Below are 57,671 nucleotides of genomic sequence, written 5' to 3' on the forward strand. Positions count from 1 at the left end.
CACCATGCTTGCCGCCAGTGTCTGTTCTGCGATCCCGGCAAACCATCCGTAGATCATATTCATTCCTGCTTACCTGAGTTTCCGCTGGTGCCCTGCGACTTCTTCTCCCTCAGCAGCTGTTCGAGTTGTTCAATCTCCTGCTTGGACAGCTCCACATCCTCCAGGAAGCTGGTCACCATTAACTGGGTGGCTCCGCCGAATACGCGCTTCAGGAAGGAGCGGCTCTCGGCCCGGACACACTCATTCTCTGACACCAGCGGATAATACAGATAGCTCCGGCCGGATTTCTCATACGCTATCGCGTTCTTCTTAAGCAGCCGGGTGACGAAGGTGCGCACCGTCTGCTCGCTCCATTCCACAGATTCAGGCAGGAGCCGGGTAATTTGTTCTGAGGTGAGCGGATGATGCTCCCAGATAATCTTCATAATTTCCCATTCAGCTTCCGAAATCTTCGGGGTTGTACTCATCATAACAGCTCCATTCCATCGCGGCGGCGTTAAATCTACAAATGTAAATACAAGCTCTGTTCTATACATTACACTTGTAGATTTAATTTGTCAAATATGCCCACACCGTGGTGAAAGCACGCGGAACGACACTCACAGTAACGGTACATAGCAAAAAGCACAAGCCCGCGGCTTGTACTTCCTGCTTTCTATCCATAAGAATTCTATTCATAAGAACTTACTTACTCCTGTCACTCACTTGCAGCTTACAACCCTGCAATCAGAGCTTTAACGGAACTGTCGCTCTCCAGCGCACGGATAATCACCGCCACCGCTTCGGCGCGGGTAGCCTGATTCTTCGGTGCGAATGCTGAGGCAGAGATGCCCTTCACCAGATTAGCCGAAGCCGCCTGGCGGATGGCGTCAGCTGCCCAGTAGCTGCTGCCGACATCTTTGAAGCTTGCCGGAGTGCCCGTCTGGAGCACGCCGAGATCAAGCACACGGCCGATGATTGTAACCATCTCAGCGCGGGTAATGGTCGCTCCCGGCTTGAAACTGCCGTCTGAGTAGCCGGTTACGATACCTTTATCGGCCAAGGCACTGATATAGCCAGCCGCCCAATTGGAGGCTGTATCCCCAAACTTAGAGGCTGCCGATGTAGTGTCTATCCCGAAGGAACGGGCAATCATAGCTGCGAATTCAGCTCTGGTCACCGGTGCATCCGGCCGGAAGGAGCCGTCCACATAGCCGCTGATGATCTGCAGCTTCACAGCTGTAGCAATGGTGCCGCTGCCCCAGTGTCCTGTGGTGTCCTTGAAGCTGAGGCTCTGATTCTTCGTGGCTGCAATGGCTTCAGTCACGGTCTTGTATACCACTTCTCTGCTGACCACTCCGGATTGGAACGGATTAACGCCGCCCTGTGGCTGCTTCTCCGGTTCAGCAGGAGTAGTGCTGCCGTTCCCTGGCGTGGTGCCGGTGGTCCCTGGTACCGTTCCGGTATTTCCAGCCGGAGTCCCTGGCGTTCCGCCCGGATTACCGCCGCCCGTCCCGCCGCTTGTCGTATCTGTAATACTAAGCGCAATCTGATCGCTCAGGTATACTACCTGGGCGTTATATTTGCTTGGCAATCCTTCAACCTGCACGGAAGCAAACTGCCCGCTGCGCTGGCTGACGCCATGCGTAATGAGCGGAATCAGGCTGCTGCCTGGAACGTAGCTGTTTGCGAAGTTCACCTTCAGCTTCCCGTCAGCCTTCACGGCCCCCTCAACCTCAAGGACATCCTTTGCTCCGGTAAGGCCCAGTACAAGCGTACCTTCGGAGGCCTGGGTGAAGCTGCCGCCGATCACTATTTTACCGTAGACGTTCTCAATTACAGAACCGCCGGTATTCGTCACATTCCCTTTGCCGAAGGCTGTTGCCGAGTCTCCTTCCAGGACACCTGCATTCACCTCAGTACCGCCGGAATACGTATTGCTGCCGGCCAGCTTCAGCGTGCCTGTACCCTCCTTGGTCAGCCCGCCTGTGCCGGAGATATCATTGCGCCAGCGGTCTGCGGCGTAGAAGCCGCCCTTCGCAGCGTCCATCGCTACTGTTACATGCTCAGCGAATGCACCGTACCCGTCGGCAGCGGCGAATAGGTTCAATCGTCCCCAGCCTTCAGGATCATCCAGTAGTGGATAGCCGGATGGAAGTGCTGTTGTTACGAGAACTGCTCTACGCTGATCCGCACTCAGGTAAGGCAGACGGGTCTCCAGCAACACCTCTGCTCCCTTAGGAGCAACAGCAGGCTCAGTCGTGGAGTGAATCTGCGGAAAGCCATAGGTCAGCCGCTGGGTATACTGGGCCTTATTCTTCGCATAATCTGTGAACCGGTCTTCTGCGGTACCCGTCTGTGTAAGCAGCACTTCATGGGCCTGAGTGTAAGCTGCCTGCTTCAGCGCCGCATTATCCGGGTCGGTCAGTGCTCCCGCTGCGAAGGCCATCGCCGTTACTCGTCCGCCCATAACATCCAGCGGTGAGTGCATCCCGGCAACGACACGGTTGTTGCCCATCTCCGAGGCCCGGGTCATCAGCTCCTGGAAGCGCTCAGGTACGGAATACGCCAGAGCCAGGGCTGCCAGATAGGAAGCGTTGGTATGGCCGCTCGGGAAACCGCCGTCTGTGGCAGGCGTACTGCTTCTCGCCGGCACCAGCGTCGGCACGATGACAGAGGTATCCTTCCAGCGGAATGGACGCATGTAGCTGTAGAATTTCTTAGCCTGACTCGTTGAAGCATAGTCGCCGCGGACTTTTCCAATCAAGTCTACCATTTTGCCCAATTCAGAACCGGAATCGCCAGCCTTGTTGCTGTCATTTCCGTCATTATATTTTACAGAGGTGGCATCAGCAGGGATGCTGTTAATGGTCGTGAAGGTTCCCGACTTGGATCGGTACACCTCAGACAACGGACCAAGGCCGTCAGCCGCTCCATAGGTCTGGTTCCGCCGGTCATCGTAATACGCTGCCTCCTCCTCTGCCGGAGTACGGGTCTTAGACAGATCCGCTACATATTGAATGTTGTAATCCAGCACTTCGTTGTTCAGCTTCGTTCCGGTATCCCAGGTGGCGCCCGGTGTCCAGAGATCCAGGAAGCCGGAGAGAACACCGATCGAGGGGTTGGAATACACCGCCATATTCACAGGTGTGTTATTCTTATAAGTATCTACGAAATGTCCCCATGCCGGAGCAGCTGGCAGCTCGGTTAATGAATTACCCGTGGCCGCCTCTGCAGGATGTACCGCGATAGAATTCGTGAGGAGTACCAGACCTGCCGTAACAGACAACAGCTTTCTTTTCGACTTCAAGTTCAATGTGTCAGCCCCTATCTTGTTATTTTGATTGCCTGAATCGGACTCAATATAGCACCTGCCTCCACTGCGCTCAATAACACAATTTCGCAATTCTATGATTTTGGGAACAATTCAGCTTTTTTCCGGCTATTTTACATTGATTTAACATGAATCCCGAACAGATTTGTGAGGGGCTAGTGTATAATCCGCCTGGGAGGAGAATACAACTTGCGAAAATGGAACTCTGCCTTTGCTGCCCTTGCCGCTTCATACATCTCTGTTGTGCTAGTCATTGTCCTCTTGCTCTGCTCTGCCTTCTATCTGTATTTCTCGAACCATTATAAGGAAGAGCTTCAGGGACGCAACCGGCTCATCCTTGACAATACCGCCCGTACCCTTGAAGCCTCCGTGCTTCAGCGGGTCCAGCAGATCTATCTGGAAGTCTCTCTGAACCAGCGGTCGGCGCTCCGTATGCTGCCAGATGCTTCACTTCCAGCGAATCTCAGCAAGGTAAGCAGTCTCCAGGAGTCGCTGAACATGCAGGTATCCAATCATTCGGACCTGATCCAAGCCGTACATCTGTATGCTCCCAGGCAGCATCTCCTGCTGTCCTCGCTGTATGGGCTGAAATTCCGTGCGGACCAGCAGGCGGGTGCCGCCTATTGGATGGATTGGGTGAACGGCATGAACCTTAATTCCCGTAACAGCCTCTGGACAGAGGCCCGGTTCGTGCCGGACGATATCGTCTCCAGCATCCCCGGCGGCAGCGGCAGCCAGCTGATCACCTATGTGCACAGCTATCCGTTCCAGTCCCCCGGAGCAGCCAGTGAGCTGCTAATTGCCATTGATCTGAAGGAGAGCGCGCTGCGCGCCATTCTGCAGAATATGATGCCTGCCCGCTATCAGAGCAGCTTCATTGCTACGCCCTCCGGCGGGATTGTGGCCGGCTCGAATCCGGATGCTGCGGCCCAGGCCGATACCTATGCTGCCAGTATCTCGAATGCGCTAGCCTCTCCTGAGACATCCGGGAACATGAGCCAGGAGATCGGAGGCAGCACCTACGTGATCTCCTATCAGGACCTGCCGACCACCGGGTGGAAGCTCTTCAGTGCGGCTCCGGCGAACCTGTTCTATGAGAAATGGCTCGTTGTCCAGAGGGTCATTCTCTCCTTGTGTCTGCTTGCTATATTGGTAGGAATCTGTCTGTCCGGCATTCTGGCCAAATTGAACTACAGTCCGCTTAAGCGGCTGCTTCGCACTATTAAGGACCTCTACGGCCCGGGGCCTGAGGTGCCAGGAGTGCGGGGACAAGCCCTTAACGAATTCGGAATTATTGATTCCGCCTTCAACCGTCTGAACAACAAAGTGACCACACTGGAGGGGACGCTTGAGGCCAGCAGTCCGCATATCCGGCAGAACATGATCCTGAATCTCCTTCAGGACAGCCCTGCCCCAGGCAGCGTAACCGTAGATCCGCAATTCCTGGGACTCTCTCCGGAGCACCGTCATTACTGCTGCCTGCTCCTCAACACCCGTGGAGCCTACGCCCACATGAGTCTAAGCGGCTTGCAGGCAGCCATGAGCGGGATGACCGGGACGCTTGAGGCAATCCGGCTTCACGGAATCCGCATTCTGGCCGAGGAGCTGCCGGACAAGCAGACGGTTGTCATTATCAGCGCGCGCGAAGCCTCCGGGACGCTGCTCGAACAGCTCTCGGACCGGATTACAGCAGCAGCGGAGCAGCATTTCCAGCTGAATATTCAGCTCTCGCAGGGCTGCTGGGTGGATGCCGTCAGCCTTCTCCACACGAGCTACGCTGAAGCGCAGACCTTGATGAAGTATGCTTATTTTCTGCCGGAGAGCAGGGTCTTGAAGGACCGGGAGCTGCTGAAGAAGGAGCAGAGTCTTGATGAAATCCCGCAGCCTGTGCTGATGAGATTCAAGGATAAGCTGCAGACCCGTCAGTTGGATGAGACACTGGCCGCGCTGGAGCAGCTGATAGCCGTCATGCGGGAAGGCAGCTACCCGGCGGATTATTGCCACTTCGTTCTGGCGAATACCGTATTTATGTACTCGGATTATCTGAAAAGCATCCGCTACACCCCTTCCGCCCACGGGCCACTAGATCTGTATAACGAATATATTGCCCTGCCGGATATCCGGCATTTGCAGGAGTGGTTCGCCGCCTCCATCGGCACCTTCATCATGGAGACGCAGAAGCGGAACAGTGACCGCGCACTCTCGACCATTGAAGCGGCCAAGGCCTATATCGGGGAGCATCTGTCCGAGGATCTATCGCTGGATGCCGTATCTGCCAAGGTCTTCATCAGTCCAAAGTATCTAAGCAAGCTGTTCAAGGAAGAGCTGGGGATCACCTACACCGACTATATTACCGGCATACGGATGGAAGAGGCCCGGCGGCTGATTGAGAACAACAATATGTCGATTGAACAAATTGCCGGCACGGTCGGTTATGGAACGACTCCATACTTCATCAAGCGCTTCAAGGAGATCTACGGCTGTACACCGGGGAATTATCTGCGGACCGTGAATACACTGCCGCCGCAGGCGGAGATTAGCATGGGATAGGGAGGGTGCCATATGGATATGTATAAAAGATTAGTGCTCTTACCCCTTCTGGGGCTGATCTGCGGCTGCAGCGGGCATTCAGCTTCCCTTCCGTCTGCGCCTGGACAAGAGCTGCCGGATCCATCCGTTTCCGCTTCTGATTCTGCTAATTCTGCTAATTCTGCTGTTCCTGCTGCCTCTGCCCCGAAGCTCAAAATCTCCTGGACCATGCATCAGAATCTGCCGGTTGCGGAGGATGCCGTAATGGTGCGGGAGCTGGAGCAGAAGTTCAACGTAGATCTGGACTTCTGGAATCTGCCGAACAACAAATACGAATCCCTGCTCGACCTGAAGCTGGTGCAAGGCAGCATTCCCGACCTGTTCCGGGTCCGGCAGACCCAGGATCTGCTGAAGTACCAGCAACAGGGCGTGCTCGCTCCAATTCCTGAGGAATTACTGAACACCTACGCTCCCAATATTCTTAAGGCCATCCGCGAGAATGCACCGGCCTATCAGCAATATGGCCGCATTAACGGTTCCTATTATGGCATTCCGGTCATTAATCCTACCAATATCTATCGGGTCCCTGTGGTATACCGGCAGGATTGGCTGGACAAGGTCGGCCTTAAGGTGCCGGACACCTTGGCCGATTTCGAGAAATTCATCTATGCGGCTACGAACGAAGACCCGGACGGCAACGGGATCCGGGACACCTACGGCTTGTCGCAGGAGGGCATGAATGTTGTCTTCGGCGCATTCGGGCAGATGGTCTTCACGGATCAGCTCTACTTCAGCCGGAAGGATCAGGGGCTGGTCATTGGCGCTCTGGAGCCGGATATGCAGGAAGCGCTGCGTTATCTCCGCAAATGGTACAAGGACGGGGTCATTGATCCCGAGTTCATCACCGGGGAGAATAGCGGAGGCTACAAGCATTTGTCGCACGCCTTCATTAACGGGCGGATCGGCATGACCTCCATGGGCAATTATTATCACTGGACACAGGCAGGAGCTTATACGGACTGGAGATTGGATGACCAGAAGGCAGCCAGGCTGGTTCCGGTAGAAGCCATGTTTAACGTCAAGGAGTTAACCGCCAAGCATCCGCAGGCCAAGATCGCTTTCGGGCGGCCGGTTAGCGGCCCGGACGGCAGGCGCGGCTCCAAAGCCTATGATATGATGATGAGCTTCACCGCTATTGGCGCGGATGCCACCCGGGAGCCGGGCAAGCTGGAGAAGATCCTCCAGCTGCTGGACTACATCAGCGCAAATCCTGACCCCGATGAGGCAGCAGCTCTACAGTATGGTATTCAGGGGACACACTGGGACTGGGCCGGAACGGACAAGAAGGATATCATCCTGCTGCCGCCGTATAACCATATGTTCAGCTACCAGAATACAATCGGCGCGGGGATCGGTATGACTCTGCCCATCCTTCCTGCCGGCCGGAGCGAGCAGTGGGCGGCAACCCTGGGGCTGGATCACGACGGCATTTATAATGCCCTGGAGGTGGCTACTCCCTCTCTGATCAGGAACGGCCCTGGACTTATTAAGCTAAGAGACCAGGCGTATATTGCCTTCATCACCGGGGAGCGTCCGCTTGAGGAATTCGGGGAGTTCGTGGAGGAGTTCCTGGCGGCGGGCGGAGCGGAGGTACTGGCGGAAGCAAATGAGTCCTATAAGAAGCTTGATCCACATCAAAAAGGTGAGCAAAAAGCGAGACTGTAGTCTCCTCGATTGCTCACCGGATGTTTACCATTATTGTACAGCGTTCCCGGGCAGATCCCTGTGCCGGCTGCGCGGATGCTCCGCAAGCATGGAGTCGAGCAAGCTGCGAACCGCAGGATGAGAGGACTGCAGGAACTGCTCCTTGCTGTCGTTATATTCCACGATCTTGCCCTGATCCATGACAGCCAGTGCGTCTGAGATCATACAGGCGGCCTTAATATCATGGGTGATGAACAGATATGAGAGGCCGAACGCAGCCCTGAGCTCACCAAGCAGCCGCAGAATAGTAGTCTGGTTAATCATATCCAGACTACTAACCGCCTCATCCAACACGATGAGCTTAGGCTTGAGCGCAATCGCTCTGGCAATATTAATCCGCTGCAGCTGTCCTCCGCTGAACTGGTAGGGCTGCTTCTGCATGTCTGCCGTGCTTAGTCCGACACACTCCAGTAGCTCGCCTACCGTACGCTTCTGCTCCTGAACACTCAAGGATTCGTAGTTGGACAGCGGCTCGCCAATAATCTGCTCGGCTGTCATCCGGGGATTCACGGCTGAATAACAATCCTGAAAGACCACCTGCAGATCGCGGCGTATGGTCCTGCGCGCCTGCGGGCTCAGCTTATACAGATCCTGTCCCTGAATCAGCACCTGGCCCGCGCGGGGCGGCTCCAGGCCAAGAATAACCCGGCCCAGGGTGCTTTTACCGGCTCCGCTTGATCCCAGCAGCCCCAGGCAGGTTCCCTCTTCTATATGAAGAGACACGCCGGACAGCACAGGTTCCTGCTCCTCTGAACGCCTCCACCGGCGGGATGCAGCATAGGTATGGGTAACCTCCCTGACCTCAAGCATGTATTCTGCCGCTATTCCGGTCATAACTGGCCCCCTAACTGCGGACCAAGCTGAAGCAGCGGCCTTGCTGCAAGCAGCTCCCGGGTATATTCATGCCGGGGATGGTCGAACAACTCGAATACATCAGCGGTCTCAACAATCCGCCCGTGCTGCATGACCGCAACTTCATCAGCCAGCTCCGCAATGACGCCGAGGTCATGGGAGATCAGCAGAATAGCAGTTCCATGCTCCTGCCGAATTCGGTCCAGCTGCCGCAGCACCTGAAGCTGATTGGACACATCCAGAGCCGTAGTAGGTTCATCGGCAATGATCACGGAGGGCTTCAGGCACAGGGTGAGCGCCAGCATCACCCGCTGGAGCATCCCGCCGCTCAGCTCATACGGATACTTGTGCAGCAGCGCTGCGGGATCGGGCAGATTCACATCGGCCAGGGAACGGACCATGCAGGCTCTGGCTTCTTTTTTCCCCAGCTTCATATGTGTACGAATCGACTCCACGAATTGCGCACCAATGGTATACACCGGAGAGAAGGCCGTCATCGGATTCTGCATAATCAGCGCAAGACTACTGCCGCGAAGCCTGCGCATGTCCTTCTCCGGGAGTCCGTTCAGCTCAAGGGTATGCAGCCGGATACTGCCTTCGATTACACTCGTCTGCCGGTCCAGCATCTGGAGGAGCGCCAGCGACGTAACGGTTTTTCCGCTGCCGCTGCCTCCCACAAGACCCAGCACACGCCCCGGCTTCAGCTCCAGGTTAACATCCTCTATGAGGGGCAGAACTCCTGCCGCTGTCTTCACAGATACCTTCAGACCCTTCACCTGCAGCACAACTTCCGCTTGTTCCATGATTCGCTCATTCCTTCTTTCAGGAGCCTCGTTTGATCCCGTACCGTTCAGACAGCGCCTCGCCCAGCAGATTAAACGAAGCTACAACCATAATAATCATCAGGCCCGGATAGAGCATCAGCTCGGGATGATTGCGGATGAAGGATTTCCCTTCGTTCAGCATTGCCCCCCATTCCGGTGTAGGTGCCTGGACGCCCAGGCCCAGGAAGGACATCGCGGAGATATCCATAATCGCCCAGCCCATCTCAAGCGTCCCTATCACCACAATCGACGGCAGGATGTTGGGAATAAGGTGTCTGCTCATGATCTGCCAGGGGGAGGAGCCGCTGATCCGCGCTGCCGTAATGAAATTCCGCTCCTTGAGGCTGACAATCATATTCCGGAACATCCGGGCGAAGTACACCCACTGCACCAGCATCAGCGCAATAACCAATTGAGACAGGCCCGGCCCCAGAATCCCGATCAGACCGAAGACCAGAATCATACTGGGAAAAGACATAATGCCATCGCACAACCGCATCAGCACAGCATCCAGCCACCCGCCGATGTACCCCGAAACCACTCCTGCGAGCAGTCCAACCCCTAAGGAAGCGGCAAAAATAAGTGAAGCAAAGCCCAGTGAGATCCGTGTTCCATACAGTAGCCTGGATAGATTATCCCGGCCCAGCTGATCTGTCCCTAGAAGATATTCCCATGAAGGCGGACTGAGCTTCGCTGCCAGATTCACCCGGATCGGATCATGCGGTGAGATCCACGGGGCCAACAGGCCAGCAAGACCAAACAGGATCAGCAGGCTGCCGCAGATCATGATGACTCTCCTGCCTTTGAAACGGCTGCTTAAGTTATTCATCCTTGGCTGGCCCTCCCTTTACGCGCAATTCGCGGGTCCAGGAACAGCTGGAGCAGATCGGCGATCAGATTGCTCCCGGCAATCACACAGACCGAGAGCATGACATAGCATTGAATCACCGGAATGTCACGGTTAATGACCGCTTCAATGAAGTACCGGCCGAAGCCCGGCCAGGAGAATACCTGCTCTACGATAATTGCTCCTGTCAGCAGCTTCCCCAGATTGATACCCAGTCCTGTAATAAGCGGCGCTATGGCAATTCTCAGCACGTATTTATACAGAATCACACGTTCCTTAATCCCTCTGGCCCGGGCATATCGGACATAAGCCTCCTTCAGTTCCTCCAGAACGGTCGTCCGCAACAGGCGCGCGTAGATGGCAATCAGCCAGAGCGCCAGGGTAATTGACGGAAGAATCAGGTGCTGCACGGACCCTCTGCCTTCCACAGGCAGCCATTCCAGCTTGACCGAGATGAAGAACATCAGCAGATAGCCGATCCAGAAGACCGGGACACAGGCGCCGATATAGGCGAATACCCGGATCACATGATCCACCAGCCGGTTTTTGTAAATCGCTGCTAACACCCCAAGCGGGATGCTAACCACCAGCGCCAGCACGATACTGGCGGACGCAAGCTGAAGCGTTGCGGGCAGCTTCTGGGCAACCTCTCCCCAGGCGGGCATATTGGACAGGTAGGAATGGCCGAAATCCAGCCGGAGCAGCCGGCCTACCGATTGAACATATTGCGCCAGCAGCGGCTGGTCCAGCCCGAATTCATGCCTCTTGGCGGCCAACACTTCATCATCCGGCTGGATATGGGCCGCTGCCAGATAGGCCTCAGCCGGGTCTACCGGCCCCACCCGGATCATCACGAACATCAGCAATGAGGAGAACAGAAGGATGGGGATGATCGCCAGCACTCTTTTTCCGATATATACGCCCACTTAGAACCCTCCTGCGTGACTACTACTTCTTCTTGGTGCCATGAAGCGGATATTCATCCCGGTTGGACGGGAACTTGAATTCAGCCACATTGTCCCGGTACACCGCCATCTGCTTGATGTAAGAGATCGGAAGAATCGAGGACTGTTCCTGCAGCGTAGTGAGCACAGAGCCGAACAGCTCGGTACGGGCCTTATCGTCTATTGTTGCCATACCTGCTTTGACTTTCTTATCAATCTCCGCCTTCATTGGCAGAGCCGCCAGGGTATCCGAGACCCCATAGCCCGGCTGAAGCACGGCTGTCATGAAGGAATGCGGGTCATACGGCGCACCAAAGGTCGAGTAGAAATTCATATCGAACTCATTGGCCTTTCTGCGCTGGATGTAGACGGTCAGCTCGACGCCGGTGATTCTCAGATTCACACCGATCCCCGCCCATTCAGCTTGCAGGGTCTCCGCCATCCCCTTCATCGTCTGATCCGCCTTGTCATACATCAGCTCCAGCTCCAGCTTCTGTCCATCCTTCTCCCGCACGCCCCCACCTGAAGGCAGCTTCCAGCCCGCTTCATCCAGCAGCGCATTCGCCTGCTCCACATCATATTTCACCGGGCTCACCTTGATATTGGCATAAGGCAGATTCGGCGGCAGGATATTGTCTGCCTTCTCCTCCAGTCCCAGCGTCACCCCTTCGACCATCGCTTCCTTATTGAAGCCCATGCTAAGTGCCTGACGGACCTTAAGATCAGCCAGCTTCGCGTTCATGGTATTCAGCACCAGATTGCGGGTGGCGATCGGCTCAGACAGCTTAGTGACGTACTTTCCGGTGCTCTCAAGCCCCTTGTAGGCGTCATAGCTGATGAGACCTTCGCCGTAGATCAGATCCAGATCTCCTTTTTCAAAAGACAGCACGCGCGTCTCCGCATCCGGGATCACCTTCACCACCACCTTGTCCACCTTCGGCTTCTCACCCCAGTAGTAAGGATTCGGTGTAAAGGTTGCCGACTCATCCTTCTTATACTCGCTTAGCACCCAAGGTCCGGTTCCAATCGGGCTGCGAATACCCTTGGACGTATCGCCATCCTCGGGGAAGCCCGCTTCGCCAAGGAAGCGTACCGGCCGCACCACCGCAAGATCGTACAGTGCCGGATAATAGGATTCCGTCAGCGTGAGCCGGAACGTAGTGTCATCGACCGCTTCTGTCTTCTCAATCAGCGGGATCATGCCCAGCCATGTGTGCAGCTTCTTATTATGTAAGACCGCATCCATATTCTTCTTCACCAGCTGTGCGGTAAAAGCCGTTCCATCCGAGAACTTGACGTTGCTGCGGATCTTGAACGTGTATACCTTGCCATCCTGCGATAGCGTCCAGGACTCGGCCAGAGCCGGGACAATCTTCCCGTCTTGATAACTGACAAGCGGCTCATAGATCATAGACTGGGCTAACAGCTGGGACGGATTATATAAATGCGGATTCATTGGTCCGATATCCCGGGGCCACGCCATTGTAAGGGTCTTCGTGGCTTGCGCGTCGCCGGCAGCCGATGGTTTGTCTGTATTATTCGATGAACAGCCTGCAGCGACCATGGATATAACCAATAATACGAGCAGGCCCTGCAGCAGCCTCTTACCTTTAGATGCGAACATAGCGTTGACTTCCTCTTTTCCAATCGAGAATGATTATCATTACAATTTAAAATATTACTGCAACCTACACAATTCTGTCAATGGTAACGGTTGTATGCACTAACCAGATCAAAAAACCACCCCAGAACCTGGAGTGGCGATGATTTCATACGGTATATGATTGATTATCCCTGCTCTTGCCCTTCCTCTTCCGGCTCCCCGAACCCCTCATCTGGACCAGGACTGACGTAAGCCTGCAATACGGAATCCAGCAGCCCTGGGAACCGCTCGTCCAGATCTTCCGTCCGCAGGGACAGAATACGCTGGGTACCCTGCACCCGGGTATGAATGACACCCGCTTCGCGAAGCGTCCGGGCATGGTGGGTCAGCGTAGACTTGGCAATCGGTACCTTGAAGCTGTTGCAGGACTGCGGGCCGTGGTTACAGATCTCCGACACTACATATAGACGGATCGGATCGCTAAGCGCGTACAACACTGAGGCGAGCTGAATGTCCTTACGGTCGGGATGATGGAGCTGCTTCATGAATAAAACTCCTTCAGAGTATATAATAGTACTTCTTTTCACGATGATTTCCTAATTGCATTTTACATTAGCCCATGCTATATTTCAATAGTTCGTAAGTAATCGAATAATACAATAACATAATGAAGGAGTGGCTTTCTCATGACCTCATCACCTGCTTCTGAGGGCGATCAAGAGCATTCAATGGCTGCTCCGCAAGCGGCTCTACCACGGGAAGGACTGCTAACTCTGCTATTCAGCGTTGCTGTCGTCCTCGTTATTATGAACACAGCGATGTTCAATCTGGCCCTGCCTGATGTAACCGAGACCTTCGGCATCACCGCAGCGTCCGCCTCCTGGATTGTAACCGGGTATTCCATCATGTTCTCTATTGCCTCAATCACATACAGCCGGCTCTCGGACTTCCTGCCGATCCGCCGATTGCTGATTATCGGGCTGCTCACCTTAGGGCTTGCTGCTGTGGCCGGATTCTTCAGCACCAGCTTCATTTTCCTGCTGATTGTGCGTATTCTGCAAGCGTCAGGTGCAGGCGCCGTGATGTCACTGTCCCTTGTCCTGTTCACCCGCTACATTCCGCAGGCCCGGCGCGGCAAAGCCATGGCGACGATCATGTCGGCCGTCTCCCTGGGACTGGGTCTGGGTCCGGTAGCTGGCGGCTCCATTGTTGAGTACCTCGGCTGGACCTGGCTATTCGCAGTCACTGCCGCCATTCTGCTGCTGGTGCCGTTGTTCCTGATTCTGCTTCCTAAGGAAGTTCCGGCTAGCGGCTCATTCGATATCCTGGGCGGAATTTTCCTCGGCGTGGGTACTACCGGTCTGCTGCTGTTCCTGACCAGCGGACTGTGGATCGCGCTGATCACTGGCATCGCCGCCATTGCCTTATTCGTAGGGCGTATCCGCTCAACCCCTGATCCATTCGTACTGCCCGCGCTATTCAGCAACCGGCCATATCTGGTACTGGCACTGATCGGGGTTGCCTCTTACCTGTGCAGCTTCGCTACCCTGTTCCTGCTGCCGCAGATTCTGACTCACCGCTTCGGCTTCAGCGCCAGCCATGCCGGTCTGGTCATCTTCCCGGGCTCACTGCTGGCCATCTTCGTCTCCCGCCTGGTCGGACGGATGATTGACCGCTACGGTAACACCGGAATTCTGCGCTTGGCACCGCTGCTCGTTCTGGCCGCCACCGTATTGTTCGCCTTATTCGCCGGACAATCCTGGATCGCCGTCATGCTCGTCTACATGATTATGAGCCTGTCCTTCACTGTACTGTCGAGCAGTGTGTCGAATGAAATCTCGCGTATCCTGCCTGCTTCGCAGATCGGCTCCGGGATGGGGCTCTTCCAGCTGCTGCAGTTCTTCAGCGGTGCCTTCAGCGTAGCGATGGCCGCCAGCGCCCTGGAATGGCAGCGCAGCCTGCCGCTTCAGGCCGCTTACTCCAACATCTACTGGGGCTTGTCAGTTGCGGCAATCGTGGCGATTGGCTCCGCCTTCATCTACCTGCGGGGCAGTCAGCGCAGCCCGCTGTCCGAGATGGCGAAAGCCGCGGACTGCTAGATACATTTTAGGTAATGCTAAATCCGCAACTGTACCATTCGCGCATACACCCGCACGCCAAAACACCCTGCAGCCTTCACAGCCACAGGGTGTTTCTTATTCCGGCCGTCCTCAGACGACCAGATATTCCGCATTTCGTTCACATTCCGCACATTTCGCCGGCGGGTCCCAGTCCGAGAACTCCGTCTCCTTCAGATCGACTACATCCGGTGCATCCTCGTACTCGTCCACAAATTTGTCGATGGCCAGCTCTACGTGTTCCTTACAGACTACATACATTCAATCAAGCATCCCTTTCTGTGCCGCTGCGGCGTAGACTTATACTACTGTTCTACCACACTTCCCTGCAAAAAGGAACCTCCCGCAGCGCAAAACGCGCCCTTATTCCCGCCCTGTAAACTTCCGGACATCCCCGGCAATGAATCCGAGCGCCTCCTGCCAGAATTCCAGAGAATGTACATCAATATCCATCAGCATCGCAGCGTCTGCGATGCTCCGGGTACTGGTTGCTGACAGGAACTGTTCATAGCGGCTCACGAACACCTGCCCCTGCTTTTGGTACTGGGCATACAGCCCCTTGGAGAACAGTAGCCCGAAGGAATACGGGAAGTTCAGGAACTCATTGCCTGCCATATAATACCCCGCCTTGCTAATCCACTGGTAAGGATGAATGGACCCGGGCAGCACACTATCCCCGTAAGCCGCAGCCATCGATTCCAGCATCAATGCGTTCAGCTCCTCCAATGAAAGGGGACCGGATAACCGGCGGGCATAGAGCGCGCTCTCGAAGCAGTACCTGGCATAGAAATCGACAATATAATACCCTGCATCCGAGAGACTCCGTTCCAGGATCGCATCCGCTTCCTCCGCAGGCAACGAGTTCAAGAGTTCAACATGAATCAGACTCTCACAAAAAATCGATGCCGTCTCCGCAATCGGCACCGGATAATCCATGTTGACCATCGTATGTCCCGCGAGGCGGCTGGTATGATACGCATGCCCAATCTCGTGAGCCAGTACACTCACATCTATATATTGGCCGTGGAAGCTTGTTATGATTCGGCTCTCCCCTATCGGAACGATATCGACACACATCCCGAAATTCCCCTTTCCGCTGCGCGGCTCAGCATCGATCCAGCGCTGCCCGAACGCCTTGCGGGCGAACCCGCCCAGCTCGGGGCTGAACCTGCTGAACCCCGCGATAATCATCGCCTGAGCCTCAGCATAGGTTATGCGGACTGAAGTCTCCGTGCCAATGGGCGCAAAAACATCCCAGAACGGCAGCTGTCCCCCCGAATGCCCCAGCCGCCCAGCCTTCCCGGCGTAATACTGCCGGAAGACCGGCAGGCTCTCCCGGATGGCCTGAAGCATCACCTCCAGCGTCTCCTGATCCATCCGTGCTGCTTCCAGCACCTTATGCAGCGGGGAGGCATATCCTCTTAGCTCATAGACGGTCGCCGCCTCACCACTGACGGCATTAATACAGGCAGCACTCTGCTCCGCCACGCTGCGGCAAGCCTCATGCTCTGCTTCAGCCGCCGCCCTCCGTACCGCAGGATCGGGGTCGTAGACCAGATTCCGCAGCTCCGCCAGCGTCACACTACGGGTCACCCCGGCCAGATCTAGATCAGTCCGCAGTGTAGACAGCGTCTGCATGTACAGCCGCTCCCACGCTTTGGAGCCGGTGTTCTGCATCCTGGCAATCACCGCTTCGCCTTCTGCACTAAGCATATGCTGCGATTTCCCCTGTAATCCGCGCAGATAGAAGCTATGCTGCTCCAGATAAGCGCTAGAACGGAAACTCCGCTCCAGTTCATCCGCGCTTACCCCCGCCAACCACTTGCTGAAGCGGACCAAGGCTTCACCCGCCCCGCTAGTCACCTCTTCCAGCTCGTCCATCAGATTCACAGCTTCCTCACACTGGCTGTCCGCACTGAACCGCAGCTCCGCATAGCTGAACAGACGCAAATATAGCTGTTGATACGCATTATATTGTTTAAGGAACTCTTCCATCAGGTCTGCAGCGTCCTGCCCGTTAACGGGCTGCGAGGCCGACCATGTATTCAGCTCCCCGGCAAGGCTCTCCACCTGCCTGCGGTCCTGCTGAAATCCCTCCGACTCGAACGAAGGATAGATCCGGTCCAGATTCCATGTTAATTCGCACGTTGTTGATTCCATTGATTAATCTCTCCTTATTTATAATCGCAGGAGCCCTCCGTTATCACATGCTTCCACCCCGTTCTGATTGATCCTGACAGGATCATCCATTTCAGTATACCTTAATTCATTAGTTTCTCCCATCATCCACCAACTTTCTAATGGTATACAGCAGCAGCCGTATTGGCTTTTTCGCATACATCTGGCCCGCACATCCCAGCACTCGCTCATTATATTCGGTTTTTCGATTACATCCGGCCACACACCAGCATACTCACCCAATGTGTTCGCTTTTTCGATTACATTTGGCTCACAATCCCCTGCGCTCACCGATTGTAGTCGCTTTTTCGCATACATCCGGCCTACGATCAAAGAAGCTCTCCCCGCCCCCAACGGGACAGGAAGAGCTTCTTTGATCGTACTTACATTGCCTCGATTCTAATCCTAGCCTTTACTCGCCGTCCGCCACATTCTTCGCCTGCCCCGGCCGGTCCAGCTCATAGAGCTTGCGGTAACGCGGCTGCTGCTCCATCAGCTCGGCATGGGTGCCGCGCATCTCCACTTGGCCGTTCTCCATGAAGATGACCTCGTCCATCTGCTCGGCGCCCACCAGATGATGCGTGACCCAGACCAGCGTCTTTCCAGCCATCGCCTCGAACATAGTGGCCAGCAGCTCGCGCTCCGTGCGCGGGTCGAGGCCAACGGTTGGCTCGTCCAGTACAACCACTGGCGTATTCTGCAGCAGAATACGGGCCAAGGCCATCCGCTGGCGCTCTCCGCCGGAGAAGCGCTGCCCCGCCTCGCGTACCGGAGTATCATAGCCCTCCGGCAGCGAAGAGATCAGCGTATCCAGCTTCGCCAGGGCTGCCGCCTGCTGGACCGCTACCTCCGAAGCCCCCGGGTCCCCGAGCCGGATATTGTTCGCCACCGTGGTGTCGAACAGATGCGGGCTCTGGTTCAGCACCGCGATGAGCTGTGGAATCCGCTCACCGTAAGCCGCAGCATCGATCCCGTTAATCGTCACGGAGCCGATGGTGGGCGCAATCACGCCCTGCACCATCTTGAGCAGCGTCGATTTACCCGCTCCGCTGCGGCCGATAACTGCAACCTTCCGCCCTTGCGGCAGCGTAAGGTCCAACCCCTGAACAGAGAAGTCGTCACCTGCCGCATAGCGGTAGCCCGCCGACCTCAGTTCAATCTGAACCTGTCCGCTGGCCTTGGCAGCCTCGGCAGCAGTAGCGACCTGAGCCGCAGCTTCGGCATTCCTGCCTTTTTCCGCCTCAGAGAGCACAGCCTTCGCCGGGGGTTCCACACCCTCCAGCCGCTCCAGTGAATTCCGGTATTGCGGAATTTTCTCCACAGCCTCGGATACGGGCAGGAAGGCATCCGCCACCGGGAAGACCACCAGCACGAACGCCGCAATCAGCGTTCCGGCAATCGCCCCTTCAGCATACTGTCCAGCCGCCCAGTATAACAAAGACAACACGGCCAGGCCAACAACCGCCTGACCGATGAACATACGCAGCCGTGCCCAGCGCCGCAATGAACCGTCTATGCGGGCAACCGCCTGCTCGTCCGCTTCGTACGTATCGACGAACTGGCTCTGCCGTCCGCTGATTACCCAATCTCCCAGCCCGAGCACAGCATCTGTCAGCTTTTGATACAGCCGGTTGCGCTCCTGCTTCACCTGACGCTGACGCTTCTGGGTCAGCAGGAGGGAGATCAGCGGTAATACGACAACCAGCACCAGCATATAGAGTCCCATAAGCAGAGCAAAGGCCACATCGAACGTCCCGAGCGCAATCATCGCCGCTGCGTAGATCAATAGCGCGATAATGCTCGGAAAGACGGTCCGAAGATACACATTCTGTAAATATTCGATATCATCGGCAAGCATACCGAGAATATCCCCGGTACGGAAGCGTGAGGACAAGAACAGCGCCTGTGGCTCCAGCATATGGTACAGCCGGACCCGCATCTTCGACAGAATGCGCAGAATCGTGTCATGTCCCACCAACCGCTCCACATAGTGGATAACAGCCCGGCTGGTCCCGAAGGTGCGCACACCGACAATGGGGACATAGATCATCAGTATATTTTCCGGCGGAATCGAGGCCTTCGAGATCAGAAAGCCTGAAGTATACATCAGCGAGGACGCAGAAAAGATAGTCAGAGCGCCCAGCAAGATGATTAACACGAACCGCCAGAAGTAGGCAGAGTAATAGGGAGCAAACCATCCTTCACGTTTCAATGGATTCCCTCCAATTGACTTTGAATAAGCTCATAATAAGCACCCCTCCGCGCAGTCAGCTCGTCGTGTGTGCCTATTTCAGCCACCCGTCCCTGCTGCATAACGACAATCAGATCCATGTCGATCATCCAGTGCAGGCGGTGTGTAGCCAGGAATACCAGCTTGCCTTCGAATAGCGGCAGCATCGTCTCCTTCAGCTCATATTCCGTCTCAATGTCCAGATGAGCCGTCGGCTCATCCAGCAGCATAATCGGGCGGCTGCTCAGCAGGGCGCGGGCCAGAGCCACACGCTGCTCCTGCCCGCCGCTGAGCGTACGGCCGCCGCCGCCGATCATTTCGTTCAGACCTTCCGGCAGCGAGGACACCAGCTTCGATAAACCGGCCGACTCCAGCGCGGCAGCTACCGCCTCCTGTGAAGCCTCGGGATAATAGAACCGGACATTATCAGCCAGCGTGCCGCTGAAGATATACGGGCGCTGCGGAATATAAGCCGTCTGCTTCCGCCAGCCCTCATCGGTCAGCGCACTGACCAGGCTTCCATTAATCGTAAGGGTTCCAGAGGTTGGATGAAGGAAGCCGCCCAGAACGTCTATCAGTGTAGACTTGCCTGCGCCGCTCTCCCCGATAATACCAATCTTGCAATGCCCGCTGAATTCAAGATGAACAGCTTCCAGTGACGACACTCCGTCCGCTTCATAGGTCACGCCTACCCCGTCAAGCTTCAGGTCGCTATTATTGTTCCACGTGAAAAAGTCGCCTGACCAAGCTCCGCTCTGACCTGCCATCTCCTTCTGCCCACCCTGCTCCAGCAGCTTCGCCTGGACCGTCTCGCGGTCAATGATGCTCTTCATCGCTTCACCGGCTTCCTTACCGTCCAAGGTGGCATGGAAATCTGCGCCCACCAGCCGCACCGGCAGGAAATATTCCGGCGCGAGAATCAGGATCGTCAGTCCGGTAACCAGCGTCATCTGCTCATTGACCAGACGCAGACCAAGGCTTACCGCTACCGAAGCGACAGACAGCATAGTGAAGAAGTCCAGTGCGAACGAAGACAGGAAGGCGACTCGCAGCGTACGCATAGTTGCTGAACGGTAGCGGTCACTGACCTTGGCAATACTCTCACTGTGGCTGCGGCTGCGTCCAAGGAATTTCAGCGTCTCCAGACCGCGCAGCGAATCCACGAAGTGATTCGATAAGGTACGGTAAGACTTCAGCTGACGGTCCATCTGCTTGCGGGCCGTCATCCCGATCAGGATCATGAATACAATAATGATCGGCATCGTTAAGGTAAGAATCACACCGCTGGACGTATCCAGGGTGAACACATAGACAAGCAGCAGAGCGGGTGTTATCGCCATACCGACCATCCGCGGAATAATCAGCTCCAGGTATGTGCGGAACTTCGTTACTCCTTCAAGCACTAATGTGACCATATTTCCGGTCCCCCGGTCGCCAGCCAGCCTTGGTCCCAGCTGGAACAGCTTGTCCATCATCTGTCTCCGCATGCTGCTGCCGGTCGCTTCCGCGAAGCGGTACGCCGCCCGGCTCATCAGCATGGCACAGGCATGACGCACAAGAAACGCAAGAAGGAACAAGAGCGCTCTAGCCCCTTGTTCCTTCAGCGGTTCTCCCGCAAACAGCGCAGAGACAGCTTCTGCCAACGACTTCGCCAGCAGAAGAATGGAGAAGCTTTGCACCAGGGTTAGGAAGCCAACCAGCAGAAAGACCGGCTTAACTCCTTTGTACCCAAGCAAATTTTTATCCATTAGTATTCAAGATGCTCCTTCTCATGAACCCGTTTGTGGAAGATGAAATAACTCCAGATCTGATAGCCCAGCACGAACGGCAGCAGAGTCAGTGCTACAATCGTCATCACCTTCAGCGAATATTGGCCGGAGGCCGCATTCGTAATCGTCAGGTTGAACGCCTGATCCAGCGAGCTAATCATAACCCGCGGGAACAGTCCGATGAAGATCGATGCAACAGACAGGGCCATCACAGCACCAGTCATCCCGAAGGCATAGCCGTCCTTCTTCTTAGTCATGAAATATCCGGCCAGCAGATAAGCTGCTACACCCAGAACGACTACAATCCACAGCAGCGTTCCGCGTTTATCGAAGATATCCGTCATAGTATACGTCATTACAACGAAGGCTACCAGCAGCGCCGCCAGTGGAATCAGCAGCTTCTGGGCCAGCTTACGCGCCCGTTCCTGCAGATCTCCAAGCGTACGGAGCGTAGTGAACATCAGCCCGTGTACCAGACACAGCAGGACAACCGTAATCCCTGCAACCACTGTATACGTATTGACGATATCGAAGAATCCGGCATACATCTGCATATCCTTGTCGATCGGCAAGCCCTTGATGAAGCTGGCGAATACCACGGCGAGCAGGAACGGCGGCAGGAAGCTGCCGAAGAAGATGCAGACATCCCATGTTTTCTGCCAAGTCTTGGAATCACGCTTACCTCTGAACTCGAATGCGACACCACGGGCGATCAACGCCAGCAGAGCAACTACAAACGGTATATAGAAACCGCTGAACAGCGTAGCATACCAATGCGGGAAGGCCGCGAACATTGCACCGGCACCCGTAATCAGCCATACCTCATTCGCATCCCAGAACGGCCCGATCGAATTGATCAGTATCCGGCGCTCCGTATCATTCTTGGCCAATATCTGTGTCTCCATCCCTACACCGAAGTCGAAGCCTTCCAGGAAGAAGAAGCCGACGAACAGCACCGCAATCAGCAGAAACCATAATTCATTAAGTGACATTGGTTAGCCCTCCTTGTTATACGGATCGTGGGATTCACCGTGTTCGTTATCCATAGCATAAGGACCTTTTTTAATCACTTTGACGAACAGGCCGACCAGCACTGCACCCAATATGGCATAGATCGCGTTAAAAGTAATCACCGAGAACAGCACCTGTCCGCTGGTAATATTAGGCGACACACTGTCTTCTGTAGTCATAAGTCCGAATACAGTCCATGGCTGACGCCCGATCTCTGTCATAATCCAGCCGGCCGTATTGGCAATCGGCGGAAGCAGCAGTCCCCAGAACATGAAGCGCATGAACCAGGTATTGGGTCTGTCCATCTTTTTGCGCCACATGAGGTAGATAGCATATACCCCGAACAGCATCATCAGCGTGCCGGCAGCAACCATGATCCGGAAGCTCCAGAAGGTTGTTTTGACCGGCGGAATATAATCTCCTGGTCCGTAGGCTACTTCATACTCCTTCTGTAGCTCCAGCATCCCCTTCACATCACCGGAGAATTTACTGTAGGACAGGAAGCTCAGCAGATACGGAACCTGAACTTCATTGCTGTTGGTTTGGTTCTTCACATCGATATTGGCAAATACCGTCCAAGGTGCCGGGTCGCCGCTCTCACCCCACAGCGCTTCGGAAGCCGCCATCTTCATGGGCTGTGTCTCTACCAGATATTGAGCCTGTGCATGTCCTGCAACCGCAACGCCGAAGGAAGAGATAACCCCTACAATTGCTGCGATCTCGAATGATTTCCGGAAAAAGGCGACGTCCTGCTTCTTAAGCAATTTGTAAGCACTGATCCCTGTTACCAGGAAGGCACCTGTAGCGTAAGCGGCAAGCACTGTATGCGGAAATTCCACCAGCAGCTGGCCGTTTGTAATCAGTGCGAAGATGTCATTCATCTCAGCCCGGCCGTTGTTAATCTGGAAGCCGACCGGATGCTGCATGAAGGAGTTAGCCGCCAGAATCCAGAATGCCGACAGCATCGTCCCGAAGGCCACCAGCCAGATCGATAATAGATGAATCCGCTTGGACACCTTATCCCAGCCGAAGATCCAGATTCCGATGAATGTGGACTCCAGGAAGAAGGCCAACAAGGCTTCAATCGCAAGCGGAGCCCCGAACACATCACCGACGAAGCGCGAATAATCCGACCAGTTCATTCCGAACTGGAATTCCTGCAAAATCCCTGTTACTACACCTACTGCGAAGTTAATCAGGAACAGCTTCCCCCAGAATTGCGCCATTCTTTTGTACTCTTCATTGCCCTTTCTTACGTACATGGTCTCCATAATGGCAATTATGAGCGCAAGTCCGATCGATACTGGCACAAAGAAATAATGAAAAATTGTCGTCGACGCAAATTGTATACGTGACAGCAGTACTGTATCCATATTTCTCCCCTTCCTTCTCCCTATTTCGTTATGTCTATTTTGTCAAATTTCCGACGCCTTAAGTGTGATGATTGTCACATTATACACCCTGTTTAGGCATGAAAAACAAAATATTTGTGACAAATATCACAATATTGCATATAGAAAGCAAAAAAAATAAGACGGTTTCACCGTCTTACATTTATCCAGCATGTATAGTATATAGTTGTCTTGATTCATAAAGGTATTGGTCTAGGTAATGGAAATACCTTTCTTAAGCGATTTGAGATCGCCATTTGAATTAAGCAATTGCGGCAGCATCTTCATGCTACGAACCATTGGGGAATGACAGAGACGGCAGGAAGGCGCGTGTTCAAATGCGAAATTATCCCTCATCCATCCATTGCAATCCTCATTGGTACAGGCCCAAATTGCGGTATTTTCTTCCGGTACTTCCTCCAAAGGCTTTTTCCGGTAGTTCATTGCCGTTCCTCCTTCCTTTATGTTGCAAGCAAGTAATGATAAAAAAAGACCGTCCCAACTTTCACAAGCGGGGACGGTGTCTTCTATTAATTACAGTTTTACAACGTTTTCGGCTTGTGGTCCGCGGTTGCCTTGAACAACGTTGAATTCAACGCGTTGGCCTTCGTCCAAAGTTTTGAAGCCGTCGCCAGTGATTGCGCTGAAGTGAACGAATACGTCGCTTCCGCCTTCAACTTCGATGAAACCGAATCCTTTTTCTGCGTTGAACCATTTAACTGTACCTGTTTGCATGTGTGTTACCTCCACAAATTTAAATTAATATGTTCTTTTTATCTTCAGACAAAGAAAAAATTCACACATTGAGAAAGGTTGTATCTTTGGTTGACAGCCCTTTTCAATGCGAGAATAAGGTATCAATGTATGAATAATTTCATGTTACCACACCTTAATAACAAAGGCAAGCTGTTCTATCCTAATTTCTCCGTTTTTCCCCTTATAAGGGCCACTTCCCAATGTAAGGGCTACCAGTCGTATTAATTTGTAATATTTATACCCATTACTACCAGTTACCCCATTTATTTATTCTTGAAACAGCCCCGCCCTCTTCTTTTTTCCTGAAAAGGACGGCTTCAACTGTTTCCGTAATCGTGACTGCCTCATTATTATATACGGCCATTTCCAATTTTATTCCTCCGGCTTCTCAAGAAGCTGAACTGTTGTCTGCTTCACTTCACCATTGCGGTAGAAGGTAATCTTCAGCTTATCGCCGATCTTGGTATGATCGTACAGATATTTGCGCAGCGACAGCGTGGAGGTAATCGGCTTATCGTTGAACTTCGTAATCACATCGTTAAGCTGCAGGCCTGCCTCCTTCGCCGGTCCTACAGCATCCAGAACCACAACCCCATCAGTAACTACAGACGGAAGATTAAGCTCCTTGCGCTGGTCATCGGCCAGCGGAACATACGGATTATTCAAATCCACCGAATATACACCCAGGTATGAACGTGCTATCCGCCCTTTGGAGGTAAGCTCATTGGCTGTGTCCACTACACGATTGGCGGGAATCGCAAAGCCCAACCCCTCTACCCCCGTATCGGAGATCTTCATCGTATTGATACCAATCACCTTGCCGTCCAGATCCACCAGTGCGCCGCCGCTGTTGCCCTCGTTAATGGCCGCATCCGTCTGGATCACTTCCTGCTCCCAATCGTACACGCCATCCTGGTTCAGTGACACCGGTATCGTCCGCTCTGTGTAGCTGACAATGCCGGAAGTTAGTGTATCCCCAAGCCCCAGCGGGTTGCCGATGGCAATGACAGTCTCACCCAGACGCAACTTGGAGGAATCCCCGATCTCAGCAATCCGGTCGATTCCCTTGCCGTCAATGGAGAGCACAGCAATATCACTCACCTTGTCAGCGCCTACCAGCTCCGCCTTGTGGGTCACGCCGTCTACTGTAACCACTTCCAGCTTGCCGGCACCCTCAATGACATGATTATTCGTAATGATAAATGCCTTATTGTCATCCTTCTTATAGATAACTCCCGAGCCTAGAGCGGATTCATCGAGAATATTAAGTTCCTTATTGTCTTGTTTATGATTAATGATGCTTACTACCGCAGGGCGGACATGGGCAGCAGCCTGAATAATCCGGTCGTACGGATCTGAGCTGCTCGCAGCCACCTTATCAATAACCACCGGAGCCTGAGCTCTCTCAGCGGTGAACTGTCCCGTTACCAGACTGAACAGCAGCACAGCCACCACAGCACTGCAGACAGAGCTGATCAGTGAGATCTGCCAGGTTGCCAGCGACCGCTTCGATTTGCGGACAGCCCACTTGCCGTCAGTATATCCGCCAGTTGATTTAGAATTGCCGCTTTTGCGCCGTGACACCTTGGTTGAATAGAAATCATCATCGAATAATCCCATGTTACACTCTCTCCCCTCTATTGCCACCGCATTCACGACCTGAACGCCAAGCAACCACGCCCGAGCTTAACCGCTATATCTCTTAGACTTCACGAAGTACTAAAAGGTTTCACTTGATTTATTCACCACATTCCAGTGGGTTCTAAGCGCAAGGGATGTCTATTACTCTAATAAGCTACTAAAAAGTTTAACAGCTTGTATCCGGAATATTTTGCAACTTAAAAGACTACAATAGGATTAGAACGCTCTATATGATTGTATCACAGGCAGCCGCGCTGCCCACATGTTTTCTATGTTAAAAAAATGTAAATTATTCACAGTCTCAATACATCCATTTCACAAGGAGGGACGGACTATGGAGTCTTTTTCAACAAGTAAGGATCTGGTGCAATTCATTGGTAAGCTGGGGGACCTTAAGGATGAACATTATCAGCTGATTCTTGCCCAGCATGCAATGATTGAGCTGTTAATTGATAAAGGGCTATTCTCCCGCCAAGAGCTGGAGCACAAGATTACCGAGGTTGAACGCCTTATGACTGGCTCACCTTATCCCATGGCGTAGGCCGGTCATAGTAGGTGTCGCAGAGTCTGAACTCACTGTCTTTGTAAAAGCAGCCCCGGTCCTCCATCGCCCCGCGCACGGACATCTTCGCCAGATCCATCATATTATGGTCTCTGCTTAAGTGGGCCAGATAGGCACGCTTGGTCCGCCCGCTCAGAATCTCGCTGAGTGCTGCGCCTGCCGCCTCATTGGACAGATGCCCCAGATCGCCAAGAATCCGCCGCTTCGTATTCCAGGGATAACGCCCCATCCGCAGCATTTCGATATCATGATTGGACTCCAGCACCAGCACATCGGCATCCGATATAGCCGTTCTCACCTTGTCGCTGACATACCCGAGGTCTGTCGCTACACACAGCTTCTCCTTGCCGTCATAGAAATTGTAAGCTACCGGCTCCGCAGCATCGTGGGAGATGGCGAAGGATTCCACCCGCATACTGCCGAAATCCCGGTGCTGCCCGGTCTCCATAATGACCCGGTTATGCTCCTCAATCTTGCCAATCCCCTTCTCTATAGCTCCCCAGGTATTCGAATTCGCATAGATCGGAAGATTATACTTGCGGGCCATCGCGCCCAGCCCCTTAATATGATCCGAATGCTCGTGGGTCACAAGAATCCCGTCCAGCTCCGCTCCCGTCAGCTCACGCATGGCCAGGAGCTCGTCAATCCGCTTGGCGCTCAGCCCCGCGTCGATCATAAGTGTGGTCTCGCCGTTACGCACTACTGTCACATTCCCGGTAGAACCGCTGGACAGTACTGTAAATGAAATCCCCATATCTCTCCTGCTCCTTCTACTCTGTTGTCTTCGGACTGATAATGTCCGCACTGATCGCATCCATATAGTAGGCGCTGCCGTCCTCCAAGATGAACCGCCACATCGGCGAAGCCACCTGGCTCTCGGAGTTGAACAGCTCACCATAATAGCCCAGCTCAATCTCCTTCACTGCGGCATCCGCAGGAAAATACTTCTCGATCAGACTGCTAAGCGCCTGCGATGCCGGGAGAACCTTCTGCAGATCCTCGCTCCGGCTGGCTGCGATCTCAATCTTCGGCCAGCGGTAGGCCACAATCTTCTGGTCACTGTTGATCAGCTCCAGCCTCACTCTGAACAGAGACCACTTGTTATCCACCAGCGGATGCAGGACGAACTTGCCAACCTCGCTCTCCTGTGAATCGAACCGGTAATTGGCAATGTCGGGAATCTGGCCCTTCAGCAGATTGCTAAGCTCCGAGAACGAGGAGTACATCAGCTTGCTGTCAATCGGCTCCTTAAGCTTCACAGGCAGTTCATTCTGCTCTTCGGCCGAATAACGGTACGTGATATCAGGCAGCTGTGGAGTGCCAGCCGGAATCGGGCACAGCAGCCTGATGTTCTTCTCTTCCATCACCGCCTTAGTCTCAGCAGACAGGGAAGTGAAGTCAAGTCCAGCGCTGACCTGATCACGCACATCAATCCATAGCTGATAGCACAGCAGCAGATTCAGCACCAGAAAGGCATATATCAATACACTCTTAGCCCTTCCCCAGTCCATAACGTCCCTCCTCGAATCGTATCCTGTCCGCTTGGTTTATCTCCGCCCTAATTCAATGTAAGCTCACTGCCGTCACTGAGTGTAACCCGCCAGACCGGATGAAGCTGCAGCTTCTCCCCGGCCAGCGCAGGCATATAGGCAGGCGTAAGCCCAATGATCCGCAAGGAGCTGCCGATCTGCGCCAGCCGCTGCTTCAGCAGTTCGCCGCCGGGCAGCTTAACAATGGTCTTTTCAGACTTTTCCTCATTCGTGTACATCAGGGAGCGCTCATAGGAAGAGACCGTTCCCTGCTGGAGCTCCAGATGGATTACGCCATACTGAAGCTGCGGATTGCTCATAATCGGATAGGAGCCGGACGGATAAGCACCATAATATTGCTGAAAAGAAACCTTGCGGTCCTGCCGGCTCTCCTCCGTAGCAGCCAGCCTGTAGGTTCCGTTCCAGCCGCCATGGTTATTGACAAATTCCACCGCCACCAGTGCATCCTTCGCCGGTGTGCTGTCACCGTCCGGAAGTGCTGCAGGATCACTATAACTCATCCAGTTCTGCTCCTGGTCCACCTGCAGGCTGCGTTTGCTGTCAGTATAGATTTTGGAGCCGTCCTTCTCAGGAATATACCTTGTATTGCCTGCATCGAAGAACAGATTGCTTTGCATTTGCTCAATGGTATACATACTCGCAGGCATCACAACTTTAACCAGCGGAACATCCGCCTCAGGGACATAATACTCACCGTTTACGGCTGTATACAGCGTCAGATTCTTACCGAAGTCCACATGCTGCTGCACATCCTGGACCGTAAGATCAGCCTTAGCCGCCTCGTACACAATATCCCCGCGTGTGCTGAAGAAGATAACATGGGCTTTGGAGTCATTTTTGATATTGTAGATCCAGATCCGGTCAATGCTCTCCCCCTCGAACAGCGAATCCGACGAGATCTGCATAACCCGCTGCAGCAGCGTTACCGGAATGCCTGCCCCGAACGACAGCTCAATGCCCGGATTCTCACTTCGGATCTTGTCCCAGTCGAAATCCTGTACGGACCGCCGCTGGAAGCTCTCGAAACTGCGGCCCTTCAGGCGGTTCATAATCAGGTTATAGAAAGTGGAGCTGGGGTAGAACAGTGTATGCTTGTCTCCGCCCATATGAATAATCATTTTATCGGGGTAGAGCAGGTTCTCCACCTTTTCCTTCGGCCCCATATTATCCGTCTTCACATATAAGGTCTTCGACAACACTGCCGAGTCGCTACCGGGCAGCCTGTAGATCAGATAATAGCTCTCCACGAGACTTCCGAGTATAAGCAAGACCAGCATCCATGACTTGATTCTCTCCTTCACGCCTCACTCCCCCTTTGCTTCATCAAAGGCAGCGTGAACGTGACCAGCGAGCCCTCATTCAGCTCCGATTGCAGGGAAATGGAGCCGCCATGGGCTTTGACAATTTCCCGGGCAATGGACAGTCCCAGACCTGTTCCGCCCATGTTCCGCGAGCGTGCCTTATCAACCCGGTAGAAGCGTTCAAAGATGCGCTCAATGTCCTTCTTCGGAATCCCTATCCCGGAGTCGCGGACAGACACGGCCAACATGCCGTCCTCGTTCTTATGTGCCTCCAGCCGGATCGTCCCGCCCTCTGGTGTATACTTGAGGGCATTGGAGACCAGATTACCCAGCACCTGATCAATCTGATCGCGGTCCAGCCAGGCTATGGCGACATCCTTACGAACCCTGGTGCTGATGTGAATCCGCTTCTGGCGGATCTGGAAGGAGAAGCGGTCCGCCACATCCTCCAGCATCTCGGAGATATCCGTCTGCTGAATGCGCAGACTGGATTCCTTGGAATCGAGCCGCGACAGATGCAGAAGATCCGTAACTAGCCGGATCATGCGCTCCGTCTCATTGCGGATAACTCCGACGAACCGCACGGCAAGCTGCGGATCTTCCAGCGCACCGTCATCCAGCGCCTCCGCATAGCTCTTGATCGTCGTAAGCGGCGTCCGCAGCTCATGCGATACATTCGCCACGAACTCCCGGCGGGACTCCTCCAGATTCTCCTGCTCCGTAACATCCTGCAGCACCGCAATCGTCCCGGCAATCCGTCCGCCTTCGCGGCGGTGAATCGGGGTGAAGGTCACCCGCACAATGTTGGGATCCTCTCCGCCCATGGGAGACAGGTGAAGCATAGCCGACTGGGGAATTCCCTGGGTTACGGAGACAGACTGCTCAGGCTCCAGACCCAGCAGCCCGCCAAGCGAGGCCCCTGCAGGCAGTGGTCCTTCCGCACCCAGCATCAAGGCGGCGCGTGTATTCATCAGAATGACCGCGCCGCTCTCGTCTGTTGCTACGACACCGTCACTCATATTGGCAAGAATGGAGGACAGCTTCTCCTTCTCCTCTTCGTTCTGCAGCAGCGCCTCGCGCAGCCGGTCCGTCATATAGTTGAAGGCCTGGCTCAGCTGCCCAATCTCATCATTGCCGAACACAGGAACCTTCCGGTTGAAGCGCCCTTCCGCCACAGCCGTGGCGTGCTTGGTCATCTCCTTAATCGGATGCGTGATCGTATGCGCGAGGATAACTCCCAGCACTGCCGTGAGCGCCAGCGCCAGCAGCAGCCCCGAGAGGAACACACTGTTAATCCGGCTCATGGTGGCATATAAGTCTTTCATATCAGCCGCTATATATATGGCGCCTACTACCTTATCACCGGAAATTACCGGCTTTGCCACTACTTTCTTGCGCACATTATCATCAGCGATAATATATTCCTCATTATCGCTGATGCCCTGCAAGGCGCGGCTGACCACGGTCTGCGTGTTCCGCTGGCCGACATAGTCATTCTGGGAAGGGATCGAGGTGGTAATAATCTTGCCGCTCGCATCCAGCACCTGAATTTCTGCGCCATTGATATACAGATTGTTCACCATGCCGCGCAGGCTCTCCACAGCCGATTCCTCATCGGCTGTGCCCGTCTCACTGCCGAATTTGTCAGCGGTGAGGATCGAGAGCATCTCGGCCCGTGCCTTCAGATCCTTGGTGAAGTTATCCGTCAGCGAGTTCTTCATCGAGCTGACAAAGTATACGCCGATCAGCTGCATCGCAATCAGAATCAGCAGCACATAGATTACAATAAGCCTGGCCTGGATCGTCCGAAAAAAGGACAGTGCCTTCATTACAACCCTCCGTTTTTGGGGCTATGCATCAAATAACCCAGTCCGCGCCGGGTATGAATATACTCCGGTTTGCTAGGATTCTCCTCAATTTTTTCTCTGAGCCGGCGGATGGTCACATCCACTGTCCGCACATCGCCGAAATATTCGAAGCCCCACACAGCCTGCAGCAGATGCTCCCGGGTCATTACCTTGCCCGCATGGCGGATCATATAATAGAGCAGCTCATATTCACGGTGCGTCAGATCCAGCGGCTCACTATCCTTGTAGACCATATACATATCCGTATCAATGAATAATCCGAAATGATAGACCCCTTGCTTGCTCTCCACCGCCTCACTAGGCGCTTCCGATTGGGATGGCTTATGCTGGCGACGCATTTGGGCCTTAACCCTGGCCAGCAGCTCACGGGTACTGAACGGCTTGGTCACATAATCATCCGCACCAAGCTCAAGACCCAGCACTTTATCGATCTCCCCATCCTTAGCGGTAAGCATAATGATAGGAATATCCAGATGGGCAGAGCGCACCTCACGGCAGACATCCATTCCGTCCTTGCCGGGCAGCATCAGATCCAGCAGCATCAGATCGGGGCGTTTGGACAGAGCCAGCTCCACCGCACTGTTGCCGTCGAAGGCGCAGATGACCTCGTAGCCCTCTTTTTCCAGATTGAATTTCAATATATCAGCAATAGGTTGTTCATCATCCACTACCAGAATCGTTCCCATTTGCATAAGCTCAGCTTCACCTTTCTAACGATACTCGAAACCCTGATTCCTTTATTTTAACATACCTGCCTTGGCGTCACATCAAATTCACCCCACAAAGTGAGGCTTTAGCTTCGAAGAGAACTCAGGTACTTTCCGGGGGGCCCCAAAAGCCTATTATTCAAGTAGAAATGCGTTACAACGGAAAATAAAAACCGCCCGAAATCATCCGGACGGCAGGGAATTATAGAATGGAAGCCTATCTGTCATTCATTACTTTAGGTATTTCATCGGATTGATGGCCGTCCCGTTCTTACGGATCTCGAAATGCAGGTGCGTCCCCGTCGAGCGCCCGGTGCTGCCCATAATGCCGATGGAACTGCCCTGTCCCAGCTTCTGTCCGGTTGAGACCGAGATACTGCTTAAATGCCCGTAGTACGTAACGTATCCGTTGTTATGGTTAACGATCACCACATTGCCGTAACCGTTCTGCACGCCGGCGAAGCTTACCGTCCCAGCATCCGCAGACTTGATGGTTCGGTTGCCCGATACCAGATCGACTCCCTTGTGTGTGCGTCCCCAACGCTCGCCGTAGCTGCTGGAGATCATCGCTCCGCTAACCGGCCAGGCGAACATTCCTGTTCCTTCACCTACAACCTTGGTACCGGAATAGACCACTTCAGGCAGAGAAGCCTTTACCACGCTCTGACCCAGCCACTCCTCCTGAACCACCTGTCCGTTCTCTTTGGTCAGCCTGTACTGCATCGTTTTGAGCCCGGTTTGTCCGGGTCGGACAACCTTACGCTTGCCTGCCGGCAGCTGGTCGCTCTTGCGGATAATAACCTCAGGCTCCGTAACCACCTCTTCAGTTACCTGTTCTACGGTCACTACCGTAAGGTCAGGCTGCGGCACCGTTAGCTGCAATTCATCTCCAATCTGCAGACTAAGCTCCTTCACCTCAGGATTATTGCGGAAAATCTCCGCCTGGGTAATGTTGAACCGGGAAGCAATAGCAGAGACTGTGTCGCCTTCCTGAACTGCATAGCGGAGCGGCGCTTCCCTGCCTTCGGTGAGTACCTTCACTGCTTCTTCTACACTAAGCACCTTATTGGGATCTGCCTTCACTGGAACGACGTTCACTTCCTCCCGGATCTTGACTGACTCCACCTGATCATTGGCGGCTGAACCAGCCGCTCCCGCCTTGGCCGCCGTCTTCTTCAGCTTCGCCCCCGGAGCTGCCGCATTCTGCGGAGCGTAATGCGCCTTAACGGCCTGAAGCACTGCCGCCGCTGTCTCCTGATCCTTCACGATCCCCAGCGGTTCACCATCCACAGCCAGTTGTACGCCTACGGCATAAGCCTTGAGCATCCCATCCAGCTTGTCCAGTGTAGCCCCGCTGTTCACCTCCGGCTTGTAGGCCCGCTCGGCCTCGGTAGTAATACCTCCAGTCTGCAGGACCATCACAGAGTCAGGATACTTGAGCTGATATTCCCGTCTCTTCTCCTCGAACAGCTTGTTCAACTCCGCCTGCTGGTTCAGCGCACCAATCTCCTCGCCGTTCACCAGCACCTTGTAGTAGGTTATTGTATTCGCTGTTACATGCTTCTTCTGTGCCCCCACGAGGAAGGTGGTCAGCAGAACCAGACCGGCTGAAGCCAGCAGCCATGACCGCCGGCGGCGACGGGATTTCATCTCCGGCTGAAAGACACGGGGTTCACCCGAAGTCATTGCATCTGTACCTTGTTCACCTGCTGCACCAGATCCTGTGGATGCTTCTACGCGGTTCCGCAGGTTCCCCATCCGGCGTATAAACTTAAATCCTTTCATCAAACTCTCCCTTTCGGCTGTAAAAACAAGAATGTATATGCTTTGCGCATCCGATTTGCATGAGTACGAATATGACTGTATGACGCACACGAAAAAGGTTACAAAATATTAACCCTTATTAGTCCTTTTTTACTGTACCATAGCCTGAAGAAAAATTTCAACTTTGCTCCCATGGCAAAACCCGCGAAATTCGCGGGTTTATACCCAAAATATGCGTTTCAAACGGCGATCCCGTGACCAAAAAGTGACAATTATTAATTCTGATTCATCTCTCCGCTATCCGGTGTAAGCATTTTCATCAACGCCTTATATTCATCCTCATCTACGTACTTCGCAATGATATCCTGCAGTTCCGTAACTTCGCTCTCTGTCAAGCCGCCCTCCAGGGCAGCGGAGATCTTGATCATCTCCTCCTGGGGAAGCTTGTTCATCAGCATATTGAAGATATTGGATTTCGCATTAGCGGGCAGACTCTGCTTCAGATCGTTCATAGCCTCCGGCGTCATCACCAGATTCTGGTCCAGCCCCTGCTCACTTTGTTCTTCTCCCGCCGCGGCTTGTCCCATTACAGGCAGTGCATTATCCGGCACTGTCTCGTCCACCGGTTTCTCTTGAAGATTCCCTGGTTTTCCGCTACTGTTGTCCTTCTTCTCACCGTCCGTCTTGCCCGAATCAGCCTCCTTGATGGAGTTCTTAGTCTCGCTTGAGGCCGCTTTGGAGTTCTCCTTAGAGGCAGCCCCGCTGCCGCCCATACCGGTCAGACTCTTCACGAAGCCGCCGATTCCCGGCCCTGGCCCGTCCAGCTTGATATCGAAGCTGGCCAGCACCGACTGGATATACGTATTCACCACATATGCCGTTGTCAGCATGGACAGACCGCTCGCCAGCACCACAATCAGGCAGACGCTCAGCGTACGCTTCACTATTTTCACCACCATCACTCCCTTACACCCTGCTCTATTCAACCTCTAAAGAATCAGTTCGCTATGATCCCATTCTCATAGTATTGACTAGAACAACGTCCGGGAAACGTCCCCGAAGCACAGAAAGGCTGTTTAACCTGCTGAAAAATCTTCTAGACATACAGAAACAGGAGCCTCATCGAGGCCCCTGCTCCTATACGTATTTATTCAGTTCTGCTTCAGTCTAGATATAGATTGGCAGCACTTGATTGGTCTGTTCACGGTTGCGGCCCACAGAGAAGATCGAGATCGGAATACCAGTAAGTTCCGATACACGTTCCACGTATTTGCGTGTGTTAGCCGGCAGATCCTCCAGCGTCTTCGCCGCAGTAATGTCCTCACTCCAGCCTGGAAGCTCCTCATAGACCGCTTCACATTCTGCCAGCATTTTGAGGCTTGCCGGGTAATGTGTGATAATATCTCCACGGTACTTGTAGCCGGTGCAGATCTTCACAGTCTCAAGACCGCTCAGTACGTCCAGCGAGTTCAGCGACAGGCCGGTAATTCCGCTGACACGGCGGGCGTGACGCACCACCACACTGTCGAACCAGCCTACGCGGCGGGCACGTCCGGTTACTGTTCCGTACTCATGCCCGGTCTCGCGGATATAATCACCGGTCGCATCGTTAAGCTCTGTAGGGAACGGGCCGTCTCCAACGCGGGTAGTATAAGACTTAGCCACACCGATAACCTGCTTGATCTTGGACGGACCCACGCCTGAGCCTATGCAGACTCCGCCAGCTGATGGATTCGATGAAGTAACGTACGGATAAGTTCCCTGGTCGATATCGAGCATCACGCCCTGCGCACCTTCGAACAGCACACGGGAATCCGCATCAATCGCATCATTCAGCACCACCGAAGTATCGGTTACATAGCCGCGAAGCACTTCTGCATATTCCAGATATTTGGTTAGAATCTCTTCCACATTCAGCGGCTCAGCGCCGTATACCTGAGTGATCACTTGATTCTTCTCTTCCATCAATGGACGAAGTCTCATTTCGAATTCCTCAGCGTCCATCAGATCGGCAATCCGGATGCCGTTACGGGCAGCCTTATCCATGTAGCACGGGCCAATCCCCTTGCGTGTTGTACCAATTTTGTTCGGGCCTTTGCGGTCTTCCTCAAGCGCATCCAGCACCATATGATAAGGCATAATGACATGGGCACGATCGCTGATTACCAGGTTCTTCGTATCGAAGCCATTGTCATGAATATAATTAATTTCTTGGATCAGCGCTTCCGGGTTGATGACCATTCCGTTGCCGATAACACAAGTCTTCTCTTTATAAAATACACCAGATGGAATTAAGCTCAGTTTGAACTTCTTTCCGTCAATCAGAATCGTGTGACCGGCATTGTTACCCCCTTGATACCGGGCGACCACATCTGCACTTTCCGCCAGAAAATCCGTGATCTTGCCTTTGCCTTCGTCTCCCCATTGTGTTCCCACGACGACTACCGTTGACATGTACATTCCTCCGTAGGTGCTAGCAAGCACCATTATTTTTCCGCTTATCATAGGGGCTCTGTACGCGCTTCATCTTGTACGCAGCCCTCCGGACACCAGGCGGGCAGGCCGCCAAAGCACAATAATCAGTGTAACAGCGGCACTTTTTAAAGTCAAATAAAAACGAACGATCACAGGCTTGAATGTGCGATCGTTCGTGTATTGTGCGAAATTTGCCTAACCTGCAAAAGGTTCTGCATGGGCCCGCTCGTAGTTGACGAACTTGTTGAAGTTCTTGAGGAACACAAGCTCCACCGTCCCTACCGGACCGTTACGCTGCTTGGCGATAATAATTTCGATAATATTCTTCTTCTCGGTATCCTGATTGTAATAATCATCACGGTACAGGAACGCTACGATATCCGCATCCTGCTCAATAGAGCCTGATTCACGAAGGTCACTCATCATCGGCCGTTTGTCCTGGCGCTGCTCCACACCGCGGCTGAGCTGTGACAGGGCAATGACAGGAACGTCAAGCTCACGGGCGATTTGCTTCAGGGTACGGGAGATTTCCGATACCTCCTGCTGGCGGTTCTCACCGGCCTTGCCCCGGCCCTGGATCAGCTGCAGGTAGTCGATGACAATCATTCCGAGTCCCTTCTCCTTCTTGAGCCGGCGGCATTTTGCACGGATATCGGTAACCGTGATGCCCGGGGTGTCGTCGATGTAGATTTCGGACTCGGACAGCGACTGGATGCCCATCGTGAGCTTGGACCAGTCATCATCGCTCTTGAAATCGCCGGTACGCATAATATTGGCGTCCAGATTGGCCTCTGCGCAGATCATACGCTGAACCAGCTGGGGCGCCGACATTTCCAGACTGAAGATGGCTACCGTCTCCTTCGCCCGTACCGCTACATTCTGCGCGATATTCAGGGCGAAGGCCGTCTTCCCAACGGAAGGACGGGCCGCCACAATAATTAAGTCATTGCGCTGGAAGCCGTTCGTCATATGGTCCAGGTCAACGAATCCGGTTGGAATCCCCGAGGTTCCGCCTTTATTCTGATGGAGCAGCTCTACACGGTCGAATACCTGCATGAGCACATCGCGGATGGCAATGAACCCGCTACCGCTACGGCGATTCGAGATTTCCAGGATTCTCCGCTCAGCGTCACTCAGCATAATGCCCACATCTTCGCCGCCGGTATAGCCTTCGCTGACAATCTGCGTGGCTGTACGGATCAGCCGCCGCAGCATCGCCTTCTCTTCAATAATCTGGGCGTAATAATCGACGTTGGCCGCAGTCGGCACCGCATGCGCCAGCTTCGCCAGATAGCTGACACCGCCGATATCCTCTAGCTCCCCCTTATCCTGGAGCCGGGATGTCAATGTAATCAGATCAATCGGCTGGCTCTCTTCTCCGAGCTGCACCATCGCCTCAAATATCATCTGATGCGGTTTGTCGTAGAAGTCTTCGGTATTCACCCGCTCCATCGCGGTAATTAACGCCTCATCCGACAGTAGAACTGCACCCAGTACGGCCTGTTCTGCCTCCAGATTCTGCGGGGGAACCCGATCGAAAAAGAGATCTCCACCCATCCTACTCCTCCGTTACCTGAACCGTGAGGTTAGCCTTTACTTCAGTATGCAGCTTAACTGTTACCTGGAACGTACCTACATGGCGGATCGAATCGCTCAGCTCAATTTTGCGCTTGTCGATGACGATCCCCTGAGTAGCTGCCAGTGTCTCGCCGATCTGCTTGCTGGTGATAGCGCCGAAGAGACGGCCGCCTTCGCCTGCTTTGGCCTTCAGAGTCAGGGTTAGCTCATCCAGCTTCTTGCCCAGCTGTACCGCTTCCTCCTTCTCCTGGTCCTTGCGGCGCTGTTCGGCTGCCGTCTGGTTCTCCAGTGTCTTCACATTGCCGTCTGTAGCCGGACGAACCAGCCCGCGCGGCAGCAGAAAATTGGCTGCATAGCCCTCCGACACCTCTTTAACCTGCCCCTTCTTGCCTTGACCCTTAACATCCTTCAAGAATATGACCTTCATTCAAATAACCCCTCTTTCGCTTCGATTTCGGCCAGCACTGCGAGCAGTCTGGCCTCCGCTTCTTTTGTTGTTCCTTCAAGCTGTACAGCCGCGTTGGACAAATGCCCGCCGCCGCCCAACTTCTCCATGACTACCTGCACATTCATCCGTCCCAGAGAACGGGCGCTGATACCAATCAGGCCGTCAGGACGTTCACTGATGACGAATGACGCTACCACATTCGTCATCCCCAGCAGCGTATCCGCCGTCTGGGCGATCAGCAGCTGCGGGATCTTCATCCCGGGCTGTGTGACCACTAACGCTATCTGGTCATACACCATGCGCGCATGCTTGATGATCTCCGCCTTCGAGATGTACTCCTGCAAATCCTCCTTCAGCATGCGCTGAATGAGAATCGTATCCGCCCCGACCCGGCGCAGGAACCCGGCAGCCTCGAAGGTCCGCGACCCTGTATGGAGTGCGAAATGCTTCGTATCGACCGTGATCCCGGCCAGCAGCATCGTGGCCTCCAGCGGGCTGAGCTTAATCTTGTCATGAATGTACTGCAGCAGCTCCGTCACCAGCTCACAAGTCGATGACGCATACGGCTCCAGATACACGAGCACAGCGTCATTGATGAATTCCTCACCCCGGCGGTGATGGTCAACCACCACAATCCGGCTGGCATACTGCACCAGTCTCGGCTCCATAGTCATGGAAGCCTTGTGGGTGTCCACAACAATGAGCAGCGTATGCTCCGTCATCATCTGGAGAGCCTGCTCTGGCGTGATGAAGGTCTTGTAGAGCGCCTCATCCTTGCGGATCTCCTCCATCATCCGGGTAATCGAAGGATTCGGCGTCTCCATCACTATGCTCGCTTCCACATTGTACATCTGTGCCGCCTTAAGCAGGCCAATCGCCGCTCCTACCGCATCAATATCCGGTATCCGGTGCCCCATAATCAGCACCCGGTCGCTCTCCTGCATCAGATCCCGCAGGGCGTGGGCGATCACCCGCGCCCGGACGCGGGTGCGTTTCTCGGCGGCATTGGTCTTGCCGCCGTAGAAGGAGAGCCGCTGGCCCGCCTTCACAGCGGCCTGGTCCCCGCCTCTGCCGAGTGCCATGTCCAGACTCGACTGGGCAAGCGCTCCCAGCTCACTGGCCGATTCCGAACCGTAGGCAAGGCCTATGCTCAGCGTCATCGGCACCTTGAGGTCGGCCGTCATCTCACGGACCTCGTCCAGCACCACGAACCTGCTCTCCTCCAGAGCCTGAAGGCTGCGGTGATTCAGCAGCATCAGATACCGCTCGGAAGACAACCGGCGCAGATATACCTCGAATTGCTTGCTCCACTCGGTAATCTCACTGGCTACCTTGGCGATCAGCGAAGTACGCTGCTGATCATCCATCCCCTGAGCGGCTTCATCCAGATTATCCATCATGACAATTCCAATCGCCAGCTTCTCTTCCTCATACCGCTCACGCAGCACAACAAGCTCGGTAATATCGAATAAATACAGCAGCCGTTCACTTGGAATCACCACGACCTCATAATAACGGTCATCGACCGTAAGCTCATGGCGGTGCTCCTTCAATACCCCTTCCTTAACCGGTTCCCGCTTGGACGGCAGGTTCTGCAGAGAAGCCATAACCTCCGGCATCAGCTCCTGCATATCTTCACCAACAAGCGACTTGCGGGAGAAGATCTGGCCGGCATTCCGGTTATGCCATTCCACTGCCCGGCCCTCACTGTACAGGATAATCCCGAGCGGAAGCATGCTTACAGCCTCCCCCTCCACCCGCTTGATGCGGAAAGACAGGCCGTTGATATAATCTACAAGGTTGCGGCGGAACGACAGCTCGGCCTGCAGCATGGTGAAACACAATGTGCCGGCCAGGAAGAGACTGGCAACACCGAGGACCCAGTTATAGATACTGACTACTATAATCAGGACCAGCAGCAGTAAGAACGCCCACACGGTATGATAGCCGTGCCAGCGTCTTTGCAGAAATTTTGGCATGAGCCCTCACCCTATCGTTTCGATTTCTTCACAAGCTCCCTCAGCGGAAACGCCAGGTCTACCACACCAATAATCCAGAATCCCGGCAGAGCAATCACAGGGATTGCCAGCAGAAGAGCGATGATCTTGCTCCACTTCCGTTCATGCACCAGGAAGAAGAGGAAGCCGACGGTCTGGATCTTGAACGCAATCTGCAGCAGCGGCAGCAGATTGGCTGAAACCATTAGCATGAAGCCGCTGTCGGCACCGCCGAACAGCAGGCTGATGACCACGCCAAGCAGATAATACCAGATGAACGATCTGGCCAGTCTCCATTCCCGCGCCGGCTTCAGCTTAGGCACCGCATATTCCATACTGTTCAGAATAGGGCGGACAATGGAATGGGTAATAACCGCAATCACGAACGCACTGAGGATCAGCGTCATTGGAATCGCCTGGATCGTCAGCCAGCTCATCTGGCCAATCTGATCAGAGGAGATGGATATCTCGGACAGCAGCGGATTGCTTGCACCCATACTTGCCAGCCAGTCCGCATAGGTCTTCAGAACATCATAGACATAGTCGTATAGGTTGAACTTAAGGAACGTCGTACTGATCAGCAGGATCAGCAGGAATTCAGCTAGTATAGCGACCATGCCGGCAATCAGAGTAGAAATCGCTGAAGCACGCTTCTTGTACCATCGTCCCATCACAAGGGCCGGGATCAGGAAATAGGCCGCAATCAGGATATACATCGGGGTAATCAGACCCACAATTAGCAGAACCGGTAACAGATGCAGAATGAACTGCTTGGTGTTAAGGGTCGTAAAGAGCACTATGGCCGGAATAATCATAAAGAATGTTGTAATAAGTAGTAGCGGGGTTGACAGAGATAACAGCAGCAACAGATAAGCTATGCTCCAAGCCACAGATGTCCAGCGAAATTTCAACAGTATTCACCTCTTACGCATATGTTCTTCTAATGCAGATATATCCTGGTACCATTCTTCGAGCTGATGGCCTTCCTGCCTGTGCTTTCTCAGCTTCTCCAGCAGTAAATCATCCAGCTCGCGATAAGGGATACCGAGTCTGCGCCCTAAGATGTACGAACTCATAATCAGGCTGGCCAGACTGTCGCCGACACGCGTGGTACTGCCTTCCCACAGCGCTTTGAATAACCTTGAGACTTGATCAATTACTTCCGTCTTTAACCACTCAATTACCTTGGCGCGTTTGGCCACATCCAGATCCTTCGGCACATTGGGCACTGTCTCTCTACCTCCGGCAAAAAGCATTATTCTCCATTATAGCATAAAAATTTCCGAGCCACACGGACGCCTGCCGCCCCTGAATATCGCCTTCCATCTTTCAAAAAAGGCCCGCATTCCGTTTCGCCGGAAATACAGGCCTTGGTTCCTTATAACGATTCGAGCGATTGCCGTGAGACAAATTTCTCGCAGTATTCAATAATCTGACTCCGGCGTACAATGCCGATGAACCGCTTCATGTCGTCGACCACCGGTACAAAGTTCTGGACCTTGGCCAAATTAATCAGATCTTCCATATCAGCATCAATCGAGACCGCCAGATTGTTCATCCGCAGCGGGACATCCTTAAGCAGAAATTTGGAAGCATTCTCAAAAGTGACCGCGCCGCCCGAATCCTTCATATACCAGAGCAGATCCCCTTCTGTAACCGTTCCGGCATATTCTCCGTTGCGGTTCAGGATCGGCACTGCTGTATAGCGGTGAAACTCCATCCGTTCCAGGGTCTGCCGCAGCGTGGAATCCATGGTAACACATGCGACCTCCTGCTTCGGAAGTAAAAAAAACGCAATATTCATCTCTTGATCCTCCTCAAAGAATTCCGAAGGAATGCTACTTTACCTTCCTTGCACTAAAGCCCACCGTAGTTATACGTCTGCCTACAGCAATAAGTTCCATTCCATTATAGCATGAAGACAGTAAACAGCAGCCATTAACCTTGCGGGAATGGCTGCTGTTTTTATAACGGGTCAAGAATATCCGGTCTGATCCTTACTGTACTGCGGGTGTGGCCGAAGGCTCAAGCGCATTGCCGGCCTTGCCTGGTTCAATCAGCTGGTCAACAGGTGTACTGGGATTCATCCAGTTGTCGATCAGGGCCTTGGCTTTAGTCAGATCCTCTTCGTTCACGATATCGTAATAGATCCCGTCCATCCGTTTGCCTTCGCCCATCACCGTGAAGCTGGAGATATCCATATCCTTGCCGCCCATGAACTTCTTAGCCAGACTGATGATCATTGAGGGCTGAATATCCGTTTTGAAATTGTCGCCCATGATATCCAGCAGTTCAGGGATATTGCCGATCTGGCTGATCGATAACATTTTATTCGCTACGACATCAATAAAGACCTGTTGACGTTTGGTCCGGTTGAAGTCGCTATCCTCACGGTAGCGGGTATAGTTAAGTGCCTCTTCGCCGCTGTAGTTCGACTTATTGGCCTTAATTGTGAATTTCTCATGGTCTTTGCCTTTATTGACAATATCCTTCTTGATCGGGAGCGGCACACCGCCAATGGCATCGACAGCATCCTTCAACCCCTGAAAGTTAATGGTGGCATAATATTGAATATCATGGCCGAGGAGCGCTTCCAGTGTATCCTTGGACATTTGCTGTCCGCCGAACGCATAAGCATGTGTAATTTTATCTTTCTTATTATCCTTGTATCCAATAATTTCAGTGTAGGTATCCCGGGGTACGGAGATCAGCAGAATCTTATAATCCTCCGGCCGGATCACCGCATACATCATGGTATCTGAGCGTGCGGTTTCATTCTTCCGCTGATCTGTACCCAGCAGCATCAGAGAGAACGGATCGTTTTTGAGTGCCACGGGTTCGGCCTTAACGGTTGTCGGATTTTTGGTGGTGTTATTCTCCAGAGGCACAAAGGATTCATCCGTCAGCTTCTTCTCTACCTGATCGGATAAAAAGAGGTCAAAGGCCAGCACAGCAAGCGGCTTCTGGAACAGAAACGCTCCTGCAGCAATCACCAGTACCAGAATGAGCGCAATATATCTTTTCTTTATTTTTTTAAGCTTATTCATCATTTTTGATTCCTTCTTTATGGTGGAATGTACATATTATGAACGTAATCTATTTACAATGGCCGCCTGGGCTTCCAGGGCAGTCATGAGTGGGCTGTTCTAGCTGCTGTACGCCGCCCTGCTTCAGATGGTATTATTCCCCCCTTTCCGGGATTCGGGTCGTTCTAATTGTAGAATAAACCTGGGAAACGGCTTTGACACATAAACAATATTTCTATTGTAATCACTTCACCACTAAAAAGAAACAACAAATAACGACAACTTTGACACTTAGGCCGCTTATATTCCATAAAGTATATGACGCAGCAAATGGCGTTTTGATTCTTTTTCAGGGAAAAAAATAAAAAAAAGACAGTCTGTTCAGCCACTTAACGCAGCAATCCAGACCGTCCTCCACAGTTTATTCAGTATCCTTAATCCACCAGCTCTGCGGATCGATGATATTGCTTAAAGCATTCATTGTTACCCCTTGCAGGCGCTTATTCACCGCAGTAATATCCGAGCGTTCAGCGAAAAAGATCATCGGAACCTCATCATTGATCAGCTTCTGCCATTCATAATAGATTTCCTTCCGGAAGTCCTTATCGTACGCCTTCAGGCTGACTCCTTCCCGGATCAGGTCCTCACTGCGCTTCGAGGTCCACCGGGAGTAATTCCACGAATCCGTAGCCCGCCATAAGCCCGAAGGATCAGGGTCGCTGGCCAGTCCCCACACGCCGTTGAACAGCTCCACTGCCGGATCATCCGACTCCACCGATTCATAAAAGGCATTCAGCTCCTTCAGGCTTCCTCCGCTGAGCCGCACATCCAGCCCGACATCACGCCAATTCTGAAGAATGGCTGCCGTCCGCGCCTCAGCCGTTTTGCTGCCGCTCATGGCATCATAGTGAATAACGAGCTTCTTGCCGCCGGGATCTTCGCGGAGTCCATCCCCGTCCATATCCAGATACCCGGCCCCATCCAGAAGCTGACCGGCCTTTTCGGGAGAATAAGGGTAGGTATCGATCTCCTCATCTGCGATCTTGGCCCAGCTGGAACTTGGAATAGGCGTCTCGATAAGCGTTCCCAAGCCATAGGAATATTTATTTAGAATCCCTTGCCGGTCAATTGCATAATACATTGCCTTACGCAGGCTCTTATCCTGGAACTTGGGATTATCCATCACCACCTGACCGTCTGTCTCATCCCAGTGTCCAAATTTGAACCCGATATATTCAAACGACATTCCCGGTGTGACCCTAATCTCTACATTATCCAATTGCCCTGCAGCCTCATAGGCATCACGTGGTAAAGCCGCCATATCGACAGTTCCTGCTTCCAGCAGAGCGGTGATATCCTTGCTGTCGATTGCCTTATAAGTAATCCCATCCAGAAGCGCTGCGCCCTTGTAATAATTATCGAACCGTTTCATTTCCACCGTCTGGCCCGGTATAATGCTACTTACCATGAACGGACCTGTGCCAATTGGCTGCTTGCGCACCTGATCGCTGTCCATCATGTCCTTAACGGCCACTCCCTCGAAATACCGCTTGTTCATGGGGTAGGCCCACAGACTATCAATCACGTTCACCCGTGCTGAATTCATTGTAATGCGCAGCGTATACGGGTCCATCACTTTAAGCCCTGTAATTTCCTTCGCCTGGCCCTGGTGGTACGCTTCTGCTCCCTTGATCATCTCAACGCTATAGTATCGGGAACCCGTATACTCCGGGCTGGCGATAGTTTCCAGGGCAAATTTCCAATCCTCCACCGTCAGCTCATCCCCATTATGCCAGCGGACCCCTGGTTTAATGGTAAATGTGAACACCGTATGATCCTCGGACTCCTGCCAGCTGGCGATATTAGGAGCTGTGGACAAATCATCCTTCACGGTGAACATAGCCTCAGTGGTGAACTCCAGCACATTGGAATCATCTTCTCCTTCGAAGAATGCCGGTTCAAAGATACCTTGAAAAGAGGACGGGTAGCCAAAGGTCACAGTCCCGCCTGTAATGGGTTCATCGGCTGTTTCGCTAAAGCGCGCCACAACATTCTTGACGGCCGGGCTTGGCCCATTGCATGCCGACAATGCCACCAAGAGCGCAAGCGGTAGCATCAGTCTGCCGATGAGTCGGTTTGACATATATTTCTTCCCTCCCGGGTTGGATCACACAGTAATGTAAGCGGTTTCTTCACTAGATTTTACTGTAATGCCTATTATGCAGATTATGGACAATTAATTATTCCACATTATAGAGGATATACAATATTCGCTGTAATGTGAAGTCTTTAATTTATTCCGGGGCAGCCAAGAACCCTTCCGATACTAAAAAAAGCCTGCCCTGACGGGCAGACTTCAGTCACAGCAGTGCCTTAATTTTCCTCTCCCGGATGGATGATGCTCAGGCCCTCCACATGCTTTTTCCGCATCAGCTTACGCTTCTTCCGGGTCTCCTTGCTCTCAAAAATAATATCAAAATCATAATCCTCGGGATACAGCTCCTCCTTGGACAGATAAGGCTTCAACCGCTTATGGTTAATGCTCATCTTCTGCTTCTGAATCATCACTCCGACCCTACCCCGGCTGTCCTTCTTCTCATAGACAATTCCAGTGCGCCCCAGAGAGCTGACATAGACAGCATCCCCTACCGCAAATTCAGGTGCCGGAGCATTCGTCTCCTGTGATGCACTGTCTTCTCCGTCAGCCGTTCTACCCGCTCTTGCGGGTATCTCAGCTTCAGCTGCTTTAGCCCTCTGTGCAGCTCTGATAGCGTCCTTCCACGGGTTGAGGCTGCCTCTGTGTCCCTGCTGCTCTGTCACAAGCTGTTTCGCCCGCTCGATGACGGAATGGATAATACCCAGCTTCTCGGCGATCTGCAGCGCGTAGCTCTCGCCAGCTTCACCAATCGTTAGCTTATACAGCGGCTGCAGAGTATTCTTGTCAAACTCCATGCGCGCATTCTCGAAGCCTGCCGTTGCCGCCGCGAAGGCCTTCAGCTCATTGAAGTGAGTCGTTACCACGATATTAGCCCCCTTTCGGTTCAGCTCCTCCAGAATCGCGATGGACAGCGCGAACCCTTCACCCGGGTCTGTACCGGCAGCCAGCTCATCAATCAGCAGCAGCACGCCTCTGCCAGCATCATAGAGCATTCCTTCAATACTCTTCATCTGTGCCGAGAAGGTGCTTAGGGACTGTGTGAGGCTTTGTCCGTCTCCGATAACGCTTATTACATTGGTGAAGACAGCGAAGTCACTGCCGGGATCAACCGGTACCAGCAGGCCGGACTGTGCCATTAATACGAGCAGACCCAGGGTTTTGAGCACAACCGTCTTACCACCAGTATTCGGCCCGGTTACGATCAGCGATTTATATCCCTGGCCCAACTCCAGACTGACCGGCACCATATCCTTCAGCAGCGGGTGCCGGCCTCCATTCATCCTCACATAACCGCGTTCGTTCAGCGCAACTGGCCCCGCATCCATTACCCGGGCAACCTTCCCTTTGGCGAAAATAAAGTCATACATACCAGTTACCTCAATATTCAGCCGGATAGCGGCCTGCTCCTGCTCTAACAGCCCTGTCAGCATACTCAGGATTATTCCTTCCTCACGGGCCTCGTCAGCAGTCAGCAGCTCAATCTCTCCCTGTAATGAGGCCACCTCATCCGGCTCCACGAATACCGTCAGCCCGCTGGTAGACTGGTCCAGCACCGAGCCCTTAATTTGCTTGTGATACTCCCGTTTCACCGGGATGACATACCGCCCGCCGCGCATACTGACCAGACTTTCCTGCAAAATGGACTTGTGGCGGTTCATGATACTGTCCAGCTTCCGGTGCAGACGCTCCTTGGCAACCGCCAGCCTTTTGCGGACCCGTTCCAGCCCTTTGCTGGCCTGGTCATCGATGACGCCCAGCCGGATACACCGTTCTATCTCGTCCCGGACCCCATTCAGCTCCTGAAGCGATGCCCCGTATGCGGCGATACGCGGCGCTATCTGCTCCTTGGCGGCCATATACTTCCTGAGCTGCCCGCAGCTGTTCAGAAACAGCAAGACTGCGGTGAAATCCTGCTCATTGTACATATAGCCGGTCCCGAGCAGTGACAGCACCCATTCAATGCCCTCCAGCGAGGGAATCGGCACACTTGCTCCGCGCTCCAGCAGCTCCTTCGCTTCTTGCGCCTCTTCAAGCGCCCTGTGTATCGCTGGCAGATAGATCATCGGCTGAAGCTCTCTGACATACCTTCTTCCCTCATAAGATACCGCATGACGCATCAATTCCTGCTTAATTGTCTCATATTCCAATGTGTGCAGACTCTGCAGATTCAATCTAAGTTCCCCCTTGTATACAAGTATATTTCTTATCCTAATCAACTGCGCATAACGCAAAAAGAGGGCAAAGAACCGCCACCACGGCAGTCTTCGCCCTCTTTTTGTTGCTACTTTTTCTCTTTGCCTCAGAGGCCCGCCCCTTTCGGGAGGACACCTGAAAACAGAAAAAACCGTGCTGCAAGAGCACGGTTAATCACAAAGAGAACAATAGCCGGATCAAGAGGCCATCATGACGCTTCGCGTGTGTTCTTAACTAAATCATTCATTCCAGCAGCCCGCGGTCTAATCAGTCAGAGATGTCGCCAGGACAGACTCTAACAAGACATGCCCCTGGCAAAATCAGAGCATGCGGCGGCTTCAGCCGGAACGATATGAAATTGCTTAGTTAAGAACGCTCACCAACATCAATATTTCCCCTTTAGTTATAGGATACCTGTAATTTACTACATCTGGAATCCATTTGTCAATTATAGGTGAAGCAGTTCATCACCCAGGTAATCCCGTTTTTATCGTCCTATAAATTCTATTTAAAAGAAAAAAAGCAGCCGGCATAGCCGGCTGCTTCATAAAACGTCCTATTCTGTTGTGTAAGGCAGCAGCGCGATTTGACGCGAGCGCTTTACAGCAATAGTCAGAGCGCGTTGGTATTTTGCACTTGTACCAGTTACACGACGCGGCAAAATCTTTCCGCGTTCGCTGATGAACTTCTTAAGAAGCTCAGTGTCTTTATAATCAATGTGAGTAATCTTGTTCACAGTGAAATAGCACACTTTTTTACGCTTGTTGCGTCCACCACGACGTGCCGGTCTTTTGTCGTTGTCCGCACCTTCTCTTGGTTTGAAAGCCATGTTCAGTTCAGTCCTTCCTTATTAAAATGGCAAATCATCGTCCGATATATCGATCGGTTTTCCATCGCCCGAAAAAGGATCTTGGGTATTGTTGTTACGCGAGAAATTATTGTTACTTCCATTTCCGCGAGCACTGTTCCCGCCGTTACCGCCGCCACCGAAGGCTGGCTCTTCAGGCATACTTCCACCACTTGATGCATTTCCGCCTTCACGGCTCTGCGCGGATTCCAGGAAACGGACATTATCGGCAATAACTTCAGTAACGTATACACGTTTGCCTTCGTTATTCTCGTAATTCCGTACTTGGATGCGTCCTTCCACGGCTGCCAGTCTTCCTTTGCGCAAGTAATTGGCACAGGTCTCAGCCAGCTGTCTCCAGGTTACTACCGGGATAAAGTCCGCTTCGCGTTCACCGTTCTGGCCCGTAAAGTTACGGTCTACGGCAAGCGTAAACTGTGTTACGGCAACACCAGCAGGAGTATAACGAAGTTCCGGGTCACGGGTCAACCGACCGATCAGAATGATACGGTTCAACAATTAGGTCCCCTCCTTAATAGCGCGATTCGTTACAAAGCTTGTCAATATCTTAGGCAACGTCGTTCGTAATGAGATAACGAATTACTTCGTCAGAAATCTTCATGATACGCTCAAGTTCAGTAACTACTGCAGGTTCTGCACTGAAGTTAACCAAAACAAAAACGCCATCACGATGTTTCTTGATCTCATACGCAAGACGGCGTTTACCTTGCACGTCGTGCTTTGTAATTTCTCCGCCGTTGGAGATGATGCCTTGGAATTTTTCGACTGCTGCTTGAACGGCTTCTTGTTCAATGTCAGGACGAATAATGTACATGACTTCATATTTGCGCATAATTTTCACCTCCTTATGGTCTGCGGCCCCTGATCAGGTCAGGAGCAAGGAACGAGCACAAACATAGACTCGCACCAAATCAATATACCAAACCCAGCAGAGGATTGCAAGTTTTATTAATACGTACCAGATGCTGGAGCCCAAGAAAAAACTGTTGCCGGATTCCGTAAGAACCCTAGAGTAATCCCTCAACGTCAGGGCCACAATATAACAGCTTCATCATTCGATAACAGGAGGTTATTCACCAATGGGCGAACAGACTGAGTATGAAAAGGGCGACAAAGCCCCCAACCCGGGCGTTTACACCGAAGTAGGCGAAGCGCGGAGCTTCCACACGGAGATTCAGAATCCGAAGCGGATCACAATGGAGAAAGGCGACACCTTCCCGGAGACCACCAACCAGAACCGCAAGTGGAAAAAGGTCGAGAAAGCCCGTGTCCATTAATTTCAGCAGCCAGGTATAAAACACTAAAGACTGCACATACTATACCCAGGCAGTACAAAAGAGAGGTGTGGTTCCGTTGAACGTCGAAGACGAACACGATCACAGGGATTCTGAATTCAGCAGCTATCGTACCCGGGGAGAGTGAAGCTGGCTCTGTAAAAAGGAGTAACAGCTTTGGCATTACCCTATCGCAGTAGTAGCTATAGACAGAGATATCCGAACGTCATTGATGTACTGCCTCTGGAAGAGAGACCTGCGAAGGTCTCTCTTTTTGCGTTCTCTCTATATAAGGCTGAACAATGAAGCATTTAGACACAAAAAAGCCCCCGTATCAGAACGGAGGTCTCATCATTTAAGAATATAATTGCTGAAGTGGCGGAGAGGGTGGGATTCGAACCCACGCACGCTGTGACACGCCTAACTGATTTCGAGTCAGCCCCCTTGGGCCTCTTGGGTACCTCTCCGCAGCAAGAATTATCATATCATGCCAAGCTCACAATTGCAAGCGTTATTCATTTACGCTTCGCTTCCTGCGCCAGCTTAATCATTCACTGCTCCACTATCCGCTGAATGTAGGACCTTCTTGAGATTCTTCTCGAATTTGGCGCGGGGAATGAGGACGCTGTGCTGACATCCGGTGCACTTAATCCGGATATCCATTCCCATACGGATGATCTCCATCTCGTTCGTTCCGCACGGGTGCTGCTTCTTCATCTGCACAATATCACCCAGCCCGAATACCTTGCGTTCCATTACTCTTCCCCCTCCTCTGCCTCTTGCGCAGCTGCCATCTGCCTTCTTGGGCTGGCCTCCTGCTCCTCACGGGCTCTGCGGGCTGCCTCTCTCTCCGCCTGCTCAAGCGCCTCCTGTTCGGCCTTAGCGGCCTCCAGGGCGCTCTGTTTCTCCAGAGCATGCTTGATATCATTCTGAATCTGCCGTTCGGCGGCATCTCTGGCATTAGGCAGGCAATTCGCCGCTATGCGGATGACATACTCAGAGGTGCTCATCGACTGAATTCCCAGAATATTAGGGTAGGCAATGACACTGGAGCTGCGTTCCTCGATGCCCTGAAGCGCCTCGCCGATTAGGGACAGAGTGGCTTCGAGCCCGCGTTCGATTTTGACCGGAACATCAACTACAGCAAGTGCATTCGCCAGCGAATAATTCGTCACATTAACAATCGTGCCGTTAGGAATGATGTGTACCTCGCCCGTAGCACTTACCAGTCTGGTCGTTCTCAGGCCAATCATCTCTACCGTTCCCTTATAAGTCCCGCTCTGGATAACATCCCCGACTGCAAACTGATCCTCAAAAATAATAAAGAAGCCCGTAATCACATCTTTGACTAAACTTTGTGCGCCGAACCCTATAGCGAGCCCGACTACCCCTGCTCCGGCAAGCAGCGGCTTCAGATCGAAGTTGAACTCCGACAGAACCAGCAGAATCATGGTGAAGTTACAGAAGAAGGTAACCACATTCTTCATCAGTCCGCCAACTGTAGAGAAGCGCCGGTTATTGACTAATGCCCTCCCCCTCGTCTCCCGCTCAAGAGACCGGTCAATCACATTGGAGACCACTTTGATAATCACCCGGGTCAGAATGAAAATTAGCAGAATCCGTATCCCGGCAAACAGCACCGCGGCCCACATATCCGCATTGCTTAGCCAGTCCCATACCTTATCCTTGAAGCGCGCAGCTTCCTCGAGGGCTTCTCCGCTTGTTGTCTCGAGCAGCCAGTTATTCATCTAACCCCTCCTTCTTCCCCTACCTCTATATAACCGTCTCCCTCAGCAGCTTTGGCATAGATCCCGCGGATCTCTATACTTTGCTCTGCTACAATGACCCGCACCTCTTCCAGTGCACTCCGGGAGAATTGAATCGACATCGCACAGCCGGCAGTGATCTCCTTGGGCGTAGGGAAGATATCGATTTCAATCTCCGCATATTCAAGCAGCATCTCGGCGCGCAGCGCCTGCTGGGTCGAATCAAACGCTATCAGCAGTTCCTCCTCCACACTCCACGCCTCCCCTGGGCTATTGGTCCTATCTATTGCCGCCATAGTATAAAAAACCACTTCCATCCATATACTAGGATCATCAGAACACGCTCCCGCGGACGTAAGCCTTGCATAATCAGCAGCCTGACCGCTTATTCAGCTGATTTTCCCGTGATTTGCAGTCGCTGCCTCAGAAAGGACGATTATATGAATTTCTCTTCCAAAGCTCCACCACTACAAGAACCATCTTGTTTAAAAATATCACATGCCGACCCCAATATCTATTCTGCCATTACCCACCGTCTGCTGTTCCACTTTTCGCGCACCCGTCCAGATACGCCCATTGTCATTATCTGCGTGGGCACAGACCGCTCGACCGGCGATTCACTTGGCCCCCTGGTCGGCACGACACTGGCCCGCTTCCACAGTCCGCTGTTCCATCTCTACGGAACGCTGGAGGAGCCGGTACATGCCATTAACCTGGAAGAGACAGTTAACCTTGTGTACCAAAAGCATGCCAACCCGTTCATCATCGCCATTGACGCCTGCCTCGGCCAGTCCACTAGCGTTGGCTGCATCCAGGTGGTTGAAGGTCCGCTGCGTCCCGGCGCAGGGGTCAACAAGCAGCTTCCCCCTGTTGGCGATATCCATTTGACCGGCATCGTTAATGTGGGAGGATTCATGGAATACTTCGTATTGCAAAACACCAGATTAAGCCTGGTGATGCGCTTGTCGGATATTATTTCATCCAGCCTGTACTCTGCCTTGAAGCAGTGGAACCTGCATGCTAGATCTGCTGCAACGCGAGAGCAATAACTTCCTTCTCCTCCGGTGACAGAGCATAAGGGGACTCTCCCTTTTCAATCGGCTTTGCATAGATATATGAGTTCTCGCGGTTGTGCAGACTGCTCAGCACAATTCCGCTATGGTTGTCATCCAGAATGGCAAGCGAGAAGCTCAGGTCATTACCTCGTTCTCCAAAAGCATTATAGCGCTTCATGGCCACCTTCGACTTCATGCCGCGCATTTTGGTATGTGCCGCTTCAAGCAGCGCCTTCTGCTCCTGCTGAGTCTCCTCCAGCATGTCCCCCTGATTCTTCAGGTTGACCAGCAGATTCTCCAGATCCTCGATTCCATTCCCGCTCATCATGGCTTCATACCGGCTGCGCATTTTACGAAGCTTGGCACCCTGGACGAGCATCAGAATGGCCATCAATATGATTACCCCGGCAAAGCTCATGATGAATGCCGATAAATACTCGTTTATGATTTCATTTAACTCCGACATGTTGAATCACCCTTTATACAAAAATAAGAATTCCCACGCTGCAACGATACCGACCTGTATAATCCACCTGAATCCTTATTCACTTATTAGCTTGAGTGTGATACGCCATACATTTCCTCCATGGCTAACAGCAGCCGCTGAACATCCGCTTCCGTGGAGCTTACTCCCACGCTCGCCCTTACCGCTCCGCTATCCAGAGTGTCCGCTGCTTGATGGGCCAGCGGTGTACAGTGCATTCCTGCCCGTACGGCAATCTGGTATTCGCGGTCCAGCCGGTGGGCAATATGCGCCGACTCCTGCCCCTCTACAACAAAAGCCACAATCCCACTACGCGGAGCGCCTGGCGCTGGACCCAAAACCCGCATGCCCGGAATAGCAGCTAGGCCCTCCATCAAGAGCTGTGTCAGCTTCCATTCCTGCATATGAATCTGTTCCACTCCCAGTGCCTTAACCGCCTTCACGCCAGCCAGCAGACCGGCTATTCCAACGGCATTCTGTGTCCCTGCCTCATAACGGTCCGGACGAACATTGGGCTGCTCGCTATTCTCCGACTGGCTGCCAGTCCCTCCATGCATCAGCGGCTCCAGATCCAGCCCAGGAGAGATATACAGCCCCCCGGTCCCTTGTGGACCGAGCAGCCCTTTATGTCCCGGAAATGCCAGCAGATCAATATTCATGGCCGCCACGTCAATAGTAAGCGCCCCTGCACTCTGAGCTGCATCAACCAGGAATACAGCCCCATGCGATTTCACAACATCGCCGATATCCCCAATCGGCAGAATACTCCCCAGCAGATTGGAGCTATGATTGCAGATCACCATTCGGGTGTTAGGACGCAGAGATCGCTGAAGCTCCTGAAGGTTGATTTGGCCCTCGCGGTCTGCCTGTATATAATCGACTTCAATCCCGATGCTCCGGCGCAAATACTCCAAGGGTCTGCGCACAGAGTTATGCTCCGTCATCGTTGACACGACATGATCTCCTGGTTGAAGTGTACCCTTAATAGCCATATTTAGCCCCATAGTTGTATTATGAGTGAACGCAATATCCTGGGCATTCGCTATACCAAACAACTCTGCCAACAGCATTCGTGCACGAACCAATACCCGCCCCGTACCGATAGCCAGTGAGTGGTTGCCCCGCCCAGCATTAGCCCCTGACAGCTCCAAGGCCTCCACCATTGCTGCAGCCACCTCCGGTGGCTTGGGCCACGAAGTGGCTGCGTGATCGAGATATACCAGTTTCTCCATCTTCCACCCTCCTTCTTTTCGATTTAAAAAACATACCCCTCCATATCCGTATTAAGGATATCTCAGGATATGTCTTCGGTACAAATATCCAAATCAGTTCCCCAGCAACTCCAGTAATCTTTCCAAGTCTTGGGCACTGTAATAGTTTAATTCGATTTTCCCTTTTTCCTTGCCTTGTTTGATTTTGACCGTTGTTTTGAACCGCTCCCGTAATACTTCCTCTACATTGTCAATATAAGGATCGCGCTTAACGACCTTGGCCTTGATCCCGTTAGCAGGTTTGCGGTCGAGATTTTTAACTACCTCTTCCAGTTCTCTAACGCTCCACTGAAGCTCTACACATTGTGCAGCCAATTGCTTAATGACCTCTGGATCTTTCAGAGCCACAATTGCCCGGGCATGTCCCATCGAAATTGTTCCACGTGAAACATAATCCTTTACTTCTTCCGGCAAGCTAAGCAGCCGCAAAAAGTTGGCGATATGCGATCTGGACTTTCCGACTTTAAGAGAAAGCTCTTCCTGTGTCAGTGAGAATTGATCCATCAGCCCTTGATAAGCAACTGCTATTTCCATCGCGTTAAGATTCTCACGCTGCAAGTTCTCTATAAGGGCAATCTCCATTACCTGCTGATCGCTGAGGCTGCGGACCACTGCCGGAATCGTAGCTTTACCACAATATTGCGAGGCCCGGAATCTGCGTTCCCCGGCAATAATCTCATACCCTTTCAACACACTGCGAACAATGATCGGCTGGATCACTCCATGCTGCCGTATGGATTCTGCAAGCTCCTGGATAGCCTCTTCATTGAAATCCTTGCGCGGCTGATAAGGATTGGCTCTGAGCTGCGTTAATGGAATCTCTAATACCTTATCGTCTTCGTTGATCGACAGAGAAGGTATTAATGCATCCAAGCCTTTCCCTAAGCGCTTACTCATAAGAGATCACTTCCTTTGCCAACTCTAAATATACTTCCGCTCCCTTGGAACGGGAGTCGTAGGTAATAATTGACTGCCCGTGTGAAGGGGCTTCACTTAAGCGTACATTACGCGGAATAATCGTTTGGTATACCTTTTCTTGGAAATATTTCTTCACTTCTTCAATCACCTGAATTCCCAGGTTGGTCCGGGCATCCAGCATCGTGAGCAATACTCCCTCTATTTTGAGATGCGGATTAAGATTCTTCTGAACCAGTCTTACAGTATTGAGCAACTGGCTTAATCCTTCAAGCGCATAATATTCGCATTGTATAGGGATAATCACTGAGTCTGCAGCCGTTAGAGAGTTAATGGTAAGAATCCCTAATGATGGAGGACAATCTATGATGATGTAATCATAATTCGCCTTAACTGCATTCAGCGCCTTCTTCAGCTTCAGTTCCCGCGATATCGTAGAGACCAGCTCGATCTCTGCTCCTGCCAGCTGAATGGTTGCCGGAATAATATGAAGGCCTTCAATCCGGGTCTCCTGAATCGTTTCCTGTGGATCCACTTCATTAATAAGAATATCATAAATGCAATTCTCTACATCCGCTTTGTTGACGCCAACGCCGCTCGTAGTGTTGCCTTGCGGATCAATATCAACAAGCAGCACTCTCTTCCCCAGAGTAGCCATGCTGGCACCCAGGTTCACAGAGGTTGTTGTTTTACCTACCCCGCCTTTTTGATTTGCTATGGCAATAATCTTGGACACTTATTTCACCTCGAATTGTTTAGAAAGAATCATCTTGTAGTTCATAGTTGTTAACGGCATAATAATCTTGATCTACGGCATCACTTTTGCGGAGATGTAGATAAATAACAATTAGACAACAACTTATCCTTAGAGTGTATATGTGATAACGTTCGAAGCTAGTCATAGAAAAGGCGGCCAACACCTCAGGGCCGCCTTCAGCTTTTGTTTCCATTTATCGTTTTGGAATTTGGATCACAATCTCATAATGATCTCCGCGGTCATTCTCGGAGGTCTTAATCTCCATTCCTGAACCGGTCACCATGTCTATAGATTGCCGAATTGTATTAAGAGCGAGACGAACATCTTTGGTATAGGAGGTCCGTTTTGATTTTTTGGTCTGAGTAACAGCCTTGTAGAAGGCGATACGTGCTTCCGTTTGTTTTACATTTAATTCCTTTGAAATAATCTCTGCCAGAACCTTAAGCTGCATCTCCTCCGTGTCCAGCGACAAGAGTGAGCGTGCATGGCGCTCGGTGATTTTTCTTTCCATTAATGCCGTCTTGACCTGTTCAGGCAAATTCAGCAAGCGGATTTTGTTGGCAATGGTGGATTGGCTTTTACCAAGCCGCTGAGCCAGACTCTCCTGGGTCAATTGATGCAAGTCAATCAGCTTCTGATACGCGATCGCCTCTTCAATAGAGGTTAAGCCCTCACGCTGCAAGTTCTCTATCAGTGCGATGGACGCAGCCTGTGAATCATTGAATTCGCGGACAAGCGCCGGAATGGTGTCCAAGCCCAGCTTTTTAACCGCCCGCCAGCGTCTTTCGCCTGCAATAATCTCATACTGGGAATCACGCATACGCACAACGATGGGCTGGATTACTCCATGAGTTTTGATAGTCTGACACAACTCTTCTATCTTCTCATCATCAAAAATAGTCCGTGGCTGATAAGGACTGCTGATGACCTCATGAACTGGGATTTGTTTGACTTCTTCTCCGCTGCTCCGCTCAGTAAATCCAAAAAGCTTGGTGAATTGTTCTTTCATTCCGTTCATAACCACCTAATTTCGTTATAGTACGATCTTCTTAACCTTTCCTGCGAAAAGCTTATCGTACAGCGTAAGAAAAGTATCCATAAGTAATTCTTAGCCACTTCTCTTAAAGACGGCCTAGCATTCATTCTGATCACATCTATTAAAAGTCTTACTATATTATTCTATCACTTTTCCACTAATAATCCTATTCTCCATAATGACCTATTTTTCCTGCAAACCCACCCGAATTGACCCAGCTTTCCACGAAACAACCCCAAACATATAAATTCTTATCTATCAAAAAAAGATCAAGCTCACATTCGCATGAGCTTGATCCAGTATAACAGAAGACTGTCAAATGTTGTTTCACGTGAAACAATTAGATGAGCGGTGATTTCGCAGGTACGCCCGGCTTACGCGGATACTTGGAGGGGGTGGCCCCAGTCTTACGTACAAGAATAATATGCCGGGAAGATTCTTCCACTGGCAGACTGAAGGATTCTACCTTATGCAGTTCAGCACGCAGTTCCTTGAAGCTGCGCTTGGCTTCTTGCAATTCCTCCGTCGGATCACTCCCCTTCATGGCAGCGAAGATGCCGTCCTTGCGGGTGAACGGCAGACAGAATTCATTCAGAAGCGATAAGCGCGCCACCGCACGGGCAGTGACTACATCATAAGCATCCCGGTGAACAAACTGTCTGGCGACATCCTCTGCCCGGCCGTGAATAAGCTTTACACCCTTCAACCCCAGGGTATCACAGACATGCTGCAAGAAAGTGATCCGTTTGCTAAGTGAATCCACAATCGTCAGCTTGAGATCAGGGAAGCATATTTTTAGCGGAATTCCAGGGAACCCTGCCCCTGATCCGATATCAGCAAGACTCTTCG

The 57,671-nt window shown here is 52.7% G+C and carries 53 protein-coding genes and 1 tRNA gene (1 of these 54 running past the window's edge); 6 read left to right on the forward strand and 48 right to left on the reverse strand.

Features of this window, described 5'->3' with window-relative positions; translation table 11 throughout:
• Positions 1-59: 59 nt before the first annotated feature.
• Positions 60-467, reverse strand: a complete 408-nt coding sequence (locus C162_RS27260) for a BlaI/MecI/CopY family transcriptional regulator (RefSeq protein WP_036699770.1) — start codon at positions 465-467, stop codon at positions 60-62.
• 245 nt (positions 468-712) lie between these two features.
• Positions 713-3,295 carry an S-layer homology domain-containing protein gene (locus C162_RS27265; RefSeq protein WP_063829066.1) on the reverse strand — a complete coding sequence of 861 codons (2,583 nt, stop codon included), beginning with the start codon at positions 3,293-3,295 and terminating at the stop codon, positions 713-715.
• A gap of 207 nt (positions 3,296-3,502) precedes the next feature.
• Here C162_RS27265 and C162_RS27270 point away from each other — a divergent pair, with 207 nt between their 5' ends.
• The gene (locus C162_RS27270; protein ID WP_036699774.1) at positions 3,503-5,863 is read left to right on the forward strand and encodes an AraC family transcriptional regulator; all 2,361 of its coding nucleotides are present in this window, start codon (positions 3,503-3,505) and stop codon (positions 5,861-5,863) included.
• A gap of 12 nt (positions 5,864-5,875) precedes the next feature.
• Positions 5,876-7,567: an extracellular solute-binding protein gene (locus C162_RS27275; RefSeq protein ID WP_051493975.1), complete on the forward strand. Its 1,692-nt coding sequence runs from the start codon at positions 5,876-5,878 to the stop codon at positions 7,565-7,567.
• A 30-nt stretch (positions 7,568-7,597) separates the two neighbouring features.
• Here C162_RS27275 and nikE read toward each other — a convergent pair whose 3' ends face one another.
• The 6 genes from nikE to C162_RS27305 form a co-directional block, all read right to left on the reverse strand.
• A complete protein-coding gene (nikE, locus tag C162_RS27280) occupies positions 7,598-8,416 on the reverse strand; it encodes a nickel import ATP-binding protein NikE (RefSeq protein ID WP_036699907.1) in 819 nt (272 codons plus the stop codon).
• Between the two features lie 20 nt (positions 8,417-8,436).
• Positions 8,437-9,261 (reverse strand): ABC transporter ATP-binding protein, encoded by an 825-nt coding sequence (locus tag C162_RS27285; RefSeq protein WP_156949725.1) that lies wholly within the window; start codon positions 9,259-9,261, stop codon positions 8,437-8,439.
• Positions 9,262-9,280: 19 nt separating this feature from the next.
• Positions 9,281-10,111, reverse strand: a complete 831-nt coding sequence (nikC, locus tag C162_RS27290) for a nickel ABC transporter permease subunit NikC (RefSeq protein ID WP_036699778.1) — start codon at positions 10,109-10,111, stop codon at positions 9,281-9,283.
• Positions 10,108-11,055 carry an ABC transporter permease subunit gene (locus C162_RS27295; protein WP_036699779.1) on the reverse strand — a complete coding sequence of 316 codons (948 nt, stop codon included), beginning with the start codon at positions 11,053-11,055 and terminating at the stop codon, positions 10,108-10,110. The genes nikC and C162_RS27295 overlap by 4 nt, the downstream gene beginning before the upstream one ends.
• 22 nt (positions 11,056-11,077) lie before the next feature.
• On the reverse strand, positions 11,078-12,697 hold the full coding sequence (gene nikA / locus C162_RS27300) for a nickel ABC transporter substrate-binding protein (protein WP_036699781.1): 1,620 nt from the start codon (positions 12,695-12,697) through the stop codon (positions 11,078-11,080).
• A 164-nt stretch (positions 12,698-12,861) separates the two neighbouring features.
• Positions 12,862-13,221 (reverse strand): ArsR/SmtB family transcription factor, encoded by a 360-nt coding sequence (locus C162_RS27305; RefSeq protein WP_036699783.1) that lies wholly within the window; start codon positions 13,219-13,221, stop codon positions 12,862-12,864.
• Between the two features lie 141 nt (positions 13,222-13,362).
• Between C162_RS27305 and C162_RS27310 the strand changes: the two genes are divergently transcribed.
• Positions 13,363-14,775, forward strand: a complete 1,413-nt coding sequence (locus tag C162_RS27310) for an MFS transporter (RefSeq protein ID WP_235218550.1) — start codon at positions 13,363-13,365, stop codon at positions 14,773-14,775.
• A 111-nt stretch (positions 14,776-14,886) separates the two neighbouring features.
• Here the strand turns inward: C162_RS27310 and C162_RS35055 are convergent, their stop codons facing one another.
• The 10 genes from C162_RS35055 to C162_RS27355 all read right to left on the reverse strand — a co-directional run bounded on the left by C162_RS35055 (position 14,887) and on the right by C162_RS27355 (position 25,748).
• Positions 14,887-15,054: a CxxH/CxxC protein gene (locus C162_RS35055; protein ID WP_063829067.1), complete on the reverse strand. Its 168-nt coding sequence runs from the start codon at positions 15,052-15,054 to the stop codon at positions 14,887-14,889.
• 102 nt (positions 15,055-15,156) lie between these two features.
• Entirely contained in the window at positions 15,157-16,953 is a 1,797-nt protein-coding gene (locus C162_RS27315; RefSeq protein ID WP_036699785.1) for a M3 family oligoendopeptidase, read from the reverse strand.
• Between the two features lie 430 nt (positions 16,954-17,383).
• Complete coding sequence (cydC, locus tag C162_RS27325; protein ID WP_036699788.1) at positions 17,384-19,183, reverse strand: thiol reductant ABC exporter subunit CydC; 1,800 nt, start codon at positions 19,181-19,183, stop codon at positions 17,384-17,386.
• Positions 19,180-20,949 (reverse strand): thiol reductant ABC exporter subunit CydD, encoded by a 1,770-nt coding sequence (gene cydD, locus C162_RS27330; protein WP_036699790.1) that lies wholly within the window; start codon positions 20,947-20,949, stop codon positions 19,180-19,182. The genes cydC and cydD overlap by 4 nt, the downstream gene beginning before the upstream one ends.
• The gene (gene cydB / locus C162_RS27335; protein ID WP_036699793.1) at positions 20,949-21,962 is read right to left on the reverse strand and encodes a cytochrome d ubiquinol oxidase subunit II; all 1,014 of its coding nucleotides are present in this window, start codon (positions 21,960-21,962) and stop codon (positions 20,949-20,951) included. The genes cydD and cydB overlap by 1 nt, the downstream gene beginning before the upstream one ends.
• A gap of 3 nt (positions 21,963-21,965) precedes the next feature.
• On the reverse strand, positions 21,966-23,354 hold the full coding sequence (locus tag C162_RS27340; protein WP_036699795.1) for a cytochrome ubiquinol oxidase subunit I: 1,389 nt from the start codon (positions 23,352-23,354) through the stop codon (positions 21,966-21,968).
• A gap of 231 nt (positions 23,355-23,585) precedes the next feature.
• Entirely contained in the window at positions 23,586-23,816 is a 231-nt protein-coding gene (locus tag C162_RS27345) for a cold-shock protein (protein ID WP_036699797.1), read from the reverse strand.
• A 90-nt stretch (positions 23,817-23,906) separates the two neighbouring features.
• Positions 23,907-24,107 (reverse strand): cold-shock protein, encoded by a 201-nt coding sequence (locus C162_RS27350; protein ID WP_019914582.1) that lies wholly within the window; start codon positions 24,105-24,107, stop codon positions 23,907-23,909.
• Positions 24,108-24,375: 268 nt separating this feature from the next.
• Positions 24,376-24,498 carry a hypothetical protein gene (locus tag C162_RS37390; protein WP_256707725.1) on the reverse strand — a complete coding sequence of 41 codons (123 nt, stop codon included), beginning with the start codon at positions 24,496-24,498 and terminating at the stop codon, positions 24,376-24,378.
• A gap of 2 nt (positions 24,499-24,500) precedes the next feature.
• On the reverse strand, positions 24,501-25,748 hold the full coding sequence (locus C162_RS27355) for a S1C family serine protease (RefSeq protein ID WP_036699799.1): 1,248 nt from the start codon (positions 25,746-25,748) through the stop codon (positions 24,501-24,503).
• A 355-nt stretch (positions 25,749-26,103) separates the two neighbouring features.
• Here C162_RS27355 and C162_RS27360 point away from each other — a divergent pair, with 355 nt between their 5' ends.
• Entirely contained in the window at positions 26,104-26,310 is a 207-nt protein-coding gene (locus C162_RS27360) for a hypothetical protein (protein ID WP_036699801.1), read from the forward strand.
• On the opposite strand, the gene C162_RS27365 is transcribed toward C162_RS27360, so the two are convergent.
• The 20 genes from C162_RS27365 to rpsF all read right to left on the reverse strand — a co-directional run bounded on the left by C162_RS27365 (position 26,279) and on the right by rpsF (position 49,096).
• A complete protein-coding gene (locus tag C162_RS27365; RefSeq protein WP_036699804.1) occupies positions 26,279-27,085 on the reverse strand; it encodes an MBL fold metallo-hydrolase in 807 nt (268 codons plus the stop codon). The two genes, C162_RS27360 and C162_RS27365, sit on opposite strands and share 32 nt — an antisense overlap.
• A gap of 16 nt (positions 27,086-27,101) precedes the next feature.
• Positions 27,102-27,842, reverse strand: coding sequence for a two-component system regulatory protein YycI (yycI, locus tag C162_RS27370; RefSeq protein WP_036699806.1), 741 nt, complete (start codon positions 27,840-27,842; stop codon positions 27,102-27,104).
• 47 nt (positions 27,843-27,889) lie between these two features.
• Positions 27,890-29,182, reverse strand: coding sequence for a YycH family regulatory protein (locus C162_RS27375; RefSeq protein ID WP_036699808.1), 1,293 nt, complete (start codon positions 29,180-29,182; stop codon positions 27,890-27,892).
• Positions 29,179-31,011: a cell wall metabolism sensor histidine kinase WalK gene (gene walK / locus C162_RS27380; RefSeq protein ID WP_036699810.1), complete on the reverse strand. Its 1,833-nt coding sequence runs from the start codon at positions 31,009-31,011 to the stop codon at positions 29,179-29,181. The genes C162_RS27375 and walK overlap by 4 nt, the downstream gene beginning before the upstream one ends.
• Positions 31,011-31,742 carry a response regulator YycF gene (gene yycF, locus C162_RS27385; RefSeq protein ID WP_036699813.1) on the reverse strand — a complete coding sequence of 244 codons (732 nt, stop codon included), beginning with the start codon at positions 31,740-31,742 and terminating at the stop codon, positions 31,011-31,013. The genes walK and yycF overlap by 1 nt, the downstream gene beginning before the upstream one ends.
• A 246-nt stretch (positions 31,743-31,988) precedes the next feature.
• Complete coding sequence (locus tag C162_RS27390; protein WP_036699815.1) at positions 31,989-33,542, reverse strand: M23 family metallopeptidase; 1,554 nt, start codon at positions 33,540-33,542, stop codon at positions 31,989-31,991.
• Positions 33,543-33,796: 254 nt separating this feature from the next.
• Complete coding sequence (locus C162_RS27395; protein ID WP_036699912.1) at positions 33,797-34,474, reverse strand: hypothetical protein; 678 nt, start codon at positions 34,472-34,474, stop codon at positions 33,797-33,799.
• A gap of 214 nt (positions 34,475-34,688) precedes the next feature.
• Entirely contained in the window at positions 34,689-35,975 is a 1,287-nt protein-coding gene (locus tag C162_RS27400) for an adenylosuccinate synthase (protein ID WP_036699818.1), read from the reverse strand.
• Between the two features lie 216 nt (positions 35,976-36,191).
• On the reverse strand, positions 36,192-37,553 hold the full coding sequence (dnaB, locus tag C162_RS27405) for a replicative DNA helicase (RefSeq protein ID WP_036699821.1): 1,362 nt from the start codon (positions 37,551-37,553) through the stop codon (positions 36,192-36,194).
• 1 nt (position 37,554) lies between these two features.
• Complete coding sequence (gene rplI, locus C162_RS27410) at positions 37,555-38,001, reverse strand: 50S ribosomal protein L9 (protein WP_036699823.1); 447 nt, start codon at positions 37,999-38,001, stop codon at positions 37,555-37,557.
• Positions 37,998-40,001 carry a DHH family phosphoesterase gene (locus C162_RS27415; RefSeq protein ID WP_036699826.1) on the reverse strand — a complete coding sequence of 668 codons (2,004 nt, stop codon included), beginning with the start codon at positions 39,999-40,001 and terminating at the stop codon, positions 37,998-38,000. Before C162_RS27415 ends, rplI begins: the two co-directional genes overlap by 4 nt.
• Before the next feature lie 11 nt (positions 40,002-40,012).
• Positions 40,013-40,930: a DUF2232 domain-containing protein gene (locus C162_RS27420; RefSeq protein ID WP_036699827.1), complete on the reverse strand. Its 918-nt coding sequence runs from the start codon at positions 40,928-40,930 to the stop codon at positions 40,013-40,015.
• A 6-nt stretch (positions 40,931-40,936) separates the two neighbouring features.
• Complete coding sequence (locus tag C162_RS27425; protein ID WP_179090524.1) at positions 40,937-41,239, reverse strand: MazG-like family protein; 303 nt, start codon at positions 41,237-41,239, stop codon at positions 40,937-40,939.
• A 158-nt stretch (positions 41,240-41,397) separates the two neighbouring features.
• Positions 41,398-41,823: a CBS domain-containing protein gene (locus C162_RS27430; protein ID WP_036699831.1), complete on the reverse strand. Its 426-nt coding sequence runs from the start codon at positions 41,821-41,823 to the stop codon at positions 41,398-41,400.
• Between the two features lie 193 nt (positions 41,824-42,016).
• The gene (locus C162_RS27435; RefSeq protein WP_036699832.1) at positions 42,017-43,069 is read right to left on the reverse strand and encodes an LCP family protein; all 1,053 of its coding nucleotides are present in this window, start codon (positions 43,067-43,069) and stop codon (positions 42,017-42,019) included.
• A 397-nt stretch (positions 43,070-43,466) separates the two neighbouring features.
• Positions 43,467-45,188: an oligopeptide ABC transporter substrate-binding protein gene (gene opp4A, locus C162_RS27440; protein ID WP_051493977.1), complete on the reverse strand. Its 1,722-nt coding sequence runs from the start codon at positions 45,186-45,188 to the stop codon at positions 43,467-43,469.
• Positions 45,189-45,418: 230 nt separating this feature from the next.
• On the reverse strand, positions 45,419-47,374 hold the full coding sequence (locus C162_RS27445; protein ID WP_036699834.1) for an endonuclease MutS2: 1,956 nt from the start codon (positions 47,372-47,374) through the stop codon (positions 45,419-45,421).
• Positions 47,375-47,952: 578 nt separating this feature from the next.
• The gene (gene rpsR, locus C162_RS27450; protein ID WP_036699837.1) at positions 47,953-48,225 is read right to left on the reverse strand and encodes a 30S ribosomal protein S18; all 273 of its coding nucleotides are present in this window, start codon (positions 48,223-48,225) and stop codon (positions 47,953-47,955) included.
• 21 nt (positions 48,226-48,246) lie between these two features.
• Positions 48,247-48,762: a single-stranded DNA-binding protein gene (ssb, locus tag C162_RS27455; protein ID WP_036699840.1), complete on the reverse strand. Its 516-nt coding sequence runs from the start codon at positions 48,760-48,762 to the stop codon at positions 48,247-48,249.
• 49 nt (positions 48,763-48,811) lie between these two features.
• Positions 48,812-49,096 carry a 30S ribosomal protein S6 gene (gene rpsF, locus C162_RS27460; RefSeq protein WP_036699842.1) on the reverse strand — a complete coding sequence of 95 codons (285 nt, stop codon included), beginning with the start codon at positions 49,094-49,096 and terminating at the stop codon, positions 48,812-48,814.
• Positions 49,097-49,343: 247 nt separating this feature from the next.
• On the opposite strand from rpsF, the gene C162_RS27465 reads away from it, so the two are divergent.
• Entirely contained in the window at positions 49,344-49,541 is a 198-nt protein-coding gene (locus C162_RS27465) for a YjzC family protein (RefSeq protein WP_036699845.1), read from the forward strand.
• Between the two features lie 373 nt (positions 49,542-49,914).
• Here C162_RS27465 and C162_RS27470 read toward each other — a convergent pair.
• The 4 genes from C162_RS27470 to C162_RS27485 form a co-directional block, all read right to left on the reverse strand.
• A tRNA-Ser gene (locus C162_RS27470) sits at positions 49,915-50,005 on the reverse strand.
• A 76-nt stretch (positions 50,006-50,081) separates the two neighbouring features.
• Positions 50,082-50,294 carry a DUF951 domain-containing protein gene (locus tag C162_RS27475; protein ID WP_036699847.1) on the reverse strand — a complete coding sequence of 71 codons (213 nt, stop codon included), beginning with the start codon at positions 50,292-50,294 and terminating at the stop codon, positions 50,082-50,084.
• Complete coding sequence (locus C162_RS27480; RefSeq protein WP_036699850.1) at positions 50,294-51,286, reverse strand: mechanosensitive ion channel family protein; 993 nt, start codon at positions 51,284-51,286, stop codon at positions 50,294-50,296. The genes C162_RS27475 and C162_RS27480 overlap by 1 nt, the downstream gene beginning before the upstream one ends.
• On the reverse strand, positions 51,283-51,555 hold the full coding sequence (locus C162_RS27485; protein WP_036699852.1) for a DUF3343 domain-containing protein: 273 nt from the start codon (positions 51,553-51,555) through the stop codon (positions 51,283-51,285). Before C162_RS27485 ends, C162_RS27480 begins: the two co-directional genes overlap by 4 nt.
• Positions 51,556-51,744: 189 nt before the next feature.
• Here C162_RS27485 and yyaC point away from each other — a divergent pair, with 189 nt between their 5' ends.
• A complete protein-coding gene (gene yyaC / locus C162_RS27490; protein ID WP_036699855.1) occupies positions 51,745-52,353 on the forward strand; it encodes a spore protease YyaC in 609 nt (202 codons plus the stop codon).
• Here the strand turns inward: yyaC and C162_RS27495 are convergent.
• From C162_RS27495 to rsmG, 6 genes are all read right to left on the reverse strand, one after another.
• On the reverse strand, positions 52,325-52,825 hold the full coding sequence (locus C162_RS27495) for a DUF4446 family protein (RefSeq protein ID WP_036699858.1): 501 nt from the start codon (positions 52,823-52,825) through the stop codon (positions 52,325-52,327). The two genes, yyaC and C162_RS27495, sit on opposite strands and share 29 nt — an antisense overlap.
• An 86-nt stretch (positions 52,826-52,911) precedes the next feature.
• Positions 52,912-54,075, reverse strand: a complete 1,164-nt coding sequence (locus tag C162_RS27500; RefSeq protein ID WP_036699860.1) for an aminotransferase class V-fold PLP-dependent enzyme — start codon at positions 54,073-54,075, stop codon at positions 52,912-52,914.
• Positions 54,076-54,168: 93 nt separating this feature from the next.
• The gene (locus C162_RS27505) at positions 54,169-55,011 is read right to left on the reverse strand and encodes a ParB/RepB/Spo0J family partition protein (protein ID WP_036699863.1); all 843 of its coding nucleotides are present in this window, start codon (positions 55,009-55,011) and stop codon (positions 54,169-54,171) included.
• Complete coding sequence (locus C162_RS27510; protein ID WP_036699865.1) at positions 55,004-55,765, reverse strand: ParA family protein; 762 nt, start codon at positions 55,763-55,765, stop codon at positions 55,004-55,006. The genes C162_RS27505 and C162_RS27510 overlap by 8 nt, the downstream gene beginning before the upstream one ends.
• A gap of 214 nt (positions 55,766-55,979) precedes the next feature.
• Positions 55,980-56,795, reverse strand: a complete 816-nt coding sequence (gene noc, locus C162_RS27515) for a nucleoid occlusion protein (RefSeq protein WP_036699868.1) — start codon at positions 56,793-56,795, stop codon at positions 55,980-55,982.
• A 367-nt stretch (positions 56,796-57,162) separates the two neighbouring features.
• On the reverse strand, positions 57,163-57,671 hold the 3' portion of the coding sequence (rsmG, locus tag C162_RS27520; RefSeq protein WP_036699870.1) for a 16S rRNA (guanine(527)-N(7))-methyltransferase RsmG. It continues 214 nt past the right edge of the window; only the last 509 of its 723 coding nucleotides appear in the window; its start codon lies off the right edge, out of view; the stop codon is at positions 57,163-57,165.

The organism is Paenibacillus sp. FSL R7-269, from assembly GCF_000517865.1.
Lineage (GTDB): Bacteria > Bacillota > Bacilli > Paenibacillales > Paenibacillaceae > Paenibacillus_AQ.

What these genes read in the sequence shown, in the direction of transcription:
- C162_RS27260 (WP_036699770.1), bottom strand. Translation starts at nt 467, where the DNA reads ATGAGTACAACCCCGAAGATTTCGGAAGCTGAATGGGAAATTATGAAG.
- C162_RS27275 (WP_051493975.1), top strand. Translation starts at nt 5,876, where the DNA reads ATGGATATGTATAAAAGATTAGTGCTCTTACCCCTTCTGGGGCTGATC.
- nikE (WP_036699907.1), bottom strand. Translation starts at nt 8,416, where the DNA reads ATGCTTGAGGTCAGGGAGGTTACCCATACCTATGCTGCATCCCGCCGG.
- C162_RS27285 (WP_156949725.1), bottom strand. Translation starts at nt 9,261, where the DNA reads ATGGAACAAGCGGAAGTTGTGCTGCAGGTGAAGGGTCTGAAGGTATCT.
- nikC (WP_036699778.1), bottom strand. Translation starts at nt 10,111, where the DNA reads ATGAATAACTTAAGCAGCCGTTTCAAAGGCAGGAGAGTCATCATGATC.
- nikA (WP_036699781.1), bottom strand. Translation starts at nt 12,697, where the DNA reads ATGTTCGCATCTAAAGGTAAGAGGCTGCTGCAGGGCCTGCTCGTATTA.
- C162_RS27305 (WP_036699783.1), bottom strand. Translation starts at nt 13,221, where the DNA reads ATGAAGCAGCTCCATCATCCCGACCGTAAGGACATTCAGCTCGCCTCA.
- C162_RS27310 (WP_235218550.1), top strand. Translation starts at nt 13,363, where the DNA reads ATGACCTCATCACCTGCTTCTGAGGGCGATCAAGAGCATTCAATGGCT.
- C162_RS35055 (WP_063829067.1), bottom strand. Translation starts at nt 15,054, where the DNA reads ATGTATGTAGTCTGTAAGGAACACGTAGAGCTGGCCATCGACAAATTT.
- C162_RS27315 (WP_036699785.1), bottom strand. Translation starts at nt 16,953, where the DNA reads ATGGAATCAACAACGTGCGAATTAACATGGAATCTGGACCGGATCTAT.
- cydD (WP_036699790.1), bottom strand. Translation starts at nt 20,949, where the DNA reads ATGGATAAAAATTTGCTTGGGTACAAAGGAGTTAAGCCGGTCTTTCTG.
- cydB (WP_036699793.1), bottom strand. Translation starts at nt 21,962, where the DNA reads ATGTCACTTAATGAATTATGGTTTCTGCTGATTGCGGTGCTGTTCGTC.
- C162_RS27340 (WP_036699795.1), bottom strand. Translation starts at nt 23,354, where the DNA reads ATGGATACAGTACTGCTGTCACGTATACAATTTGCGTCGACGACAATT.
- C162_RS27345 (WP_036699797.1), bottom strand. Translation starts at nt 23,816, where the DNA reads ATGAACTACCGGAAAAAGCCTTTGGAGGAAGTACCGGAAGAAAATACC.
- C162_RS27350 (WP_019914582.1), bottom strand. Translation starts at nt 24,107, where the DNA reads ATGCAAACAGGTACAGTTAAATGGTTCAACGCAGAAAAAGGATTCGGT.
- C162_RS27355 (WP_036699799.1), bottom strand. Translation starts at nt 25,748, where the DNA reads ATGGGATTATTCGATGATGATTTCTATTCAACCAAGGTGTCACGGCGC.
- C162_RS27360 (WP_036699801.1), top strand. Translation starts at nt 26,104, where the DNA reads ATGGAGTCTTTTTCAACAAGTAAGGATCTGGTGCAATTCATTGGTAAG.
- C162_RS27365 (WP_036699804.1), bottom strand. Translation starts at nt 27,085, where the DNA reads ATGGGGATTTCATTTACAGTACTGTCCAGCGGTTCTACCGGGAATGTG.
- yycI (WP_036699806.1), bottom strand. Translation starts at nt 27,842, where the DNA reads ATGGACTGGGGAAGGGCTAAGAGTGTATTGATATATGCCTTTCTGGTG.
- walK (WP_036699810.1), bottom strand. Translation starts at nt 31,011, where the DNA reads ATGAAGGCACTGTCCTTTTTTCGGACGATCCAGGCCAGGCTTATTGTA.
- yycF (WP_036699813.1), bottom strand. Translation starts at nt 31,742, where the DNA reads ATGCAAATGGGAACGATTCTGGTAGTGGATGATGAACAACCTATTGCT.
- C162_RS27390 (WP_036699815.1), bottom strand. Translation starts at nt 33,542, where the DNA reads ATGAAAGGATTTAAGTTTATACGCCGGATGGGGAACCTGCGGAACCGC.
- C162_RS27400 (WP_036699818.1), bottom strand. Translation starts at nt 35,975, where the DNA reads ATGTCAACGGTAGTCGTCGTGGGAACACAATGGGGAGACGAAGGCAAA.
- dnaB (WP_036699821.1), bottom strand. Translation starts at nt 37,553, where the DNA reads ATGGGTGGAGATCTCTTTTTCGATCGGGTTCCCCCGCAGAATCTGGAG.
- rplI (WP_036699823.1), bottom strand. Translation starts at nt 38,001, where the DNA reads ATGAAGGTCATATTCTTGAAGGATGTTAAGGGTCAAGGCAAGAAGGGG.
- C162_RS27415 (WP_036699826.1), bottom strand. Translation starts at nt 40,001, where the DNA reads ATGCCAAAATTTCTGCAAAGACGCTGGCACGGCTATCATACCGTGTGG.
- C162_RS27430 (WP_036699831.1), bottom strand. Translation starts at nt 41,823, where the DNA reads ATGAATATTGCGTTTTTTTTACTTCCGAAGCAGGAGGTCGCATGTGTT.
- C162_RS27435 (WP_036699832.1), bottom strand. Translation starts at nt 43,069, where the DNA reads ATGATGAATAAGCTTAAAAAAATAAAGAAAAGATATATTGCGCTCATT.
- opp4A (WP_051493977.1), bottom strand. Translation starts at nt 45,188, where the DNA reads ATGTCAAACCGACTCATCGGCAGACTGATGCTACCGCTTGCGCTCTTG.
- rpsR (WP_036699837.1), bottom strand. Translation starts at nt 48,225, where the DNA reads ATGGCTTTCAAACCAAGAGAAGGTGCGGACAACGACAAAAGACCGGCA.
- rpsF (WP_036699842.1), bottom strand. Translation starts at nt 49,096, where the DNA reads ATGCGCAAATATGAAGTCATGTACATTATTCGTCCTGACATTGAACAA.
- C162_RS27465 (WP_036699845.1), top strand. Translation starts at nt 49,344, where the DNA reads ATGGGCGAACAGACTGAGTATGAAAAGGGCGACAAAGCCCCCAACCCG.
- C162_RS27475 (WP_036699847.1), bottom strand. Translation starts at nt 50,294, where the DNA reads ATGGAACGCAAGGTATTCGGGCTGGGTGATATTGTGCAGATGAAGAAG.
- C162_RS27480 (WP_036699850.1), bottom strand. Translation starts at nt 51,286, where the DNA reads ATGAATAACTGGCTGCTCGAGACAACAAGCGGAGAAGCCCTCGAGGAA.
- yyaC (WP_036699855.1), top strand. Translation starts at nt 51,745, where the DNA reads ATGAATTTCTCTTCCAAAGCTCCACCACTACAAGAACCATCTTGTTTA.
- C162_RS27495 (WP_036699858.1), bottom strand. Translation starts at nt 52,825, where the DNA reads ATGTCGGAGTTAAATGAAATCATAAACGAGTATTTATCGGCATTCATC.
- C162_RS27500 (WP_036699860.1), bottom strand. Translation starts at nt 54,075, where the DNA reads ATGGAGAAACTGGTATATCTCGATCACGCAGCCACTTCGTGGCCCAAG.
- C162_RS27505 (WP_036699863.1), bottom strand. Translation starts at nt 55,011, where the DNA reads ATGAGTAAGCGCTTAGGGAAAGGCTTGGATGCATTAATACCTTCTCTG.
- noc (WP_036699868.1), bottom strand. Translation starts at nt 56,795, where the DNA reads ATGAAAGAACAATTCACCAAGCTTTTTGGATTTACTGAGCGGAGCAGC.